Source organism: Kineococcus rubinsiae (genome assembly GCF_011839805.1).
Lineage (GTDB): Bacteria > Actinomycetota > Actinomycetes > Actinomycetales > Kineococcaceae > Kineococcus > Kineococcus rubinsiae.
This window is the reverse complement of the sequence record NZ_VWPY01000001.1, coordinates 113,762-171,050: the sequence shown is the minus strand read 5'-3', so window position 1 is coordinate 171,050 and position 57,289 is coordinate 113,762. Positions and strand designations below refer to the sequence as shown.

General features: G+C 75.3%; 55 protein-coding genes and 1 tRNA gene (2 of these 56 cut by a window edge). 29 read left to right on the top strand and 27 right to left on the bottom strand.

From position 1 onward, the window contains the following. Nucleotides 1–192, bottom strand: partial view of a GNAT family N-acetyltransferase gene (locus tag F1544_RS00795; protein ID WP_208971034.1) — the 5' portion only. It extends 96 nt beyond the left edge of the window; the window shows 192 of its 288 coding nt (coding positions 1–192); the start codon lies at nt 190–192; its stop codon lies beyond the left edge, outside the window. 138 nt (nt 193–330) lie between these two features. On the opposite strand from F1544_RS00795, the gene F1544_RS00790 reads away from it, so the two are divergent. Further along, a tRNA-Thr gene (locus F1544_RS00790) sits at nt 331–403 on the top strand. 152 nt (nt 404–555) lie between these two features. On the opposite strand, the gene F1544_RS00785 is transcribed toward F1544_RS00790, so the two are convergent. From F1544_RS00785 to F1544_RS00775, 3 genes are all read right to left on the bottom strand, one after another. Next, complete coding sequence (locus tag F1544_RS00785) at nt 556–2,418, bottom strand: S9 family peptidase (RefSeq protein ID WP_167580952.1); 1,863 nt, start codon at nt 2,416–2,418, stop codon at nt 556–558. 64 nt (nt 2,419–2,482) lie between these two features. After that, nucleotides 2,483–4,267, bottom strand: coding sequence for an N-acetylglutaminylglutamine amidotransferase (locus tag F1544_RS00780; protein ID WP_167580951.1), 1,785 nt, complete (start codon nt 4,265–4,267; stop codon nt 2,483–2,485). Further along, nucleotides 4,248–6,803, bottom strand: coding sequence for a glutamate--cysteine ligase (locus F1544_RS00775; protein ID WP_167580949.1), 2,556 nt, complete (start codon nt 6,801–6,803; stop codon nt 4,248–4,250). Before F1544_RS00775 ends, F1544_RS00780 begins: the two co-directional genes overlap by 20 nt. A gap of 320 nt (nt 6,804–7,123) precedes the next feature. Between F1544_RS00775 and F1544_RS00770 the strand changes: the two genes are divergently transcribed. After that, nucleotides 7,124–8,617, top strand: coding sequence for an amino acid permease (locus tag F1544_RS00770; protein WP_167580947.1), 1,494 nt, complete (start codon nt 7,124–7,126; stop codon nt 8,615–8,617). Between the two features lie 7 nt (nt 8,618–8,624). On the opposite strand, the gene F1544_RS00765 is transcribed toward F1544_RS00770, so the two are convergent. Further along, the gene (locus F1544_RS00765; protein ID WP_167580945.1) at nt 8,625–9,827 is read right to left on the bottom strand and encodes an MFS transporter; all 1,203 of its coding nucleotides are present in this window, start codon (nt 9,825–9,827) and stop codon (nt 8,625–8,627) included. A gap of 236 nt (nt 9,828–10,063) precedes the next feature. Between F1544_RS00765 and F1544_RS00760 the strand changes: the two genes are divergently transcribed. The 6 genes from F1544_RS00760 to F1544_RS00735 all read left to right on the top strand — a co-directional run bounded on the left by F1544_RS00760 (nt 10,064) and on the right by F1544_RS00735 (nt 13,592). Next, nucleotides 10,064–10,267 carry a cold-shock protein gene (locus F1544_RS00760; protein ID WP_166605857.1) on the top strand — a complete coding sequence of 68 codons (204 nt, stop codon included), beginning with the start codon at nt 10,064–10,066 and terminating at the stop codon, nt 10,265–10,267. 127 nt (nt 10,268–10,394) lie between these two features. Beyond that, a complete protein-coding gene (locus tag F1544_RS00755) occupies nt 10,395–11,129 on the top strand; it encodes an ANTAR domain-containing protein (protein ID WP_167580943.1) in 735 nt (244 codons plus the stop codon). 261 nt (nt 11,130–11,390) lie between these two features. After that, the gene (locus F1544_RS25085) at nt 11,391–12,146 is read left to right on the top strand and encodes an ANTAR domain-containing protein (protein ID WP_167580941.1); all 756 of its coding nucleotides are present in this window, start codon (nt 11,391–11,393) and stop codon (nt 12,144–12,146) included. 110 nt (nt 12,147–12,256) lie between these two features. Then, nucleotides 12,257–12,790, top strand: coding sequence for a hypothetical protein (locus F1544_RS00745; RefSeq protein ID WP_308469804.1), 534 nt, complete (start codon nt 12,257–12,259; stop codon nt 12,788–12,790). A 20-nt stretch (nt 12,791–12,810) separates the two neighbouring features. Continuing rightward, nucleotides 12,811–12,957, top strand: a complete 147-nt coding sequence (locus F1544_RS00740; RefSeq protein ID WP_167580937.1) for a hypothetical protein — start codon at nt 12,811–12,813, stop codon at nt 12,955–12,957. A gap of 179 nt (nt 12,958–13,136) precedes the next feature. After that, entirely contained in the window at nt 13,137–13,592 is a 456-nt protein-coding gene (locus tag F1544_RS00735) for an SRPBCC family protein (protein WP_167580935.1), read from the top strand. A gap of 113 nt (nt 13,593–13,705) precedes the next feature. Here F1544_RS00735 and F1544_RS00730 read toward each other — a convergent pair whose 3' ends face one another. Beyond that, a complete protein-coding gene (locus F1544_RS00730; protein ID WP_167580933.1) occupies nt 13,706–14,239 on the bottom strand; it encodes a hypothetical protein in 534 nt (177 codons plus the stop codon). 129 nt (nt 14,240–14,368) lie between these two features. Between F1544_RS00730 and F1544_RS00725 the strand changes: the two genes are divergently transcribed. The 6 genes from F1544_RS00725 to F1544_RS00700 all read left to right on the top strand — a co-directional run bounded on the left by F1544_RS00725 (nt 14,369) and on the right by F1544_RS00700 (nt 19,378). After that, nucleotides 14,369–15,742, top strand: coding sequence for an APC family permease (locus tag F1544_RS00725; RefSeq protein WP_167580931.1), 1,374 nt, complete (start codon nt 14,369–14,371; stop codon nt 15,740–15,742). Nucleotides 15,743–15,871: 129 nt separating this feature from the next. Further along, a complete protein-coding gene (locus F1544_RS00720; protein ID WP_167580929.1) occupies nt 15,872–16,753 on the top strand; it encodes a manganese catalase in 882 nt (293 codons plus the stop codon). Nucleotides 16,754–16,992: 239 nt separating this feature from the next. Beyond that, nucleotides 16,993–17,457, top strand: coding sequence for a DUF4383 domain-containing protein (locus F1544_RS00715; RefSeq protein ID WP_308469803.1), 465 nt, complete (start codon nt 16,993–16,995; stop codon nt 17,455–17,457). Between the two features lie 80 nt (nt 17,458–17,537). Next, nucleotides 17,538–18,011 (top strand): DUF732 domain-containing protein, encoded by a 474-nt coding sequence (locus F1544_RS00710; protein ID WP_167580927.1) that lies wholly within the window; start codon nt 17,538–17,540, stop codon nt 18,009–18,011. 52 nt (nt 18,012–18,063) lie between these two features. Continuing rightward, nucleotides 18,064–18,474 (top strand): DUF2243 domain-containing protein, encoded by a 411-nt coding sequence (locus F1544_RS00705; RefSeq protein WP_167581334.1) that lies wholly within the window; start codon nt 18,064–18,066, stop codon nt 18,472–18,474. Between the two features lie 13 nt (nt 18,475–18,487). Then, complete coding sequence (locus tag F1544_RS00700) at nt 18,488–19,378, top strand: cytochrome c oxidase assembly protein (RefSeq protein ID WP_167580925.1); 891 nt, start codon at nt 18,488–18,490, stop codon at nt 19,376–19,378. Here the strand turns inward: F1544_RS00700 and F1544_RS00695 are convergent. Genes F1544_RS00695 through F1544_RS00685 form a run of 3 tightly spaced genes read right to left on the bottom strand, consistent with a single transcriptional unit; the run spans nt 19,266 to nt 21,860 of the window. Continuing rightward, entirely contained in the window at nt 19,266–20,093 is an 828-nt protein-coding gene (locus tag F1544_RS00695) for an MBL fold metallo-hydrolase (RefSeq protein ID WP_167580923.1), read from the bottom strand. The two genes, F1544_RS00700 and F1544_RS00695, sit on opposite strands and share 113 nt — an antisense overlap. A gap of 48 nt (nt 20,094–20,141) precedes the next feature. Further along, the gene (locus F1544_RS25995; protein WP_167580921.1) at nt 20,142–21,311 is read right to left on the bottom strand and encodes a zinc-dependent alcohol dehydrogenase; all 1,170 of its coding nucleotides are present in this window, start codon (nt 21,309–21,311) and stop codon (nt 20,142–20,144) included. 36 nt (nt 21,312–21,347) lie between these two features. After that, nucleotides 21,348–21,860: a hypothetical protein gene (locus tag F1544_RS00685; RefSeq protein WP_167580919.1), complete on the bottom strand. Its 513-nt coding sequence runs from the start codon at nt 21,858–21,860 to the stop codon at nt 21,348–21,350. 256 nt (nt 21,861–22,116) lie between these two features. On the opposite strand from F1544_RS00685, the gene F1544_RS00680 reads away from it, so the two are divergent. Further along, nucleotides 22,117–22,749: a GDSL-type esterase/lipase family protein gene (locus F1544_RS00680; RefSeq protein ID WP_167580917.1), complete on the top strand. Its 633-nt coding sequence runs from the start codon at nt 22,117–22,119 to the stop codon at nt 22,747–22,749. 64 nt (nt 22,750–22,813) lie between these two features. Here the strand turns inward: F1544_RS00680 and F1544_RS23725 are convergent, their stop codons facing one another. The 5 genes from F1544_RS23725 to F1544_RS00655 all read right to left on the bottom strand — a co-directional run bounded on the left by F1544_RS23725 (nt 22,814) and on the right by F1544_RS00655 (nt 27,575). Further along, nucleotides 22,814–23,716, bottom strand: a complete 903-nt coding sequence (locus F1544_RS23725; protein ID WP_244307585.1) for a hypothetical protein — start codon at nt 23,714–23,716, stop codon at nt 22,814–22,816. A 105-nt stretch (nt 23,717–23,821) separates the two neighbouring features. Continuing rightward, nucleotides 23,822–24,226 (bottom strand): YsnF/AvaK domain-containing protein, encoded by a 405-nt coding sequence (locus F1544_RS00670; protein WP_167580915.1) that lies wholly within the window; start codon nt 24,224–24,226, stop codon nt 23,822–23,824. A 13-nt stretch (nt 24,227–24,239) separates the two neighbouring features. Beyond that, nucleotides 24,240–25,145, bottom strand: a complete 906-nt coding sequence (locus F1544_RS00665) for a DUF2382 domain-containing protein (protein ID WP_167580913.1) — start codon at nt 25,143–25,145, stop codon at nt 24,240–24,242. Nucleotides 25,146–25,539: 394 nt separating this feature from the next. Then, nucleotides 25,540–26,562, bottom strand: coding sequence for a potassium channel family protein (locus tag F1544_RS00660; RefSeq protein ID WP_167580911.1), 1,023 nt, complete (start codon nt 26,560–26,562; stop codon nt 25,540–25,542). Nucleotides 26,563–26,606: 44 nt separating this feature from the next. Then, entirely contained in the window at nt 26,607–27,575 is a 969-nt protein-coding gene (locus F1544_RS00655; RefSeq protein ID WP_167580909.1) for a TIGR03557 family F420-dependent LLM class oxidoreductase, read from the bottom strand. Between the two features lie 150 nt (nt 27,576–27,725). On the opposite strand from F1544_RS00655, the gene F1544_RS00650 reads away from it, so the two are divergent. Then, on the top strand, nt 27,726–28,130 hold the full coding sequence (locus F1544_RS00650) for a hypothetical protein (RefSeq protein WP_167580907.1): 405 nt from the start codon (nt 27,726–27,728) through the stop codon (nt 28,128–28,130). Between the two features lie 82 nt (nt 28,131–28,212). Here F1544_RS00650 and F1544_RS25990 read toward each other — a convergent pair whose 3' ends face one another. Both F1544_RS25990 and F1544_RS00640 read right to left on the bottom strand, forming a co-directional pair. Further along, on the bottom strand, nt 28,213–29,397 hold the full coding sequence (locus F1544_RS25990; protein ID WP_167580905.1) for a zinc-dependent alcohol dehydrogenase: 1,185 nt from the start codon (nt 29,395–29,397) through the stop codon (nt 28,213–28,215). Next, complete coding sequence (locus F1544_RS00640; RefSeq protein WP_167580903.1) at nt 29,394–30,689, bottom strand: AI-2E family transporter; 1,296 nt, start codon at nt 30,687–30,689, stop codon at nt 29,394–29,396. Before F1544_RS00640 ends, F1544_RS25990 begins: the two co-directional genes overlap by 4 nt. Nucleotides 30,690–30,908: 219 nt before the next feature. On the opposite strand from F1544_RS00640, the gene F1544_RS00635 reads away from it, so the two are divergent. The 5 genes from F1544_RS00635 (at nt 30,909) to F1544_RS00615 (ending at nt 34,055) form a co-directional block, all read left to right on the top strand. Beyond that, complete coding sequence (locus F1544_RS00635; protein WP_167580901.1) at nt 30,909–31,709, top strand: ATP synthase subunit B family protein; 801 nt, start codon at nt 30,909–30,911, stop codon at nt 31,707–31,709. Then, nucleotides 31,706–32,170, top strand: a complete 465-nt coding sequence (locus tag F1544_RS00630) for a phage holin family protein (protein WP_308469801.1) — start codon at nt 31,706–31,708, stop codon at nt 32,168–32,170. Before F1544_RS00635 ends, F1544_RS00630 begins: the two co-directional genes overlap by 4 nt. Then, nucleotides 32,146–32,850, top strand: a complete 705-nt coding sequence (locus tag F1544_RS00625) for a DUF3618 domain-containing protein (protein ID WP_167580899.1) — start codon at nt 32,146–32,148, stop codon at nt 32,848–32,850. The genes F1544_RS00630 and F1544_RS00625 overlap by 25 nt, the downstream gene beginning before the upstream one ends. Next, complete coding sequence (locus F1544_RS00620; RefSeq protein WP_167580897.1) at nt 32,850–32,999, top strand: hypothetical protein; 150 nt, start codon at nt 32,850–32,852, stop codon at nt 32,997–32,999. Before F1544_RS00625 ends, F1544_RS00620 begins: the two co-directional genes overlap by 1 nt. Before the next feature lie 78 nt (nt 33,000–33,077). Next, nucleotides 33,078–34,055: a YihY/virulence factor BrkB family protein gene (locus F1544_RS00615; RefSeq protein WP_167580895.1), complete on the top strand. Its 978-nt coding sequence runs from the start codon at nt 33,078–33,080 to the stop codon at nt 34,053–34,055. Between the two features lie 63 nt (nt 34,056–34,118). On the opposite strand, the gene F1544_RS00610 is transcribed toward F1544_RS00615, so the two are convergent. Both F1544_RS00610 and F1544_RS00605 read right to left on the bottom strand, forming a co-directional pair. Next, complete coding sequence (locus F1544_RS00610; RefSeq protein WP_167580893.1) at nt 34,119–35,093, bottom strand: glycosyltransferase family 2 protein; 975 nt, start codon at nt 35,091–35,093, stop codon at nt 34,119–34,121. Beyond that, a complete protein-coding gene (locus tag F1544_RS00605) occupies nt 35,086–35,991 on the bottom strand; it encodes a glycosyltransferase family 2 protein (RefSeq protein WP_308469800.1) in 906 nt (301 codons plus the stop codon). Before F1544_RS00605 ends, F1544_RS00610 begins: the two co-directional genes overlap by 8 nt. Before the next feature lie 131 nt (nt 35,992–36,122). Here F1544_RS00605 and F1544_RS00600 point away from each other — a divergent pair, with 131 nt between their 5' ends. Together F1544_RS00600 and F1544_RS00595 are read left to right on the top strand one after the other, a co-directional pair. Further along, a complete protein-coding gene (locus F1544_RS00600) occupies nt 36,123–37,073 on the top strand; it encodes a UDP-glucuronic acid decarboxylase family protein (RefSeq protein WP_167581328.1) in 951 nt (316 codons plus the stop codon). A gap of 91 nt (nt 37,074–37,164) precedes the next feature. Next, the gene (locus F1544_RS00595) at nt 37,165–38,523 is read left to right on the top strand and encodes an aromatic acid exporter family protein (protein ID WP_167580891.1); all 1,359 of its coding nucleotides are present in this window, start codon (nt 37,165–37,167) and stop codon (nt 38,521–38,523) included. 30 nt (nt 38,524–38,553) lie between these two features. On the opposite strand, the gene F1544_RS00590 is transcribed toward F1544_RS00595, so the two are convergent. Next, nucleotides 38,554–39,468 (bottom strand): dihydrodipicolinate synthase family protein, encoded by a 915-nt coding sequence (locus F1544_RS00590; protein ID WP_308469798.1) that lies wholly within the window; start codon nt 39,466–39,468, stop codon nt 38,554–38,556. A gap of 2 nt (nt 39,469–39,470) precedes the next feature. Further along, complete coding sequence (locus tag F1544_RS00585) at nt 39,471–40,103, bottom strand: LysE/ArgO family amino acid transporter (protein WP_167580889.1); 633 nt, start codon at nt 40,101–40,103, stop codon at nt 39,471–39,473. A gap of 73 nt (nt 40,104–40,176) precedes the next feature. Between F1544_RS00585 and F1544_RS00580 the strand changes: the two genes are divergently transcribed. Beyond that, a complete protein-coding gene (locus F1544_RS00580) occupies nt 40,177–41,085 on the top strand; it encodes a LysR family transcriptional regulator ArgP (protein WP_308469797.1) in 909 nt (302 codons plus the stop codon). Between the two features lie 98 nt (nt 41,086–41,183). After that, nucleotides 41,184–41,645 carry a VOC family protein gene (locus tag F1544_RS00575; protein ID WP_167580885.1) on the top strand — a complete coding sequence of 154 codons (462 nt, stop codon included), beginning with the start codon at nt 41,184–41,186 and terminating at the stop codon, nt 41,643–41,645. Nucleotides 41,646–41,683: 38 nt separating this feature from the next. Here F1544_RS00575 and F1544_RS00570 read toward each other — a convergent pair whose 3' ends face one another. Then, nucleotides 41,684–42,334 (bottom strand): TetR/AcrR family transcriptional regulator, encoded by a 651-nt coding sequence (locus F1544_RS00570; RefSeq protein WP_167580883.1) that lies wholly within the window; start codon nt 42,332–42,334, stop codon nt 41,684–41,686. Nucleotides 42,335–42,465: 131 nt separating this feature from the next. Between F1544_RS00570 and F1544_RS00565 the strand changes: the two genes are divergently transcribed. The 4 genes from F1544_RS00565 to F1544_RS00550 all read left to right on the top strand — a co-directional run bounded on the left by F1544_RS00565 (nt 42,466) and on the right by F1544_RS00550 (nt 49,376). Then, nucleotides 42,466–43,992, top strand: a complete 1,527-nt coding sequence (locus tag F1544_RS00565) for an MFS transporter (RefSeq protein ID WP_167580881.1) — start codon at nt 42,466–42,468, stop codon at nt 43,990–43,992. Between the two features lie 245 nt (nt 43,993–44,237). Next, on the top strand, nt 44,238–45,218 hold the full coding sequence (locus F1544_RS00560) for an ABC transporter ATP-binding protein (RefSeq protein ID WP_167580879.1): 981 nt from the start codon (nt 44,238–44,240) through the stop codon (nt 45,216–45,218). Further along, entirely contained in the window at nt 45,215–46,561 is a 1,347-nt protein-coding gene (locus F1544_RS00555; RefSeq protein WP_167580877.1) for an ABC transporter permease, read from the top strand. The genes F1544_RS00560 and F1544_RS00555 overlap by 4 nt, the downstream gene beginning before the upstream one ends. Before the next feature lies 1 nt (nt 46,562). Next, nucleotides 46,563–49,376, top strand: coding sequence for a bifunctional YncE/alkaline phosphatase family protein (locus tag F1544_RS00550; RefSeq protein WP_167580875.1), 2,814 nt, complete (start codon nt 46,563–46,565; stop codon nt 49,374–49,376). Between the two features lie 96 nt (nt 49,377–49,472). Here the strand turns inward: F1544_RS00550 and F1544_RS00545 are convergent, their stop codons facing one another. The 6 genes from F1544_RS00545 to F1544_RS00520 all read right to left on the bottom strand — a co-directional run. Then, nucleotides 49,473–50,081, bottom strand: coding sequence for a class I SAM-dependent methyltransferase (locus F1544_RS00545; RefSeq protein ID WP_208971032.1), 609 nt, complete (start codon nt 50,079–50,081; stop codon nt 49,473–49,475). Nucleotides 50,082–50,246: 165 nt separating this feature from the next. Further along, nucleotides 50,247–51,200, bottom strand: a complete 954-nt coding sequence (locus F1544_RS25985; protein WP_167580873.1) for a glycosyltransferase family 9 protein — start codon at nt 51,198–51,200, stop codon at nt 50,247–50,249. Nucleotides 51,201–51,252: 52 nt separating this feature from the next. Continuing rightward, nucleotides 51,253–53,223 carry a glycosyltransferase gene (locus F1544_RS23295; RefSeq protein ID WP_208971031.1) on the bottom strand — a complete coding sequence of 657 codons (1,971 nt, stop codon included), beginning with the start codon at nt 53,221–53,223 and terminating at the stop codon, nt 51,253–51,255. Beyond that, entirely contained in the window at nt 53,220–54,191 is a 972-nt protein-coding gene (locus F1544_RS25695; protein WP_167580871.1) for a glycosyltransferase, read from the bottom strand. The genes F1544_RS23295 and F1544_RS25695 overlap by 4 nt, the downstream gene beginning before the upstream one ends. Beyond that, nucleotides 54,188–55,801 carry an HAD-IIIA family hydrolase gene (locus tag F1544_RS25980; RefSeq protein WP_167580869.1) on the bottom strand — a complete coding sequence of 538 codons (1,614 nt, stop codon included), beginning with the start codon at nt 55,799–55,801 and terminating at the stop codon, nt 54,188–54,190. The genes F1544_RS25695 and F1544_RS25980 overlap by 4 nt, the downstream gene beginning before the upstream one ends. Further along, nucleotides 55,798–57,289, bottom strand: partial view of a carbamoyltransferase family protein gene (locus tag F1544_RS00520; protein WP_167580867.1) — the 3' portion only. Its footprint extends 182 nt past the window's final position; 1,492 of the gene's 1,674 nt are visible here — the last part of the coding sequence; its start codon lies beyond the right edge, outside the window — the gene reads right to left on this strand; the stop codon is at nt 55,798–55,800. Before F1544_RS00520 ends, F1544_RS25980 begins: the two co-directional genes overlap by 4 nt.

Below are 57,289 nucleotides of genomic sequence, written 5' to 3'. Positions count from 1 at the left end.
GGCCAGCGCCTCGTCGACCAGCTGCGTGGCGAGGCCCTCGTGCTCGTGCTCGGGGTCCACCTCGGTGTGGGTCATGGCGATCGCCCCGTCCTGGGGCACGTAGTCGGCCAGCGCCACGACGCGGCCGTCCAGGCGCCCCTCGTAGCGGTGCGCCACCTCGTCGTGCGTGACGACGAGCTGCTGGGTGCTCACGGTTGCCTCCCGGGATCGACTGACCGCGCCAACGCCCCCCGGCGCCCGCTGCTTCCCGCCTCGCTCCCCGGTGCGCGGACTCGGGCCCGGAGGCGGCGCGCGGCTACGATGCGGAGGTGCCGGGGCGCGCCCCGGCAGGCCAGCATGGCGCAACTGGTAGCGCACCGAACTTGTAATTCGGGGGTTGGGGGTTCAAGTCCCCCTGCTGGCTCCGGCACCGCACTCGTCATCCACGGGTTGGGGGTTCAAGTCCCCCTGCTGGCTCCGGCACCGCACTCGTCATCCACGGGTCGGGGGTCCACGTCCCCCTGCCGGCTCAGGAGTTCGACAGCGCAGTGGTCCGGCGCTCGGTGGCTCGGCGCCTCAGCGGGCCGGCGCCAGGTGCTCCGCGAGGAAGCGGACCATCGCGGCGGCCAGCGTCTTGCGCGACGACGCGCGCCGGTAGTCGTGGCCCTCGCCGGGCAGTTCCAGGTAGTCCACGGGGCGGTCCAGGGCCCGCAGCGCGGCGACCACCTGGTGCGCCTCGCCGATGGGCACGTTGGTGTCGAGCTCGCCGTGGACCACGAGGAGCGGCACGTCGATCGCGTCGACCTGCGCGAGCGGGGAGACGTCCTCGATGAGCTTGCGGTCGCGCTCGGGGTGGCCGTACTTCGACACCGCCGCCGCGGCGATCCAGGGCTCCGTGTCGCGGTAGAAGGTCGTGAGGTCGGACATCCCGCAGATGTCGATGCCCGCGGCGAAGACGCCGGGGGAGAAGGCGAGGGAGGCGAGCGTGAGGTACCCGCCGTAGGAGCGGCCGGTGACGGCGATCCGGTCCGGGTCGGCCAGCCCGCGCTGCACGAGGTGGTCGGCGCACGCCAGGACGTCGGCGAAGGCGCCGTAGCGGCCCTCGACGTCGTCGGCGTGGACGAACTCCCGGCCGAACCCCGACGAGCCCCGGACGTTGGGGGCGAACACCGTCAGCCCCGCGGCCACCATGGCCTGCGCCTGCGGCGAGAACGTGGGCCGCTCCTGCGCCTCCGGCCCGCCGTGCAGGCTGAGCACCGCCGGCCCGGGGCCCTCCTGGCCCGGCGGCCGGTACAGCCACCCCGTCAGGGGCAGGCCGTCCTCCGCCGCGAACGTCTCCAGGACGGGCACGACGCACTCGCGGTCGGGCAGCGGGGGCCCCTCGGTGACGCGGGTCCAGACCTGCGTGACCGTGTCGACGTGCCACAGCTCGCGCGGGCGCTGCGGCCCCTCGACGCCGAGGATGACGCTGCCCCCGTCGCGGGACAGGACGGGGTTCGCCGCGACCAGCCCGGGCAGGCCGTGGACCGCCGTGCGCTCGTGGGTGGTGGTGTCGAACAGCTCCAGCTCGCTGGAACCCGCGACGTTCCACACGAGCAGCAGCAGCCGGCCCGCGTCGTCGGCGTCCAGGCCCTCCAGCTCGGCGTCGTCGCGGAACCCCAGGGTGCGCGGTTCGCCCTTGAACCCGTTGGGGCCGAACGGCATCCCGATGAGCTGCCGGCGCGGGAGCCCGACGTCGGAGGCCAGGTAGACGTACACCGGGCCCGTCTGGCCCTCGGGCGCCGGGCGCAGCAGCGCGACGTCGGTGGACCCCGTGGCGCCGTGCGGCAGCAGCGTGGAGTGCTCGTCGATCAGCCGGTCGACGACGGTGCAGAACTGCTGCCCACGCTCGCCGTCGATGAGGACGAGGAACCGCTCCTCGAGCGAGACGTCGAGCACGTGGAACAGGTCGCCCTCGGCCAGCGGGTCGAGGCGGCCCGTGGCGGGGTCGCCCAGGAACGAGCGGGTGGGCCGCCCGGCGTCCGGTGGGAACGTCACGACGACCCGGTGGCCGCTGCGGGTCCACGGGCCGAGCTCGGCGTGCTCGCTCGCGTCGCCCGCGATGCGCCGCGCGTCGCTGCCGTCGGGGCGCACGACCCACACCTGGGTGCGGACACCGCCGTCGGTGGCGACCGCGCACGCCAGCCACCGGCTGTCCGCGGCCCACGTCACCGACACGACGGGGTCGTCGGAGAGGGGGAGGTGGCGCGCGGCGGGGGGCGGCCCGTCGAGCACGACGTCCTGGATCCACAGCTGGGGCACGCCCGAGCGGTCGGAGATGAACGCGACGCGGCGGGCGTCCGGCGTCATGGTGGGGCTCCAGCTGCCCCAGGCGTCGACGAGGCCGTCGGCGAAGCCGATCGCCTGCTCCAGAACGGGCACCGCCGTCGTCGTCTCCATGCCCCCATCGTGGTCCACCGCGGGCCCCGGCGTCTCCTCCGGGGAGCCCGCCCGCCCCCGCGGCTCAGCCGACGTCGTGCTCCTGCAGCCACATCTCGAGCAGCGCCAGCTGCCACAGCGCGTTCGAGCCCAGCGTCGTGCGCTCGGCGTTGGGGTCGGCCAGCAGCCGGTCCAGGGTGGCCTGCGGGAACAGGCCGCGGCGCCGGGCCGCGGGGTCGGTCAGGGCGTCGCGGACGCGGGCCAGGTAGGGGCCCTCGAGCTGCCGGATCGCGGGCACCGGGAAGTAGCCCTTCGTCCGGTCGATCACCTCGTCGGGGACCACGCCGCGGGCCGCGCGCTTCAGCACGCCCTTGCCGCCGTCGGCCAGCTTGAGCTCCGGCGGGATGCGCCCCGCGAGCTCCACGAACTCGTGGTCGAGGAACGGGACCCGGGCCTCCAGGCCCCACGCCATCGTCATGTTGTCGACGCGCTTGACCGGGTCGTCGACGAGCATCACCGTCGTGTCGTTGCGCAGGGCCGCGTCCACCGACGTCTCGGCGTCGGCGCGGGCGAACTGGGCGGCGATGAACTCGCTCGCGACGTCGCGCTCGGGCAGCCACTGCGGCGCCAGCACGTCGCCGAGCGCGGCGAAGCGCCGGTCGAAGAACACCTGCGCGTAGGCCTCGGCGGCCTCGCCGCGCGGAACCCCGGCCAGGGGCGGGTACCAGTCGTAGCCGCCCAGCACCTCGTCGGCGCCCTGGCCCGACTGCACGACCTTCACCGACGCCGAGACGTCCTGCGAGAGCAGGTAGAACGCGACGCAGTCGTGGCTCACCATGGGTTCGCTCATGGCCCGCACCGTGCCGTCGATGCCCGGCAGCAGGCGCGCGGAGTCGATGGCGATGCGGTGGTGGTCGGTGCCGAACCGGCCGGCGACCAGGCTCGAGTACTCGAACTCGTCGCCGGACTCCCCGCCCGCGGCGTCGAAGCCGATGCTGAACGTGGCGAGGTCCTTCTGCCCGGCCTCGGCGAGCAGGGCCACGACGAGGCTCGAGTCGATGCCGCCGGAGAGCAGGACGCCCACGGGGACGTCGGCCACCATGCGCCGCTCGACCGCGACCCGCAGGGACTCCAGCAGCGCCTCCTCCCAGTCGCGCGAGGTCCAGTCCGCGCGGTCGGGGTCGCGGGAGAAGTCGGGTTCCCAGTAGACGTGCTCGCTGCTCGTGCCGTCGCGCTCGACGACGCGCACGGTGGCCGGCGGGAGCTTGCGGATCCCCGCGAGGATCGTGCGCGGCGCCGGCACCACGGAGTGGAACGTCATGTACTGCGCGAGCGCCGTGCGGTCGATCGAGGTGTCCACGCCGCCGCCGGCCAGCAGGGCCTGCACCGTGGAGGCGAAGCGCAGCAGCCCGGGCCGCTCGTCGAGGTAGAGGGGCTTGATGCCGAGGCGGTCGCGGCCCAGGACGAGGCGGCCGCTGGCGTGCTCGTGGATCGCGAACGCGAACATGCCCAGGAAGCGCTGGACGCAGTCCGTGCCCCACTGCGCGTAGGCCTTCTCGACGACCTCGGTGTCCGACGTCGAGGTGAACCGGTGGCCCAGGTCCTGCAGCTCGCGGCGCAGCGCCTCGTAGTTGTAGATGCAGCCGTTGAACACGACCGTGAGCCCGTTGACGTCGTCGACCATGGGCTGGGCCCCGGCCTCGGACAGGTCGATGATCGAGAGCCGCCGGTGGCCCAGGGCCACGGGCCCGCGCGTGGACACGCCCTCGCCGTCGGGGCCGCGGTGCACCATGCAGCCCGTCATCCGGGTGACGGCGCCGACGTCGGCGCCCCCACCGTCCAGCCTCAGCTCACCCGCGAGCCCGCACACGGGCACCTCCTGCGTCGTCGTCCGTCACGATCCACGTGTCCTTCGCCCCGCCGCCGCGCGAGGAGTTCACGACCAGGCTGCCCTCGGGGGCGACCCGGGTCAGCGCCACGTCCGCCAGCCGGCAGTCCTCGCGCTCCGTCCCCGTGACGAGGACGAACGCGCGCAGGTCCACGTGGCGGGGGTGCAGGAGGCCGTCGGCCAGCGACGGCACCGACGACAGCTGCACCACCTCCTGCGCCACCCAGTCCCCGGGGCGGGCCGCGATCTCCGCGCGGCGCGCGGAGACCTGCGCCGCGGAGGCCGCGGGGCCGATGAGGACCCCGGCGCCGCCGTAGCCGTCGACGGGCTTCGTCACGAGCTCCCCGACGCGCTCCAGCACCGCGCGGCGCTCGCCGTCGTCGCTGGTGCGGTAGGTCGGCACCGACTCCAGCAGCGGGCGCTCGTCGAGGTAGTAGCCGATGAGCTCGGGCACCGAGCGGTACATGGCCTTGTCGTCCGCGACGCCGTTGCCGGGGGCGTTGGCGAGCACGACCGCACCCGCGGCCGCCGCGTCGAAGAGCTCGCGCCCGATCGCGCGCCCGCGGGAGTCGCACAGGTCGAGGAGCTCGACGTCCAGGCGCAGGTAGAGCGAGCCCACCGGGTCGGACGTGCCGCGGTGCAGGACGCGGCCGCGCACGACCTCGAGGTCGTCGGCGCCCACGAGCAGCAGCCCGGCCCCGTCCGCCAGGCGCCGGTGCTCGAACCACGCCCCCGAACCCGCGCCGCTGGACAGCAGCGCGGCCCGCGTGCCGGGCTTGGAGCCCGCGAGCAGGGTGGAGCGCAGCAGCTCGAAGGCCGTGGCCGGGTCCGCCAGGCCCGCCGGGCGCGGCAGGTCGGGCATCACGGCGTCCAGCAGGGAGCGCGTGGCGATGGCGTAGGCGGCGCCGCTCGGGTTGCGCAGGTTGTCCTCCAGCACGCGCCAGCCGCCGTACTCGTTGCGGACCAGGTCGAAGCCCTGCACCGCGGCCCGCACGACCCCCGCCGGCAGCCGGGTGGCCTCGTCGCGCCAGCCGGGAGCGCCGCGCACGCTGTCCGGGGGCAGCACCCCGTCGGCGACGATGCGCTGCTCGCCGTAGACGTCGCGCAGGAAGTGCTCCAGGGCGCGGGCGCGCTGGACGAGACCGGCCCGCAGCTCCGCCCACTCGTGGCGGCTGATGATGCGGGGCACGAGGTCGACCTCGAACGGCTTCTCGGCCCCGTCGACGACGAAGGCCAGGTGGTGCTCGGCCGTCCACACCGCCTTCTCGGCCTCGCGCCGCGCCAGCTCCTCGCGGCCGAGCCCGCGCACGTGCTCGACGACGTCGCGGTAGGCGGCCCGGGGCAGCGAGGAGGTGCCGATGGCCTCGTCCCCCGCGCGGGCGCGGTAGCGGCGCAGCGCGGCGGGCGCCGGGGCCGCGGCCCCCTCGTCGCCGTGCGTCTCGGCCACCACGAGCCGCATGACGTCGTCGAGGTCGCCGCGCTCCACGAAGGCCGCGCGCTGGCGGTCGGCGGAGTTGCCGCGCGCGAGCGCGGTCTCGGCGAGCTCGGTGACGTCGTCGAGGTCACCGAGCTCCTCCAGCTGCGGGCGCAGCCGCGCCACCAGCGCCCGGACGACCTCCGCCGCGGGCCGCGGGCGCGGGTGGTCGGTGCCGTCGAGCAGGTGGCCGGACAGCCCGCCGCGGGCGGCCTGCCAGACCCCGGCCCGGTACAGCGGGGCGGGGACCACGGGGAGCGGGAGGCCGGCGTCGGCGTCCTGCTCGGCGGCGCGCACGAGGGCGCGGAACAGGCCCGCGACGAGCACCGCGTCGTCGACGATCGGGCAGGCGTCGGACAGCCGCAGCTCCAGCGTCGGGGCGTGCGCGGAGGGCCGGACGTCGAAGTAGGCCATCTTCGCGTCGGCGATGACGCCGGAGGTGATGAGGTCGCCGAGCAGCTCGTCGTAGTCCTTCGCGCACGACAGGGCGCCCGTCGGCCCGGCGCTCGGCCAGCGCTGCCAGATGGTGGTGCGGATGCTGGCGTAGCCGGTGTCGTGGCCGTTCCAGAAGGGGGAGCTCGCCGACAGGGCCAGCAAGGTCGGCAGGTCGAGCGCGAGGCGCTGCATGACGTCGACGGCCAGGTCGCGGTCGGAGACGCCCACGTGCACCTGCAGGCCGCAGATGAGCTGCTCGTCGACGAGCAGGCGGTACTGCTCCTGCATGCGCCCGTAGCGGCCGGTCGCGGTGAGCTCGAAGTCGGTGAACGTCGAGCGCGGTGCCGTGCCCACGGCGGCCACCCCGAGCCCCTCCCGGTCGGCGACCTCGACCAGCCCGCGGCGCAGGCGCACGAGTTCCGCCCGCAGGGCCGACAGCGACGTCACGACGTCGGTGTTCGTCTCGACCGTCGTGCGCTGCAGCTCCGCCGAGTAGGACTGCGAGGGCAGCCGGGACAGCACCTGGGGCGCCCGGGCGGACAGCTGCCACCGTTCGAGGTCGATGAGGTGGAGTTCTTCTTCCGCACCGAGTGTCAGTTCCGCACCCATCGGGTCAACGTAGACCGGAATCCCGGGGGAGCGGTCGCCGCGCCCGACATCACCTGCACTTATCACTCACCGTGAACCTTCGTGACGCTCGTAGACCCTGTTTTCGGCCCGTTGTTGCGGGGGTGTTTCCCGCGTGTTGCGGCCCGCTGCACGGTCGGGACCGTCGTCCGCCGGCGGCCCCGTGCCCGCTCCCGCGCGCTCCGACCGCGGGCGGAGCGGCCCCCGCCCGGGCCGCCTCCTCCGGTCCCCGCGGATCCTGGCCGCGCGGCGCTCCGGGGCCCTAGGTTGCGAGATCACAGCCCCCTGCGCGAGGAGCACCCGTGGAGAACCCGCCGTCCCGGTCGTCCGTCACCTACTCCTCGGCCGAGGAGGGCTACTTCGACAAGCGCGGCCTCGTGCGCTCGGCCGGTTTCTGGGGCTTGTGGGGCATCGGCATCGCCGCCGTCATCTCCGGCGACTTCTCGGGCTGGAACTACGGCATCAGCTCCGCGGGCTGGGGCGGGTTCGTCATCGCCGTCGTCCTCGTCGCGGTCATGTACGTCGCGATGCTCTGCAGCATCGGCGAGATGTCCGCCGCGATGCCGCACACCGGGGGCGCCTACTCCTTCGCCCGGGCGGCCATGGGGCCGTGGGGCGGTTTCGTCACCGGCCTCGCCGAGTCCATCGAGTACGTCGCGACCACCGCCGTCGTCGTCTACTTCTCCGCCTCCTACGCCGACGGCATCACCTCCGAGCTGCTCGGCGTCTCGCTGCCGGCGTGGGTGTGGTGGGTCGTCCTGTACGGCGTCTTCCTGGCCCTGAACGTCGTCGGCGCCGAGGTGTCCTTCCGCTTCGCCCTCGTCGTCTCGGTGCTGTCGCTGCTCGTGCTGGCCGTGTTCGCCGTCCTGGCGCTGACCTCGGACGCGCTGGACACCTCGAAGCTGTTCGACGTCGTGCCCGACGCGGGCGCGAGCACCTTCCTGCCGCACGGCCTGGGGCCGGTCATCCTCGCGATGCCCTTCGCCATGTGGCTGTTCCTCGGCATCGAGGAGCTCCCGCTGGCCGCCGAGGAGGCCCGGACCCCGAGCCGGGACATCCCCCGCGCCGGGCTCTGGGGCCTCGCGACCCTCGTCGTCACGGGCGCCGTCGTCGTCGTGCTGAACCCGGCCGTCACCGGCGCCGCGGCGCTGGGGGAGTCCGACGAACCCCTCCTCGACGGCTTCCGCGCCGTCCTGCCCGGCGGGGACGTGGCCGCGGTGCTGTCCGCGTTCGCCCTCATCGGCCTGCTCGCGTCGCTGCAGGGGATCATGTACGCCTACGGCCGCAACGTGTACTCGCTCTCGCGGGCCGGCTACTACCCCAAGGCGCTGTCGCTCACCGGCTCGCGCAAGACGCCCTGGGCGGCGCTGCTGGCGGGCGCCGTCATCGGCTTCGCGGCCCTGCTCGTCGTGCAGTTCAGCGGCAGCGAGGCGGCCGGGTCGATCGTCCTGAACATCGCCGTCTGGGGCGCCGTCATCGCCTACGTCCTGCAGATGGTGTCGTTCGTCCTGCTGCGGCGCCGGTTCCCGGACGCCGAGCGGCCCTACCGCAGCCCCGTCGGGGTCCCCGGGGCCGTCCTGGCCGGGGTGCTGGCCCTGCTGGTCTTCTTCGGGTTCCTCTTCAACGCCACCTACCGGCCGGCGATCGTGGCGATCGCCGTCGTCTTCGCCCTCGGCCTGCTCGCCTTCGCCGTGCACGGCCGGCACCGCCTCGTCCTCTCCCCCGAGGAGGAGTACGCGATGACGGGCGGGCTGGCCGGTACCTCGGCGGCCGAACCGGAGGACGCGCCCCGCTGAGGCGGGCTCAGGAGGGGGCGGGGGCGCGGTGCCGCACGGCCGCCGCGCCCGTCCCCGCCATGACGAGCAGCGCGACCGCGACGACGAGCAGCGGCGCGGTCCACCCGCCCGTGGCCTCGTGCACCGCGCCCACGACGTAGGGCCCGACGGCCGCCACGGCGTACCCGCCGCCCTGGACCATCGCCGACAGCCGCCGGGCGTCGGCCTCCTCGCGGCTCTGCTGCACGACCGCGATGAACACGACGACGAGGCCGCCGCCCTGGGCCACGCCGCCGACGGCCGACCACGCGGGCCACCACTGCGGGGCCAGGAGCAGCCCCACCGGCAGCACGAGCCACGCCCCGCACACCAGCAGCAGGACGGGCGCCAGGCGGCCCCACCACGCCGCGAGCGCCGGGACCCCGAAGGCGCCGCCGATGGCGAAGACCTGGAAGACGGAGGCGGCGGTGCCGGCGGTCGCGGCCGAGACGCCGAGCTCGTCCGCGAGCAGGGTGGGCAGCCACGCGGTGACGGCGTAGTACGAGAAGCCCTGGCCCGCGAAGGCGAGCAGCAGCAGCCACGCCTCGGGGCGCTTCCAGACGCTGCTCGCCCCGGACCGCGCGGCCGCGTGCCGGGTGGCGGTGGGCACGCGGTGCAGGCGACCGCGCGAGGCGACGACCCACACGGGCACGGTGAGCACGACCCAGACGGCCGGCAGGAGCAGGGCGCCCCGCCAGCCCGCCGCGAGGGCCAGCGGTGCCGTGACGGCCGTCGCGGTCATGGACCCGAAGTTCAACGAGGCCGTGTAGGCGCCGGTCACGAGGCCCACCCGCCCGGCGCAGTCGCGCGAGATCACGACGGGCACGACGACGTTGCCGACCGTGATGGCCAGGCCCAGCAGGACGGTGCCGGCGAAGGCCGGGAAGAGCCCGCCGCTGGAGCGCACGAGGGAGCCCGCGAGCACGCCCACGGCCGCGACCAGCAGGGAGAGGTCGGGGCCGAGGCGCGCGATGAGCGCCGAAGCGGGCGGCGCGGCCAGGGCGAAGCACAGCACCGGCACGCTGGTGAGCAGGGCGGTGGTGCGCAGCCCGATGCCGAGGTCCTGCGAGAGCTGGCCCACGACCGGGGCCACGGCGACCACCGGGCCGCGCAGGGCCAGGGCCACCAGCAGGACGCCGAGGACGACGAGGGGGAGCGAGGTGCGCTGCGCGGGCGGGGCCGGGGTGTCCATCGCCCGCGACGCTAGTCCTGGTGGCGTCCGGTCCCCGCCGGGTGGGCCGTCCGCGGCGCTGCCGGCCGAGGGCGGGTGGTCCACCGCCCGAGATCGGTGGTAGCGTTCCTCTCAGTCGCAGTTCTCGATGTGCTTCAAACGCCCCCGGGGATCTACACGAGGGCTTCTTTGCTTCCCAACCGGGTCAGCCCCTCGGCGGCTAGCTCCTCACGGAGCGTTTCACCCCAGGAGGCCTCATGGCTCAGGGCACCGTCAAGTGGTTCAACGGCGAGAAGGGCTTCGGCTTCATCGCCCCTTCTGACGGCACGGCGGACGTGTTCGTCCACTTCAGCGAGATCGTCGGCGACGGCTACCGCAGCCTCGACGAGAACGACCGCGTCGAGTACACCGTCACGCAGGGCCAGAAGGGCCCGCAGGCGAGCCAGGTTTCGCGCGTCTGACGCACGGTTCCTCGCACTGCCCGTCACCGCTCCGGCGGTGGCGGGCAGTTCTGCGTTCCGGGGTCCCTCCCCGGGGTCGGCACCCCTCGTGCTGCGCTCCCGCCCGCTCCTCCGTAGGGTCACCTGCGTGCTGGAGGACTTCGCCGAGGCCTGGATCCGCGACGCGGGCACCCGGGCCCCCGAGCTCCTCCCCGACTCCCTCGCCCGGGCCTGCGCCTCCGTCCTCGACGTCGACGGCGCCGGGCTCAGCATCATCAGCCGTCCCTCGCTGCGCCTGCCCATCGGCGCCAGCAGCCCCGCGGCCGCGGCGGCCGAGCGCTGCCAGTTCGCCCTCGGCGACGGTCCCTGCTTCCGGGCGCACGACACCCAGTCCGTCGTCGTCGCCTCCGCGGACGTCCTCGCCCGCGAGTGGTCCGTGCTGCAGCAGGACATCCTGAGCCGCGCGGGCTACCGGTCGCAGGTGTGCCTCCCACTCGGGCACAGCTTCGCGGGCTTCGGCGTCCTCGACCTGTACTTCCTGTCCCCGGTGGCCGCGTCGGCGTTCGACCCGGCCGGCGCCCTGCGCCTGGCCGACGAGATGTCCGACGTGCTCCTGGCCGCGTCCCCGGTGCCCGAGGGGCCCGACGAGGACGAGGACCTCGGCGCCGTGTCCTGGCTCGACGCCCCCGGGGCGCAGCGGCGGCGCCGGGTCTGGGTGGCGCTCGGCATGCTCAACTTCGAGCTCCGGATGAGCTCGGCCGACGCGCTCGCGGTGCTGCGGGCCCGGGCCTTCGCCCAGGGCCGCACGCTCGAGGACCTGGCCGACGACATGATCGAGGGCCGGCTGGTCTCGGAGCAGTTCCTGCCCGACCCCGGGCGCTGACCGCGCCGCGTCCGTGGTGAGGACGGACCCCGGCGTCATCTAGGATTTCCCGCAGCGTGGAGCAACCGGCGCGGAGCAGTGAGTGCCAGGACCCGATCGAGGTGTCCTGTGCCGCCCATGGAGGTGTTCCGTGAACGGGTCCCCGTTCCCTGCCTCCGGTCGCACGACGTGGACGACCGGACCAGGCACGACGAGCCGGGTGACGTCCCCAGCCCCGCGCGAGCGGTCCGCGGGAGGGACGCCGTCCCCGGTGGGTGCGCGGTGAGCGGCGAGCAGCCGCCCGCCGGCGCGGGTCTGGACGACGCGGCCCTCGCCCGCCTCGTGGCGGGCCTCTCCACCGTCTCGATCGCCACCCGCCCCACGGGTGAGGTGCTGCGGCACGTGGCCGGCCTCGTGGTCGCGGCCCTGCCCGCGGCGGCCGACGCCTCCCTGAGCGTCGCGCACCGCGGCACGGTCCGCTTCGTCGAGTTCGCGGGGCGCCTGGCGAGCGTGCTCGACGAGCGCCAGCACCCCCGCGGGTTCCTCCCGTCCGCGCCGCCCCCACCGCGGGTGCTGTCCGTGGACACCGCTCCTGGCGACACCGCTCCCGAGGGCGGGGGCGCCGAGTTCCGCTCCGTCGCCCGCCGCCACGGCGTGCGCCGGGCCCTGATCGCGGCGCTGCCGCCGGCGGGGGACTTCACGGGCACGCTGGTCCTCTACCTCACGGGTGCGGACGCCGCAGGCGACCCGGGCGAGGCCGCGGTGGCCGAGGTCGTGCGCCACGTGGCCGTGCCGGTGCTGGACGCCGCCGCGTACGAGGAGGCGGTCCGGCGCGCCGAGCAGCTCACCGAGGCCATGCGCTCGCGCGCGGGCATCGAGCAGGCGAAGGGAATCCTCGTCGCGGTGCACGGCTGCTCGCCCGACGAGGCGTTCGTGCGCCTCAGCCGCATGTCGCAGCAGAGCAACCGCAAGCTGCGGGAGGTGGCCGAGGACGTCGTCGCCGGCTACGTCCGGGGCGCCATGACCGACGCCGGCTGATCTCCCGGCCTCCGCGGCGCATGACCCGGGCGTCGCGGGGTAGTCCGGTCCCGAAGGGCCTGCGGGCCACCGCTGGACTGGAAGGGACGACTGTGTCCGATCGTCAGACCGTGATTCGATCCATGCACGACCTCGGGCTCGCCGCCTGGTTCGGGGGGTCGCTGTTCGGCGCCGTCGGCCTGAACGGCGCCTCCGCGGCCGTCAGCAACCCGGTCGACCGCGTGACCGTCGCGAACGCCGGCTGGGCCCGCTGGGCTCCGGTCAACGCCGCCGCCATCGGCGTCCACGCCATCGGGGGCATCGCGCTGATCGCCGCCAACAAGGGCCGCGTCGCCGCGCAGAAGGGCACCCGCGGCAACACCATCGTCAAGGGCGCCCTGACGCTCGTCGCCATGGGCGTCACCGCCTACTCGGGCACCCAGGGGGCGCGACTGGGCAAGGAGTCGCCCACGCCGGCCGCCAGCGGCGTCGACCCCAACTCGGCCACCTCGCCCGAGGCGGCGTCGGCCCAGAAGCAGCTGAAGCTGCTGCAGTGGTCGATCCCGGCTCTGACGGGCATCCTGCTGGTGCTGGGTGCCCAGCAGGGTGAGCAGCAGAAGCCGACGGAGATGAAGAAGGGTCTGCTCTCGCCCCTGGGTCTGTGACGAGCGACGAGGAGCGTCCTGTGAGTTCTCAACCTGAGGAGAAGGCCGGTTCGGCGGCAGCAGCCGAGGAGCCGGAGCTTCCGGGGTACGGCAACGACACCGGCTTCGCCGTCGAGGCGGAGCAGGCCGACGAGGACGGGAAGGACGCCGCGGCGCCGAACGACTGACGACGCGCCGCCGCGTCAGGGCCCCACCGCCACGCGCGGTGGGGCCCTGACGCGCGTGGGCGCCCGGCGCGGGTGATCGCCGTCACGTGATCTCCGGATGCCGCAGCGGCGTCGTGCCCGCACGATGGGGGAGGGCCGAGAGGGCCTGCACCACCCGAGCACGACGAAGGGAGTCACCTGTGAGCCAAGTGATCGAGACGATCGACGTGTCCGTTCCCGTGCGCACCGCGTACGACCAGTGGACCCAGTTCGAGTCCTTCCCCGAGTTCATGAACGGGGTCGAGTCAGTCACGCAGACCAACCCCACCCTCACGCACTGGAAGACCAAGGTGGCGGGGGTCGAGCGCGAGTTCGACGCCGAGATCACCGAGCAGCACCCGGACGAGCGGGTCGCCTGGAAGAGCGTCGACGGCAAGGACCACGCGGGTGTCGTGACCTTCCACCGCCTCGGCGACAGCGAGACCCGGGTCACCGTCCAGCTGGACTGGGAGGCCGAGAACATCGTCGAGAAGATCGGTAGCGCCATCGGCGCCGACGACCGCCAGATCAAGGCGGACCTCAAGCGCTTCAAGACGTTCATCGAGTCGCGCGGCACCGAGACCGGTGCCTGGCGCGGGGACGTCGCGGCCGGCTGACCGGATCCGCTGGACCACCGCAGCCCCTGTCGCACTCCGCGGCGGGGGCCGCGGTCGTCCCGGGCCTGCTCGTCTCGGGCCCCCGCCGCCGGCTCCTCAGTCCGCCGGGAGCCTCACGCGGCCGCGGGACCCAGCGCCTCCACGACGGCGCTGCGGCGCAGGACCTCCAGCTCCGCCGCCTGCCGCTCCGCCCGCTCGGCGAGCGCGTCGAGGCGGGTCGCGTCGAGCCGGGGTTCGGTGTCCGCGAGGACCCGCAGAGATCGCCACAGCGCACCCTTGCCCTCGACCCCCAGCAGCAGGCCCTCCAGGTCGACGACGCTCGCGAGCGGTGAGCGCCGCACGAGCCGGCCGTTCGGCTTGAGCCGGCCCACGCGCTCGGTCACGGCGGCCAGCACCCGGAACCCGCTGCGGCGCGGCAGGTCCAGGGCGGCGATGACGGACTCCAGGGTGCGCAGGTCCTCGGCGACCTCGCCCTGCAGCCGTTCCAGCGCGGCGCCCGCCGGGCTCCCGCGCTCCGCCCGGGCCGCGGCGCGGAACCTCGACAACCCGGCCTGGGCTCCCGCCAGGTGGTCGTCGAGGTAGATCCCCAGCAGGTGGCGGGGCGTCGGCGCACCCCGCGCGGAGGTGCGGGCCGTGGTGCCGTCCATGTCCGTCTCCCTGTCGTCGCCGGCGATCGCGCGCGCCCCACCCTGGTGCTCCGGGGGCGTCCGCGCACGTCGCCGCGGGGCGTGGTGCACGGAGCGTGTGCGGTCGCGGCCGCGGGGTAGGGACCAGGCATGACCCCTGATCACCACCCCCCGGCGGGCGGGACCAACGCGCCGCCCCGACCGTCCTCCGGCGCGGCGGACACCCCGCTCAAGCGGGCCATCACCGGCAAGCTGCTGTACCTGTTCATCCTCGGGGACGTGCTGGGGGCCGGGATCTACGCCCTCGTCGGGGTCCTCGCCGGTGAGGTCGGGGGAGCGGTGTGGCTGCCCCTGCTGCTGGCCCTGCTGCTGGCGCTGCTGACGGCCGCCTCCTACGCGGAGCTCGTCACCAAGTACCCGCGGGCGGGCGGCGCGGCCGTCTTCGCCCAGCGCGCGTTCAAGGTGCCGGTGGTGTCCTTCCTCGTCGGGTTCAGCATGCTCGCGGCCGGGGTGACCAGCGTCGCCGGGCTGGCGCTGGCGTTCTCGGGCAGCTACCTGTCCGAGCTCGTCGACGTCCCGCCCGTCCCGACGGCCCTGGTGTTCCTCGTCCTCGTCGCCGCGCTGAACGCCCGCGGCATCAAGGACTCGCTGCGCGCCAACGTGGTCATGACGGTCGTCGAGCTCAGCGGGCTCGTGCTGGTCGTCGTCCTCGCCGCCGTCGTGCTGGGCCGCGGGGACGGTGCGCCGGGCCGCGTCCTGGAGATCGACGGCAGCGGCTCCTCGGCCGCGGCCGTCCTCGGCGCGGCGGTCATCGCGTTCTACTCCTTCGTCGGGTTCGAGACCTCCGCCAACGTCGCGGAGGAGGCGATCGACCCGAGCCGGAACTACCCGCGCGCCCTGTTCGGCGGCCTGCTGACGGCCGGGGTCGTCTACGTCGCCGTGGGGCTGGCCGTGTCCGTCGCGGTGCCCACCGACGTCCTCGTGAACTCCTCCGGCCCGCTGCTGGAGGTCGTGAACGTCGCCGACGTGGGTCTGCCGGGGTGGCTGTTCGCACTCATCGCGCTCATCGCCGTCGCCAACGGGGCGCTGCTCACGGCCATCATGTGCAGCCGGCTCACCTACGGCATGGCCGCGGAGCGCCTCCTGCCCGCCGTGCTGGCGCGCGTCCTGCCCGGCCGGCAGACGCCCTGGGTCGCGATCGTCGTGACCACGCTCATCGCCATGGTGCTCGTGCTCAGCGGGGACCTCGAGACCCTGGCCGCCACCGTCGTCCTGCTGCTGCTGTTCGTGTTCATCGCCGTCAACGTCGCCGTCCTGAAGCTGCGCCGCGACCGCGTCGAGCACGCCCACTTCCGCGCCCCGGCGGTCGTGCCCGTCCTCGGGGTGCTCTCGTGCCTGGCCCTGCTGACGCAGCAGGAGGCGGGCGTGTGGCTGCGCGGTGCGGCCATGCTCGCGCTCGGCGCCGTCCTGTACGCCCTGTCGCGCTGGTCGGTGCGCCGGCAGCCGGCCCCGGCGCAGCGGTGACCGCAGCCGCCCGGTGGTTCGACGTTCACCGTTTCACCGCGGGGCGGCGGGGTACGGGACCGGGCACGGACAGCTGAGCCCATCCGACCGACGACACGTGACCCGTGACGGGTCGCGGAAGGAGCACCCGTGTTCTTCCACAAGCAGGAACTCCAGCACCAGGCCAAGCCCGACGCCCCCGACGCGGTCTACGCGCGCAAGCTGCAGGAGGTCCTCGGCGGGCAGTACGGCGAGATCACGGTCGCCATGCAGTACGGCTTCCAAGCCTGGAACACCCACATCCCCGGCAAGTACCGCGACCTCCTGTACGGCATCGCCGCCGAGGAGTTCGGCCACGTCGAGATGCTGGCCATCATGATCGCCCAGCTTCTCGAGAAGGCCCCCATCGGGGCGACCGACGACGCGGTGCAGTCCGACCCGACGATCGCCGCGGTCATCGGCGGCATGGACGTCCAGCACGCCATCGTCGCCGGCGCGGGGGCGCGGCCCGTCGACTCCAACGGCAACCCCTGGCAGGGCAGCTACGTGACCGCCAGCGGGAACCTGCTGGCCGACTTCACCGCGAACGCGAACGCCGAGCTCCAGGGGCGCCTGCAGGTCGCGCGGCTGTGGCACATGACGAGCGACAAGGGCGTGCGGGACATGCTGTCGTTCCTCATCGAGCGCGACACGATGCACCAGCGCCAGTGGACGGCGGCGGCCGCGGAGCTGCAGGCCGAGGGCCTGGAGCTCATGCCGGTGCCCCACAAGTTCCCGCGCGACAAGCGCTACGCCGACGCCGGCGTGCAGTACATCAACTTCTCCGACGGCGCCCACGCGGCCGAGGGTTCCTGGGCCAAGGGCCCGACGCCCGACGGTGAGAGCGAGTTCACCTACCTCGCCCAGCCGAACCCGGGCGTGCCGATGCCGGCGCCGACCACGCCGGACCCGCGCCTGTACGGCACGGACGCCAAGTCGAACACGGTCGAGAAGATCAGCGCCACCGTCAAGGACGCGCTGCACAAGGGCTGACCGGCCCTCCCGCCGACGGCGGCACCCGGGACGTCCGGGTGCCGCCGTCGTCGTGCGTCCGGGACGGTGGAGCGGGTTCCCCGGCCGGTGCCCGGGTCGGGGGTTCCCGGTCGGGTCTCCGCCGCGGCCGGCTCCGCGCGGTTGCCGAGTCCCGCGGCGTGCCTAGGCTGGGAGTCGAGGTCCAGCAGTCGAGCCTCCGACCGCCGGCCAGTCCGGCACGCCACCTCCCGGAGAACCCCGTGTCCACCTCCACCCGCTCTCCCTCGACGGTCCGCCGGTCGCCCGTCCAGCTCACGTCCCTCGTCGTCGGCCTGATGTTCGTCGTCGTCGGCATCGCCGGGTTCGTCCCCGGCATCACGACCGACATGGGCGACATGGCCGGTGCCGGCCACACGTCGGGTTCCCACCTGCTCGGCGTGTTCCAGGTCTCCGTGCTGCACAACGTCCTGCACCTGCTGCTGGGCGTCCTCGGGATCCTCGCGGGCCGTGCCTCCGGCGCGGCCCGCGCGTTCCTCCTCGTCGGCGGCATCGCCTACGCGGGCCTCTGGATCTACGGCCTCCTGGTGGACCAGACCTCCAGCGCGAACTTCGTCCCGCTGAACACGGCCGACAACTGGCTGCACCTCGTGCTCGCCGCCGGGATGATCCTGCTCGCGCTGATCATGCCGCGGCGCACCACGGTCGCGACCGCCGAGCACGCCTGACCGCCCGCACCACTCCCGTCGCCGCACCCGGCGGCGGACCGCCCCGGCGCCCGCGCCGGCGAAACCCCTGGAGCCCCTCCATGCCCGCCCTGACCAGGACCCTCGTCCGCGCCGCGGCCGGACTGCTGGCGCTCAGCGCGCTGACCGCTTGCACGACCTCCCAGGAGGACCAGCAGGGCCCGGAGGAGCGCAGCACCCCGCTGGGTTCCTCGCCGACTCCCGTGGGCACGGGGCAGACCAACACCCCGTCCGCGCCGGACGAGTACCCGGACGAGTCGGGCTACCCCTCCGCACCGGCCGTGGCCACGCCCGGTGCGGCGCAGCTCGCGACCCTGGTGACGGCCCTGACGAGCATCGACCCCGCGCTCGCCGCGGACCCGGCGCGCGTCGCGCAGCAGGCGCAGGAGACCTGCCAGGACATCGCCGACGGCAAGAGCGACACCCAGCTCGTGGGCAACGTGACGTCGCGCTTCACGGTGCCCGGCGGGCCGGAGGTCACGACGGAGCAGGGGCAGCGCATCCTCGACGCCGCCCGCTCCGCCTGCGGCGGCTGAGCGGACGCCCGTGTCCGGCGGTGCGCGGCGCTCCGCGCTGGCCGGCGTCCTGATGGGCGTCGGCCTCGCGGCGTTCCTGGACGAGGTCGTCTTCCACCAGCTGCTGCACTGGCACCACTTCTACGACGGGGCGGGCCCCGACGCGGGCCTCGTCTCGGACGGGTTCTTCCACGCCGCGGGCTGGATCGCCGTCGTCGCGGGTCTGTTCACCTACGCCGACCTGCAGCGCCGCGGGGAGACCGTCCGCCGCCCCCTCGTGGGCGGCGTCCTGGCGGGCTGGGGCGGGTTCCAGGTCTACGACGGCCTGGTGCAGCACAAGCTCCTCGGCCTGCACCAGATCCGCTACGGCGTCGACCTCGCCGCCTACGACGTGGCCTGGAACACCGCGGGCGGGATCGGGCTCGTCGTCGGGCTCCTGCTGCTGACCCGTCCCGCGCGAGACCGCGTGACCGGGACGGCGTGAGCGAGCGCTCCGCGTGACCGACCACCACGGCTCCACCCCGGGCGCCCTCGCGGGGGCCGCCCCGCTGGGTGCGTCGTTCGGCATGGTGCTCCTCACCCTCCTGCTCGCGGCCGCCGCGACGGCCCCCTACCTCGCGGCCTCGGCGCGGCTGCGGGGCCGCGGGGACCGCTGGCCCGCCGGGAGGGCCCTCCTGTGGTCGGCGGCCGCCCTGTGCGTCCCGGCCGCGGTCGCCGCCGGTGACCTGCTGCGCGAGCGGGAGCTGGTGGCGCACGTCGCCCAGCACGTCCTCCTCGGCATGGTGCTGCCCGTCGCGGCCGCGCTGGCCGCGCCCCTCAGCCTGGCGCTGCGCGTCCTTCCGCCGCGGCCCCGCGGGACGCTGCTGGCCCTGCTGCGCAGCCGCTGGGCCCGCGTGGTCACGAGCGCGCCCGCGGTCGTGCTCCTCGAGGTCTCGGGGTTCGTGGCGTTCTTCCTCACGCCCCTGCACCACGCGGTCGCCGGCCGGCCCGTGCTCGCCGTGGCGGTGCACGCGCACGCCGTGCTGGCCGGGTACCTGTTCGCGAGCCTCCTGGTGGGCCGCGACCCCCTGCGCGGCCGTCCGGGCGTCCGCGGCCGCCTCCTGGTGCTGCTGCTCGTCGCGGGCGCCCACGACACCGTGGCGAGGCTCCTGGTGGCCTCCGCACCCGCCGACGCCGGGGTCCGCGCGGCGGGGGAGCTGCTCGCGGGCGCCGGCACGGTGGTCGACGTCGGCCTCGCGGCGCTGGTGATGGCGGGCTGGTACGCCGCCGGGCACCTCAGGCCGGCGGCGCGCCCGCCGGCCCGCCGAAGACGGCCGTCTCGCCCCGCGCGACGTAGCGGACGACGGAGCCCCCGCCCCGCCGCGCCACCTCGGCCCGGAAGTCGCTGAGCGGGCTCTTGAACACCCCGTAGTCGTCCACGTGGACGGGGACGGCGGCCGCGGGCCGCACCAGGTCGAGGAGGTCGGCGCCCTGCACGCCGTCCATGGTGACGAGCAGGCCGCCCGGCAGCGTCGTCCCGCCGAGGTGCACCACGGCGAGGTCGACGTGCGGGTAGCGGCGCGGGACCTCCGCGAGCGCCGGGACGTTGAGGGTGTCGCCCGTGACGTACACGGTCAGCTGCGGGTCGCCGTCGACCGGCCCGAACTCCAGGACGCTGCCCATCACCTCCGGCAGCAGCGCCTGCCAGCGCCCGGGGGCGTGACGGGCGGGGGCCGCGGTGATCCGGACCTGCGCGTCCCCGCGGCGCAGCGTCCGGTGCTCCCAGGTCGCGAGGCCCGTGACGTCGGTGAACGGCGAGCGGACGGCCAGGCGGCGGTGGGCGTGCCGCGTGGTGACGAGGGGGACGTCCTTCGCGAGCTCGCGGCGCGCCACGCGGTCGAAGTGGTCGCCGTGCAGGTGCGACAGGACGATGCCGTCCAGCGGGGGCAGCTGCGCAGGGGTGAGGGCCGGGTCGGTGAGCCGCTTCGACACCAGCCCCTTGCCCAGCCACGCGTACTGCCCGCGGTGCAGGAAGTTCGGGTCGGTCAGCAGGGTGAGGTCGCCGTAGCGCAGCAGGACCGTCGCGGTGCCGATGAACGTCAGGGACAGCCCGGGGTGGTCCACGACAGCCCCTTACCCGCGCCCCGCCCGCTCACGCGTCGGGTTCGGGGCTCAGGGGTGGAAGACCGCGCGCAGGCAGCCGTCCTCCTTCTGCTTGAAGATCTCGTAGCCGCGCACCGACTCCTCCAGCGGCATCTCGTGCGTCATGAGCGCCGCCGTGTCGAGCTCGCCCGCCGCGACGTGCTCCAGCAGGCGAGGGACGTAGCGCTGCCCGTGCTGCTGGGCGGAGCGCAGGGTGAGGCCCTTGTTGACGATGTCGCCCATGGGGAACGAGTCGGTGAGGCCGTACACGCCGAGCACCGAGACGACACCTCCCTTGCGGCAGGCGAGGATCGCCTCGCGCAGCGGGGTGGCGCGGTCGGTCTCGAGGCGCAGCGCCTGCTTCGCCCGGTCGAGCTTCTCCTGGACGCCGGTGCCGTGCCCCTCCATGCCGACGGCCTCGACCACCGCGTCGGGCCCGCGTCCACCGGTCGTCTCGCGCAGGACCTCCTGCACGCTGTCGACGGCGGTGTAGTCCAGCGTCTCGGCGCCGGCCACGGTGCGGGCCTTCTCCAGCCGCTCCGGCAGCCGGTCGATCACGATGACGCGCTCGGCGCCCATCAGCCGGGCGGAGGCCGCCGCCATCAGGCCGACCGCGCCCGCGCCGAACACCGCGACGGTGTCGCCGGGGGTGATCTCGCAGAAGTCCGCGCCCATGTACCCCGTGGGGGCCGCGTCGGAGACGAACAGGGCGGCGACGTCGTTGACGCCCTCCGGCACGCTGAAGCAGTTCACGTCCCCGAACGGGACGCGCACGAACTCCGCGTGGGAGCCGGCGTACCCGCCGAAGGGGTGCGTGTAGCCGTAGATGCCGCCGCTGGGGTAGCCTAGGAGGGGCTGCTGCGCCGCCGCGTTCGGGTTCGTGGTGTCGCAGAGGGAGAACTCGCCGCGCTCGCAGTGCCAGCAGGAACCGCAGGCGATGAAGGACGGGACGACCACACGGTCCCCGACCCGGACGCGGGTCACGCCGGGCCCGACGTCGACGACCTCGCCCATGAACTCGTGGCCGAACACGTCCCCGGGCAGCATCCCCGGCAGGTAGCCGTCGATGAAGTGCAGGTCGGACCCGCAGGTGGTGGTGGCGAGGACCCGCAGCACCACGTCGCGCGGGTTGACCACCCGGGCGTCGGGGACGGTCTCCACGGCCAGGTCGTTGACGCCGTTCCAGACGAGTGCGCGCACGGGGTTCTCCTGCGGGTCGGGGGTGGGGGGCCGCGCTCAGCGCGAGGCGGGCCGCGCGGAGGGCTGCGGGGTGATGGTCGGGACCTCGCCGGTCTGCAGCAGGGCCCGCAGGCGGTACAGGACGGTGAAGGTCGCGGCGCCGGTCGCGAGGTCGGGCAGCGGCAGGTCCAGTCGCAGCGCCACCTCGGTGCCGCGACCCGGCGGGGCCGTGGTGACGCGCAGCTCCACGAGCGGGCCGCCCCCGCCCTCGGTGCGGGTGAACTGCACGACCTCGCCGGTCTCCCGCAGCTCGGTGGGGGTTCCCGCCGCCGGGCCGTGCTCGGAGGTGAACCGGTAGCGGCCGGGCGCTTCGAGCTCGACGGCGCCGAACTCCCCGAGGACCTGTGACCAGACGCCCGCGTCGCGGACGGCGGTGAGGACGTCGGTGGGGGAGGAGGTGAACGTCAGCGTCTGCTGGGGCGACGTCGCCGTGCCCCCTCCCGGCAGGACGCGGCCGGCCGCGGAGGCGACCTGCCCGACGAGCGTGCGAGCCGTCCCGGTCACGTCCACGTGAACTCTCCTCCGTCAGGGGGTGCGCGCTCAGCGCGGCCCGGGCCGGCGGGCCCGGGTGCGGCCACGCTACGGCAGGGTCCTGCACCCGGCACGTCCACGCGGGAGCGTCGGCGGTAGTTCCGGGAGGAGGTCCGCGCAGCAGTTCCGCGGGGAGTTCCGCGCGCCGTTCTCCGGCGGCGTCCTGAGGCGTCGTCCCGGGGCGGTGCCCGGGCGCGGTCCGTGGCAGCGTGGGCCACGTGGAACGGGAACAGCGGTGACGGCGGAACTCCGCCTGGCGGTCCTCGGGGACTCCCTCGCGGCCGGGACGGGCGCGGCGCGCGCGGCCGACGGACTCGGCCCGCGGCTGGCGGCCGCCCTCACCGCCGGCGGGGTTCCGGTGGTGGCGCACGTCGTGGCGGTGCCCGGGGCCGTGAGCCCCGGCCTCGACCCGCAGGTCGTGCGGGCGCTGGCCGCCGGGCCCGACGTGGCGCTCGTCGTGGTGGGGGGCAACGACCTCATCCGCGGCGTCGCCGCCGCGGACTCGGTGGCCCACCTGCGGCGGGCCGTGGTGGACCTGCGGGGTGCGGGGGCCGACGTCGTCGTCGTCCCCGTGCCCGACCTCAGCGTCGTGGCGCACGTCCCCGCGGGGCTGCGCGACCTCGTCCGCACGGCGAGCTCCGCGCTGCGCGCCGCCCAGAGCAGCGCCGTGCTCGCCGCCGGTGGACGGGTGGTCGACCCCTCGCCCGCGACGACGGCGCGGTTCGGCGCCGACGCGGGGCTGTTCTCGGCGGACCGGTTCCACCCCTCCAGCGCGGGGTACGCCGTCCTCGCCGCGGACCTGCTGCCCGTCCTGCAGGAGCTGGTCACCGCGCGGCGGGACGCACGAGAGGCCGGTGGCGGGGACTGACCTCCCCACCACCGGCCCCGTGTCGTGAGCGGCGCGTCGTCGGCGCCGCCTCACCGGAGGGTCGTCAGCGACCCAGGCCGGCGCGGTCCACGCGGCGGTGGAACCGCATGCCGGCGAGGCCCCCGAGCACGGCCCCGAGGAGGGCGACGAGCAGCGCCGCGACCACCGTGATGATCGAGCCGGACGTCAGCGAACCCTCGTCGACCGGGATGCGCGGGAAGCTGTTCAGCTGGCTGAGGACGTTGTACTTCGAGCCGGCGACCGCGACGAGGATCGCGACGACGACGGCGATGACGATGGCCCACAACCACACGGCCACCCCCTGCTTGGCGCCGTTGAAGCGGGCCATCCGGCCCGCGACGTAGCCGCCGCAGAAGTAGGCGACGAGCAGGACGACGAGGAGGGCGATCGCCCCGGCGATGCCGATGGTGCCGGCGTTGCCGCTCGCCTGGTTCTGGGCGCCGGACAGCGCCGCGTCGAGGCTGCCGCTGTTGGCGAGGCCCACGGCCGTCCCCGTGGCCGCGAGCAGCGCGGTCAGCAGGACGGCGGTGCCGGTGGCGGTGAGCCAGCCGAAGAACGCCGAACCCACCTTGACGCCGCCGTGGGCGTCCTTCTCGCGCTCGACGACGGCCTTGCGGTCCATGTTCTGGCCGGCCACGCCCTGACCCGCGTGCGGCGCCGCCGGGGTGCCCTGCGCCGCAGGCCGGTCGTCGTGGCGGTTGACGGTCGGCGTGTCGTGCCGCGGCGCGGACGGGGTGTCGTGGTGCACCAGCGAGGGGCCAGGGTCGTCCGCGGTGGTCTGCGGCGCGGGGCGGTCGGTGCTTCGTGCCTCGTCGCGCCGGACATCTTCGCGCCGGACCTCGTCGCGGCTGACCTCGAAGTCGGGGCGGCCACCGCGGCCGGAACCGCCGTCGCGGCCGGAACCGCTCGCGGCGTGGGCGCCGTCTGAACCCGTGGGTGTGCTCATCGGAACTCCTGGAGTCTGGGGGGGGAAACGGCCGAGCACCCCGGACGGGTGCGTCCGGGGTGCTCGGGAACCGCTGGGGTGGTGCGTCGTGCCAGGTGCGGGGGATCAGCTGCGGTGCAGTGCGCCCGGCTCCTCCGAGACGGTCACGCTGGCGTGCTCCGTCCGGAGCTTGGTGCGCAGGACCTCCTCGCCGTGGACCGTCTCGACCGAGACGGTCACGCGCTCGTAGGCCTGCGTGGTCACCGACACCACGGGAACCTCCTCGTGCAGGACCAGCACCAGCTCCTCCGCCGGCGCGGTCCTGGACAGGGGCCCCGAGGAGGAGAGCGGCTCGCGGGTGATGACGAGCTCCTCCCGGCGCAGGGGGACCTGCACGGTGCGGAGCTCCTCCACGATGCGCTTGGAGATCCGCACCCGCTCGGCCGGGACCCGCTCCACCTCCACCGACAGCTGCTCGGCGGAGAGGACGACCTCGACGGCGCCCGGCGTGCTGTCTGCTCGCGGGCTCACGGCGACGGCCTGGTCAGTCGCGGTTGCGCGAGGAGTTCTTGACGGTCTCGTCGGCGTCGAGGTCGATGTGCTCCTCGCGGACCTCGGCGGAGACGGTCTCGGTGCCCTGCACGCGCTCGGTGTCCAGCTGGACGCGCTCGACGGGGACGGTCTCCTTGGCGGCCACGGCGCGCTCCTCGGTGAGGACCACCTCGTGCTCCTCCTCGGTCAGGTCGCCACCGCTGAGGGCGTCGCCGCGGTTGGCGTCGGTGATCGGCTCGCGGCGGACCACGACCTCCTCGTGCGACACCGGGACCTGGCGCTCGACGGTCTCGCTGGTGATGTACTTGCGCAGCCGCGCACGGCCGGCCTCGCGGCGCTCGGTGCCGACGCGCAGCTCCTCCTTGGAGCGCGTCATCGCGTCGTCGGTGTTCGGGCCCGAGGTGTCGTGGCCACGGCCGCTGGTGGCGCGGTCGTCGAGGTCGGCGGTCGTGCGGTCGCCCGTGGCGGTGTGCTGCCCGGTCGTGGTGCCGCTCGTGGTGAGGTCGCCGCCCGTGCGGTCACCGGTGGTCATGCCACCCGTGGTGCCGCTCGTGGTGGTCGTGTTCGTGGTGCTGCTGGTGCCCGTGCCCACGCCGTAGTAGCGGTACAGGTCGTCCTCGTCGGACTCGCTGAGCTCCGCGGCCGGGTCGTGGTGGGGGGCGTCCTTGACCTTCGCCTTGTCGAACGGGACGGTCATGGTGTCGCCCGAGAACGAGGCCTGAGCGAGCGGGATGAGGGAGACGTTGGAACCGAACAGGCCGGTCTTGACCGAGACCCACTCCGGCTGACCCGAGGCGTTGTCCAGGTAGACCTCTTCGACCTTGCCGATCTTGCTGCCGTCGTTGTCCACGACGGTCGCGCCGAAGAGCTGGTCGGTGCCGGGGAGATTGCTGGCCATGGTGGGGAAACCTTTCGTCGGTGGGTGCCACGGGGGTACCCGCGTCGTTTCGGACGCCACCGTGCGGGGGCACGGTGGGAAGGCGGTGCGAGCGAGGTGCGGGCGGGAGGGCACGAGTTCTCGTGGGCTCCCGGCACCGGTGCTCGGCGATACAGGCGACGAGGTCCGCGCCAGCCGTGGCGGGCGGTGCCCTGGTGTCGTCCGTGCCCGCCCGGGAGTGCTCCGGGCGACCGGCCCTGCGACCCGCCACTTCTCGACGGTGTCCGCTCAGTGCGACGCCGCGAACGGCGCCGTCGGGGACGAGACTCCCGCGTCTGCGCCCGGCCCGCCACTCGAGATCCCCGACCCCGTGACCCGGCCGGGTGGCGAGTCGGCGGCGGCGTCCCCGCGAGGCTCAGGACGCGCCGTCGGCGGGCGCCACGACCTCCAGCAGCCGGTCGCCGGCCCGCAGCGGACCCAGGGCGGGGTCGTTGAAGCGCAGGGTGCGCCCGCCGCGGTGCACCGCGAGGACCGGTACCGGCAGGTCCGCCGGGGCGCGGCCGACCTCGGCGGCGACCACCTCGCGGTCGTGCAGGTCGAGGCCCTCGCCGAAGGAGACGAGGTCCTCGACCACGTCGACCGCGGCGGGGCTGTCGGCGGCCAGCCCCAGCAGCCGCCCCGTGGTCTCGGAGGACACGACGACCGAGCTGGCTCCGCTCTGCCGCAGCAGGTCCGCGTGCTCCGCCTCGCGCGCCGCGGCGACGATCGTGAGGTGGGGGGCGAGCCGCTTGAGCGCCAGCGTGGCGAGGATGGCGGTGTCGTCGCGGTCCAGCGCCACGACCACCGAGGCCGCCCGCTCGGCGAGGGCGGCGCGGTAGGTCTCGGCGCGGGTCGCGCTGCCGGTGACGGCGACGTAGCCGTCGGCCGTCGCGTCCGCCGTGGCGCGGGGGTCGGCGTCCACGACGAGGATCCGGTCGGCGCGGTGGCCCTGCAGGCGCAGGGCCCGCACGGCGTTGCGGCCCTTGGTGCCGTAGCCGACGACGAGCACGTGCTCGCGCATGCGGGACCTCCACCGCGCGAGGCGGATCTCGGTGCGGGAGCGCTCGGTGAGCGCCTGGATGGTCGTGCCGACGAGCACGATGACGAACAGGATCCGCATGGGGGTGACGACGAGGGCGTTGACCAGCCGGGCGCTGGTCGTCACCGGGGTGATGTCCCCGTAGCCGGTCGTGGAGAGGGTGACCGTCGTGTAGTAGAGCGCGTCGACCACCGAGACCGAGCCGTCGGCGCTGTCCCGGTAGCCGTCGCGCTCCACCAGCACGAGCGCCCACGCGACGACCACGAGGGCCAGGGCCACGCCGAGGCGCAGGGCGATGGCGCGCATCGGGCCGACGGGCCTGCTGCGGGGCAGCTTCAGCCGGGCGGTGGGGGCGGGCACGGGACCTGACTACCACGTCCCGGGGTGCCGTGGCCGCCCCGTGCTCACGCCGCGGGGGTGAGGGCCCGCAGGGGTTCCTGCAGCGTCGTCGCGAAGAACTCGAGGAAGCCGTCCGGGTCGGGCCCCGCGTTCTGCGTGACGAGGTGGTCGAACCCGGCGTCGACGAACTGCTGGGCGACGTCGAGGTAGCCCTGCACGTGCGGGCCGACGGCGAACTGCGCCGTGATGTCCTCGGCCTTCACGGTCGTGGTCGCGGCCGCGAAGTTCACCGGGTTCGGCAGCTCCGCCATGACCTTCCAGCCGGTGACCGCCCAGCGGCTCTTCTCCAGGACGGCCTGCACGGCCGTCTCCTCGTCCGGGGCCCAGGCCATCGGCACCTCCGCGTACGCGGGGCCGCTGCCCCCGAGGCGCTTCCACGTCGCGACCATGTCGCCCTTGGGCTCGGTGGCGAACAGGCCGCTGCCGAGCTCCGCGGCGATGCGGGCCGACGCGGGCCCGCTGGCGGCCACGGCGATGACGGGCAGCTCCTCCGGGAGGTCGAACAGGCGCGCGTCCTCCAGCCGCAGGTGCTTGCCCTCGTAGCTGCGGTAGCCCCCCTGCCAGAGCAGGTGGATGATCTCCAGCGCCTCGCGGAACCGCTCGTGCCGCTCGGCGACGGCCGGGAACCCGCGGCCGACGACGTGCTCGTTGAGCCGCTCGCCGGCGCCGACCCCGAGGGTGAACCGGCCGTCGGAGATGATCGCGAGCGTCGCGGCCGCCTGGGCGATGATCGCCGGGTGGTAGCGCACCGTCGGGCACGTGACCCCGGTGACGAGGCGGATCCGCTCGGTCTTCGCGGCGATGGCCGACAGCAGGTTCCACGTGAACGCCGAGTGCCCCTGGACGTCCAGCCAGGGGTGGAAGTGGTCGCTCATCTCCACGAAGTCGTAGCCGGCCTCCTCGGCGGCGAGCGCCTGCCGGATGATCTCCTTCGGCCCGAAGGCCTCCGTCGCGAGCTTGTAGCCGATCTGCACGTCGTGCTCCAGGGGTTCGTCTGCTCCGCGGGCGCCTGCTCGACCCGCTGCGACCGTAGGAACCCGGCGGTCTCCGCGCACCCCGGGGCGCGAGCCGCACGGCCCGGGTCCCGACGTGCGGCGCCGGCGCGGTCGGCGAAGATGGACGGCGTGGACGACGAGCGCACGACCCTGAGCCAGGACGAGGACGAGCTGGCCGCCATCGACGAGATCGACGCGGCCATCGAGGCCGGCGTCGCCGACCTGGACCACGAGTACGCCGTCTACCTGCGCGTGCACACGTCCGCGGGCTTCGACGGGGACCTGCTCGCCGGCCTGGTCGCCGACCTGGGTGCCGCGCACCCCCGCCTGGAGGACGTGGACCTGCCCGAGCACGACCTCGTGGTGAGCGTCGACGCGGACGGGCTGGACGCCGAGGGCGCGGCGCAGGAGGCCCACCGCCGCGTGCTGGGCGCGCTCGCCGGCCGCGGCCTGCAGGCCACCGCCGTGGAGGCCACCGTGCTGAGCGACGCCGCCGCCTGGACCTTCGACGCGGAGACCACCGCCGGCTGGTGAACGACGACGCAGGAGGGCCCGCACCGGATCCGGTGCGGGCCCTCCTGCCGTCAGGGTGTGGTGCGGTCGGGGTGCGGGGCCGTCAGGGCTGGATGACGACCTTGATGCAGCCGTCGCTCTTCTCCTGGAACATCCGGTAGGCCTCGGGCGCGTCCGCGAGCGCCACCCGGTGCGTCGTGAGGTCCTCCACGCCCAGCGGGTCGGCGGGGTCCTCGACGAGCGGCAGCAGGTCGTCGATCCAGCGCTTGACGTTGCACTGGCCCATCCGGAACTGCAGCTGCTTGTCGAACATCGTCATCATCGGCAGCGGGTCGGCCTCGCCGCCGTAGACGCCCGACAGGGACACGGTGCCGCCGCGGCGCACGGCGTCGACGGCGATCCGCACCGCGCCGAGGCGGTCGACGCCGGCGTTCTCGGTGGCCTTGCGCGCCAGCGGTCCGGGGAGCAGGCCGACGGCCGTCTGCGCGGCCTTGGCCAGGGGGCCCTCGGCGCTGCCGTGAGCCTCCATGCCGACGGCGTCGACGACGGCGTCGGGCCCGCGGCCGTCGGTGCGCTCCCGCAGCTGCTCGGCGACGTCGTCGGTGAGGTCGAGGACCTCGATGCCGTGGCGCTCGGCCATGGCGCGGCGCTCGGGCACCGGGTCGACGGCGACGACGCGGTGGCCCAGGTGCCGGCCGATGCGGGCGGCGAACTGCCCGACGGGGCCGAGGCCCAGGACGGCCAGCGTCCCGCCCTCGCCCACGTCGGCGTACTGGACGCCCTGCCAGGCCGTCGGGAGGATGTCGGAGAGGAACAGGTAGCGGTCGTCGGGGAGCGTCGTGCCGACCTTCACGGGGCCGTAGTCGGCGTGCGGCACGCGCAGGCGCTCCGCCTGCCCGCCGGGCACCGAGCCGTACAGGGAGCTGAACCCGAACAGCGCGGCGCCGGAGCCCTTCTCGCGCACCTGCGTCGTCTCGCACTGGCTCTGCAGCCCGCGCAGGCACATGAAGCAGTGGCCGCAGGAGATGTTGAACGGGATGACGACCCGGTCGCCGACGGCGAGGTTCGCGACCGCCGACCCGACCTCCTCCACGACGCCCATGGGCTCGTGCCCGAGGACGTCGCCCCGGCTCATGAACGGCCCCAGCACCTCGTACAGGTGCAGGTCGGAACCGCACACGGCGGTGGACGTGATGCGCACGACCGCGTCGGTCGGCTCCTCGATCCGCGGGTCGGGGACCTCGCGGACCTCCAGCGACCGCTTGCCCTGCCAGGTGAGTGCCTTCACGTCGTCCTCCGGTTGTTCGAAGTGGTGTCGCCGTCGTCGTCGACGGCGGTGGTGGTGGGGGTGGTGCCCGGCTCGGGGTGGCCGGGCGCGGGGTCCCCGCCCGCCGACTGCGAGGCCGGAACCGCGGTGCCTGCGGCCGTCGCGCCCGCGGCGGGGGAGGAGCGGCGGGGCTTCTTCGCCGGGGGGTCGACCCGGGGGTTCTCCGGCTCGTCGGGCAGCTGCACGTGGTGCACGTAGCGCAGCACGGCCGTGAGGATCGCGACGACGGGGACGGCCAGGAACGCGCCGATGATGCCGAAGGCCGTGCCGCCCACCGTGACCGAGCCGATGACGACCACGGGGTGCAGCGCGAGCGTGCGCCCGACGAGCAGCGGCTGCAGGACGTTGCCCTCCAGCTGCTGCACCAGCAGCACGATGCCGAGGGCGATGAGCGCCTGCACCCAGCCGACGGTCACCAGGGCGACGAGGACGGCGAGGATCCCGCTGACGACCGCGCCGACGATCGGGATGAAGGAGGAGAAGAAGATGATGACGGCCAGGGGCAGCGCGAACGGCACCCCGAGGATGCGCAGGCCGATGCCGATGAACACCGCGTCGCAGAGGGCGACCGCGGCCTGGGACACGATGTAGCCCTGCAGCACCTTCCAGATCCGGCTGCCGAGCTCGGTGGCGTGGTGGTGCGTGCGGGCGTCGAGCCAGCGGCGCGACCAGGGCAGCAGGCGGTCGCCGTCGCTGAGGCAGAAGAACGACAGCACCAGGACGAGGACGAAGGTGACGACGCCGGAGCCGATGCTGGCCCCGACGGTGCCGAGGCCGCCCGCGACGCCGAGCGCGATCGCCTGGGCGTTCGTCTTCAGCTCGCTGACGCCGCGGTCGATCAGCGAGCCGATCTGGTCGTCGCCCAGGTTCAGCGGTGCCCCGGTGACGTAGCCCTGCAGCGTCGTCAGGCCCTCGCCGGCGCTGTCCACGAGCTGCGGGCCCTGGTCGGCGATGTTCGGCACGAGCACGGCGAACACGCCGACGATGACGCCGATGAGCAGCAGCAGCGACACCACGGCCGCGAGCGCGTGGGGCAGGAAGCGCCGCAGCAGCCGGGCCAGGGGCCAGAGGACGGCGGTCAGCAGGACCGCCAGGATGAGGGGCAGGACGAGGGACCAGCCCTGGCCGAGGAGCCAGAGGACGGCCCAGGCGGCGACGCCGAGCACGAGCAGGCGGACGGCCCAGCGGGCGGCCACGTCGAGCCCGTGGGCGACGGCGGGGCGGGCGGAGGGTTCTCCGGAGGTCGTGGTCACGGTCCGCAGCGTGTCAGTGCCCGGTGCGTCCAGCACGCCCACGACCGTCCGCAGAAGAAGTTGACGGTGCCAGGTTTGCCCCGTGGATCTCCGGGTACCGAGGTGCTGGACAGGCTCGACGACATGTGAGCACCGCTTCGGAGCATCCGACACCGGCCCGTCGACGAGGACCGACGACGGGCCCGGGCGGCGGGGCCGACGAGCACGGAGGAGACGAGCATGAGCACAGCGACCGGAACGGGCGACACCACGCCGACCGGAACGGGCGACGCCAAGCAGCGCGCCCAGGAGACCGCGGGGACCGCCAAGCAGCAGGCGAGCGAGGTGGCCGGCACCGCCAAGGAGCAGGCCGGGGCCGTCGCGCACTCCGCCCAGGAGCAGGCCGGCGCCGTCCTCGGCGAGGCCAAGCACCAGGCGCTCGGCGTCCTGGACGAGCTGCGCCGCCAGGTGGACGAGCAGTCTTCCACCCAGCGCGACCGCCTCTCGGCGTTCCTGCGCCAGGCCGGCCAGGAGCTCAGCGAGATGGCCGGGGGCAGCCAGGGCTCCGGCATGGCCACGAGCCTGGTCCGCCAGGCCGGTGACCGCGCCAGCACGTGGGGCGACACCCTCGACCGCCACCAGCCCGCCGAGCTGCTGGACCAGGTGCGCGCCTACGCGCGCCGCAAGCCCGGCACGTTCCTCCTCGGGGCGCTCGCCGCCGGCCTCCTGGCCGGTCGCGTGACGCGCGGCGCGACCGCCGCGTCGAGCCGCACGAGCGACACCCCGCTGGGTGGCGGGCAGGAGCTGGAGCCGCTGACCACCGCGCCGACGCCCGTCACCTACCCGGGCCGCCTCTCGACCACGACGACGGCACCCGTGACCACGGCCGCCACCACGGCGACGCCGCCCGCGGTGCCGGGCTCCGTCGACGTGACGGGCGAGAACCTCGACGAGGACCTCGTCCCGCACCACATCCGCAGCGACGTCCCGTCCGTGTCGCCGACGCCGTCGACGACGCCCTTCCCGGGCGACCGGCTGTGAGCGGGGCGCACGCGAGCGGCGGGGGCACCGCGCCCGGTGCCGCGACGACGGGCACGACCGCGGGCCTGGGCGCCGAGGCGCCCCGCGAGCGCTCGCTCGGCGAGATCGTCGGCAGCATCACCACCGAGCTGTCCACGCTCGTGCGGCAGGAGATCACGCTCGCCAAGACCGAGCTCCGCCAGGACGCCAAGACCGCGGGCAAGGGGGCGGGCCTCCTGGCCGGCGCCGGCGTCGCGGGGCACCTGTTCCTCATCGCGCTGACGGGTCTCATCGTCATCGCGCTCGGCGGTCTCATCGGCTACGGCTGGGCCGCCCTCATCGTGACCGTGGTCTGGGGCATCGTCGCCGCCGTGCTGGCCAAGTCGGGCCAGAAGGCGCTGAAGCAGATCCCGCCGCCGCTGGAGAAGACCACCGAGACCCTCAAGGAGGACGCGCAATGGGCCAAGCACCCGACGAGCTGAGCACGACGCAGATCCAGGGCGACATCGAGGAGACCCGGTCCTCGCTGACCGCCGACCTCGACGAGCTGACCGACCGGCTCAGCCCCTCCAACGTCGCGCACCGCCAGGTCGACAAGGCCAAGGCGGGCGTGGTCGGCGTCAAGGACAAGATCATGGGCACCGCCCACGAGGCCACCGCGAGCGCGAAGGACAAGGTCATGGGCACCGCGCACGACGTCAGCGACAGCGCGCACCACACCACCGGTGCGGCCGGTGACCGGCTCGCCTCCGCCAAGCACAGCGCCGCGGGCACCACCAGCGACGCCACCTCGGCCGTGAAGTCGAAGACGCAGGGCAACCCCCTCGCCGCCGGCCTCGTGGCCTTCGGGCTCGGCCTGCTCGTCTCGTCGCTGATCCCGGCGACGCAGAAGGAGGCCGACGCCACCGGCGCCCTGGTCGACGCGGCCAAGGACAAGGGCCAGCCGCTCATCGAGGGCGCCAAGGACACGCTGCTCGACGTGCGCGAGTCCGTCCAGGGCTCCGTCACGGAGACGGCGAAGGACGCGGCTCAGGCCGTCGGTGAGACGGCGCGCGACGCCGCCCAGACCGTGAAGTCCGACGCCCAGGGCGCCACCGAGGAGGTCCGCGGCCACGGCCAGCAGGCCGCGGGCGAGGTCCGCGACACGGCCCGCAACAGCTGATGTCGGAGAACTCGTCTGGCGCCGACCCGTTCCCCACGACGGAGCTCGACGCGACCGAGGACAACGGCAGCGACACGCTGGACCAGGCGACCGACCCGGACGACGCGGCGGCTCCCGAGGAGCCCCGCCCGGCCGGCGACGTCGGCTGACGAACCACCACGACCACGACCGCGCGCGCCGGGACCACCCGGCGCGCGCGGTCGTGGTTCCACCGGGAGAGTGAGCAGATGAGCGAGTCGACGACCCACCGAGACGACGTCTCCGTCAACCACGGCAAGGACGCCGACAGCCCGCAGGACATCCCCGCGAAGGGCTGGTTCCAGGTCACCAAGCGCGCCTGGCGCGAGGCCAAGGACGACCTCGTCCCCCTGCTCGCCGCCGGGGTGGCGTTCAAGGCCTTCCTGGCGATCTTCCCGGCGCTGACCGCGGCCTTCCTGGTCTGGGGGCTCGTCAGCACCCCGGAGAAGATCACGCAGCAGATCAACGGGATCGGCGCGATCCCCCAGGAGGCCCGCGACCTCGTCCTGAAGCAGGTGGAGACGGTGTCCTCCAACCAGCAGGCGGCGGGCATCAGCCTGGTGGTCGCCATCGTCCTGGCCCTGTGGAGCGCGTCCAGCGGGGTGCAGAACCTCATGGCCGCCACCAACAGCGCCTACGACGAGAAGGAGACCCGCGGCTTCGTCAAGCTCAAGGGCACGGCCCTGCTGCTCACCGTGGGCGCCATCCTCTTCATGCTGCTGGCCATCGCGCTGATCGCCGTCGCGCCGGTGCTCGTCAAGGCGCTCGGGGCCAGCGGCCTGGTCAACGTGGTCGTCACCGTCCTGCGGTACGTCCTCCTCCTCGTCCTCGTCGTCGTCGCGCTGACCGCGGTTTACCGCCTCGCGCCCGACCGCGACGCCCCGAAGGTGCGCTGGGTCTCCGTCGGCGCGGCCGTCGCGACCGTGATCTGGCTGATCGTGTCGGCCGGGTTCTCTCTGTACGTCACGCTGGCGGGAAACTCCTCCTACACGAAGAACTACGGGGCCCTCGCCGGCGTCGTGATCCTGCTGATGTGGCTGTGGCTCACCAGCTACGCCATCCTGCTCGGCGCCGAGATCAACTCGGAGTCGGAGAAGCAGACCGCGAAGGACACCACCAAGGGCCCGGAGAAGCCGATGGGCGACCGCGACGCCGTCGCGGCCGACGAGGTCGTCGACGGGCGCTGATCCACCTCCGTCCCGGTGGCCGTGCAGGAGTCCTGCACGGCCACCGCTGCGTCCGGGTCCGGTTCAGCGGTCGTCGTAGACGCGGCTGCTCGAGGCCTCCTGCGAGGCCTCCAGGGCGAGGAACCGCGCCTCGGCGTGCGGCGGCAGCACCTTCCGCTCGCGCACGAGCCACGGCAGGCCGCGCAGCGCGTCGGTGACGCCGAGCGCCGAGGTGCGGTCCCGGGGCACGGTGCGCAGCAGGAAACGGGTGCGGCGCAGGGCGGCCGGCACCGGGCGCCGCAACCACGTGAACCACAGGGTGTTGCGGATGCCGTGGCGGCGCCGCAGGTCCGACTCGCGCAGCACGGACGCCTGGTGGTGGATCGTCAGGTCCTCCAGGTAGCAGAGCTCCCAGCCCGCCGCGGCGAGGTCGGCCGCCATGAGCTCCTCCTCCCCGCCGAGCCACAGCCGCCGGGAGAAACCCCCCACCTGCAGGAACGCGTCGCGGCGCACGACGGAGGCGCCCGCGAGGAAGCTGCCGAGCGCCGGGCCGGGCAGGCCGGGGGCGCCCTGCACGGGGGACTCGCGCAGCTCGGTCACGATCCCGTCCTCCACCGCGCCGGGTTCCACGAGGATCCGCGCCGTCAGCACCGCGACGCGCGGGTCGGCGTCCAGGACGTCCGCGGCCCGCTCGAGACTGCCCGGGTCCCACCAGGTGTCGTCGTCGCAGAACGCCACGTACGGCGTCGCGGCCGTCGCGACCCCGGTGTTGCGGGCGACGGCGCCCTGGTTCTCCGGCAGCACGATCAGGTCGAGCCGGTCGGCCCCGGGGGAACCCTCCGGGTGCCGGGCGCGCAGGGCCTCTGCGGTGCCGTCGGTCGAGCCGTTGTCCAGCACGACCACCCGCGGCCGCTCGGGCAGCGACAGCAGCCGCCGCACGGCCAGCAGCGCCTCCTCGCGGCGCTGCCAGGTGATGAGGACGACGGTGACCCGCTCGTGCGCGGGACCGGCGAGGGGGACGTCCGCGACCCCGGTCCCGCCCGGCGACGGCTCAGCCACGGGCGGACTCCAGGACGCGCAGGCGCCGCTCCACGGCCGGCGACGGGGCGTGCCGCTGCCGCAGGGCGCGGCCGATCGCGGGGGCGGCGCTCGCGAGACCGCGCCGCTGCTCCGTCCCGCCGAGCGCCGCGCGGGCCGTCTGGGCGAGGGCGACGCGCAGCGGGCGCCGCATCCAGCTCGTCAGCAACCGGTTGCGCGCCAGCAGTTCCCGGCGCCGGGAGTCGGTGCCGCGGCGCGGGGACGGGTGGTGGTGGGCGACGACCGCGTCGACGTAGGCGAGGCCCCAGCCCGCGGCCACGAGGTCGTACGTCACGCGCTCCTCCTCCCCGCCGAAGTGCACGACGTCGTCGAAGCCCCCGACGGCCAGGAACGGCTCGCGGCGCACCACGGTGCCGCACGCGACGAAACCCAGGACGTCGGGTCCCGGCAGGTCGCGCGAGGTCCCCCAGGGGGCCGAGGCCATGTCGGTGCAGACCGGGTCGAGCTCCTCGGCGTCGCCGACGAGGATCCGCGCGGCGAGCAGCGCGAGGCGGGGCGCGGCGGCGAACTCCCGGCCGGCGAGCGCCAGCGCGCCCGGCGCCCACCACGAGTCGTCGTCGGCGAAAGCGACCAGCGGGGTCGTCGCGGCCTGCGCCCCGACGTTGCGCGCGGGGGCGCCGAGGTTCTCCCCGGGCTGCACCAGCCGCAGCGGGGGCAGGCCGGCGCGGCGTCGGCGCTCGGCCTCGGCGTGCACCACGGCGACCGTGTCGTCGCGGGAGCCGTTGTCCACCACCACGACCGCGCTCTCGTGGCGGGGGAGGCTGACGCGGAGGTCCTGCGCCCGGTCGCGCGTGGCGACCACGACGGTGGACTCCAGCGCCGCGTCCGGGCGGGCGGGCGGTTCGCCGGGCGGGGTCACGACGCGGACGCTACCGACGCGCGCGCCGGCGAGCGCGCCGACGAGCGTGGTGGGGGCGCGGGTGGTTGCATGCTGGCGTGCCGACGCCGAGCTCCCCGCCGCCCGCCTCGTCCTCCACCGCGACCCCGACCGTGCCCCGGACCGTGCGCCGCGCGGTCGTCACGGGCGGCGCGGGGTTCCTGGGCAGCCACCTCTGCGAGGCGCTGCTCGACGCGGGCGTCGAGGTCGTCTGCCTCGACAACTTCGTCACGGGCGGCCCCGGCAACGTCGAGCACCTCACGGGCCGCGACGGGTTCCGGAGCCTGCGCTGCGACATCACCGACTTCGTGCACGTCCCGGGCGACGTCGACCTCGTCCTGCACTTCGCGTCCCCGGCCTCGCCCGTGGACTACCTCAAGCTGCCGCTGGAGACGCTCAAGGTCGGCTCGACCGGCACGTGGCACGCGCTGGGCCTGGCCAAGGACAAGGGGGCGCGGTTCCTCATCGCCTCCACCTCCGAGGTCTACGGCGACCCGCAGGTCCACCCGCAGCCCGAGGACTACTGGGGCCACGTGAACCCCGTCGGCCCGCGCGGGGTCTACGACGAGGCGAAGCGCTACGCGGAGGCGCTCACCACCGCCTACCGCACGACCCACGGCGTCGACACGGCCATCGTGCGGATCTTCAACACCTACGGCCCCCGCATGCGCGCGGCCGACGGCCGGGCCATCCCCACGTTCATCCGGCAGGCGCTGGCGGGGGAGCCCGTCACGGTGGCCGGCGACGGCACCCAGACGCGCTCCATCTGCTACGTCGACGACCTGGTCCGCGGGATCCTCGCGCTGGCCGCGAGCGGTCACCCGGGGCCCATGAACATCGGCAACCCCGAGGAGCTGAGCGTCCGGCGCATCGCCGAGGACGTCATCGCCGCGACCGGGTCGAGCTCGGCGCTGGAGTTCGTCGGCCGCCCCGTCGACGACCCGCAGGTCCGCCGCCCCGACACGACGCTCGCGAGCACCGTCCTGGGCTGGAAGCCCGAGGTCGACTGGGCCGAGGGCCTGGCCCGCACCGTGGCCTGGTTCCGCAGCCAGGGCCTCGGCTGACCTCCTCCCCGGCAGGGGGTTCCGGCTACTGTCGGCGCGCGGGTCCGCCGGGGGGCCCGCCGGGGGCCAGGACACCGGGGAGGCGACGCGGATGTCCCGACGAGTCGCCGCGTCCCCCGACGGCGCGGAGCCCCGCGGAACCGCGTTCGACGGTGTCGGCGACACCGCGGCCCCCGAGGTCGACGACGGCGCCACGCCGGCCCCGTGGTCGGCGCGCCTGCGGCGCCGGTTCGGCGACGCCTCCGCGAGCGCTGGGGCCACGCTGCTGTCGACGTTCCGGCTCGCCCTCGGCGGGGTCCTGGCCTACCTCCTCACGGTCGAGTTCGTCCCCGGCCCGATCGACCTCACCGGGGCCCTGACGGCCCTGCTCGTGCTGCAGGCCTCGGCCGTCTCGAGCGTCCGGATGGGGATCGTCCGCGTCGGCGCCGTCCTCACCGGGGTCCTCGTGGCGGTCGTGCTCACGTCCTGGGTGGGGCTGACCTGGTGGAGCCTCGGCACGGCCATCGCGGCCTCGCTGCTGCTCGCGGCGGTCCTGCACCTGCGCGAGCAGGCGCTGGAGACCCCCATCAGCGCGATGCTCGTCCTCGCCGTGGGCGGTCAGGAGATCGCCGCGGAGACGCGGATCGTCACCACGTTCATCGGGGCCGGCGTCGGCGTCGGGCTGAGCCTGCTGCTGCCGCCGCGCGTGCCCACCCGGGCGGCCGTCGCGGCCGTGCACCGGGTCGCGCGCGAGGCGGCCGACAGCCTGCGCCTGGCCGGGGCGTCCGTGGCGGAGCGGCCCATCGTCCGCGCCGACGTGGCGCGGTGGGCGGAGCAGGCCCGCGCGGTCGACGAGGCCGCCGGGCGCGCGGCGGAGCTCGTGCGGGCGGTCGGCGACGTGCGCCGCCTCAACGCCCGCGCCATCGTCACGGCCGACGCCCAGCCGGTCCTGGAGTGGGGCCTGGACGCCCTGGGGGCCTCGCTGCTCGCGGTGCGCTCGCTGTTCCGCGTCGTCCAGACCGAGGCGCCCGCGGTGTCCACGCCCGACGACGGCTACGGCGAGGAGGTGCGGGCCGCCTTCGCCGTCGTCCTGGAGGACCTCGCCGACTCCGTGGGCGCCTTCGGAGCCCTCGTGGAGGCGGAGGCGTCGGGCAGCCCGGAGACCGTCGAGCAGCGGCTGGCGGAGAGCCTCGAGGCCGCGCGGGAGGCCCGGGCGATCCTCACCGAGCTGCTGCTCGTCGACGCCCGGACCGAGACGTCGCTGTGGCTGCTGCGCGGGTCCATCCTCGTCGCCGTCGAGCACGTGCTGGCCCCGCTGGACGTCGAGCGGCGGGCCCGGCTGCGCCACGGCCGGTTGTCCGGGGCCGCCCCGGCCCAGTCGCTGGTGCGGGCGATGATCCCGCGCTCGCGGGCGCGGCGGGTGCGGGCGCTGGCCCGCCGCGGCGTCCGGGTGCTGCGCTCGCGCGGCTGAGCGCGGGCCTGAGCTCGGGCGGCTGTGGCGTCAGGCGCGCAGGTCGAGCCGGTCGAGGACCGCGGCGACCTCGGCGCGGGCGGCGTCGTCGAGCCCGCGCAGGGGCAGCGGCAGGCACGACCGCTGGGCGAGGCCGAGCTCCTCGGCCACGACCGCCGTGGTCCGCAGGCTGCCGAAGCGGGCGAAGAGCTCCCACAGCGGTGCGAGCCGGACCTGCTCGGCGAGCGCCTCGGCGCCGTCACCGGTGACCGCCGCGCGGGTCAGGGCCAGCGCCAGCCCGGGGAGCGTCCCGCCGACGACGGAGTACCAGAGGTCGCAGCCGGCGAGCAGGCCCGCGGCGGCCCCGGCGTCGCCGGAGATGCCCAGGCTGACGTGGGCGGGGAGGTGGCGGCGGATCGCGGCGACGCGCTCGCGCGCCTGCTCCGCCTGCGCCGGCAGGGCCGGGATCTTGACGGAGGCGACGTGGGGGAGGGCGGCGACCGCCCCGTACAGCTCGTCGGTGAAGGCGAAGCGCGTGGTGCCGGGGTTGTCGTAGACGACCAGCGGCACCGACAGGTGCGCGGTGACGTCCTCGTAGAGGCCGACGACGTCGTCGGGCGTGAGCGGCTGGTAGGTCATCGGGGCGAGCAGGACGCCCGCGGCGCCCGCCTCCTGCGCGTCCTCGACGAGCTCCAGGACGTGGCGGGTGCGCAGGGCGCCCACGCCCACCAGCACGGGCACGTCCCCGGCGTGCTCGACGGCGACGCGGGTGGCCAGGGCGCGCTCCGGCCGCGACAGGTAGGCGTAGGAGCCCGTGGACCCGAGCGCGGTGATCGAGTCGACGCCGGCGGCGGCGAGCCGGGCGACCAGGCCCGCGTAGGCGCCGGTGTCCAGCGCGTCGTCGTGCAGCGGGGTGAGCGGGAAGGCGCTGAGCCCGCGGGGCAGCGGCGAGCCGGGGGAGGTCACGGTCACAGCGTGCCCTCCAGGGACGCGGCCACGAGGGAGGCGGCGAGGGCGAACATCACCACGGCGATGAGCGCGTCCAGCACGCGCCAGGCGCCCGGCCGGGCGAAGAGCGGGCGCAGCAGCGCCGCCCCGTAGCCCAGGGCGGTGAACCAGACCACGCTGCCCAGCGCCGCGCCCGCGGCGAACCACCACTGCCGCCCCGGGTGGCTCTGGGCGATCGAGCCGAGCAGGACGACGGTGTCGAGGTAGACGTGCGGGTTCAGCCAGGTCAGGGCCAGCGCCGTGGCCACGGTCGCCGCCAGCGAGGCCGGCGCCGCGTCGTCGCGGGGCGTCAGCACCTGGGGCCGCAGCGCCCGCCGGGCGGCCAGCGCGCCGTAGGCGGCCAGGAAGGCGGCCCCGGCCAGGCGCACGACGTCGAGCACGCCCGGCAGCCGCTGCACCACGGCCCCGGCGCCGGCCACCCCGGCCGCGATGAGCACGACGTCGGAGACCACGCACACCAGCACGACCGCGCCCACCCGCTGCGCGCGCAGGCCCTGGCGCAGCACGAAGGCGTTCTGCGAGCCGATCGCCACGATGAGGGAGAGGCCCAGCCCGAGGCCGGAGAGGGCGGCGAGGACCGCGGGGAGGAGCACGGGGACGACCGTAGGTTCGCCGGACGTCCTGAGGGAAGCTCACGTTCCTGCGGCATCGTTAGCATCGCTGTTCGTGGACCCCGACCTGCAGCTGGACCTGGCGCAGCTGCGCGCCCTGAGCGCCGCCGTCACCGAGGGCACCTTCGAGGCCGCCGCGCGCGCCCTGCACGTGACGCCCTCGGCCGTCAGCCAGCGCCTGCGCGCGCTCGAGGTGGCCACCGGCCGGGTGCTGCTGGTGCGCAGCAAGCCGGTGCGGGCGACGGAGTCCGGGCAGGTGCTCCTGCGCCTGGCGCGGCAGGTCGAGCTCCTCGCGGGCGACGCCGTCGCCGAGCTCGGCGCGGGGAGCGCCCCGGCCCTCCGGCCGAACCTGCCGATCGCCGTGAACGCCGACTCCCTCGGCACCTGGGTGCTGCCCGCGCTGGCCCCGCTGGCCGGCGCGGCGACCTTCGACCTGCACCGCGACGACGAGGAGCACACCGCGGACCTGCTGCGCGCCGGCACGGTGGTGGCCGCGATCACCACCGACCCCGACCCCGTCGCGGGCTGCTCGGTGACCCGGCTGGGCGCGATGCGCTACCGGCCGGTGGCGTCCCCCGACTTCGTCCGGGCCCACTTCCCGGACGGGCCCACGCCCGAGGCGCTGGCCGCCGCCCCGGTGGTCCTCTTCGACCGCAAGGACACGCTCCAGCACCGCTACCTGCGCGGTCGGCTGCCCGCCGCGCCGCACCCGGTGCAGCCCCCCGCGCACCACGTGCCGTCCACGGCCGACTTCCGCACCGCCGTCCGGCTCGGCCTCGGCTGGGGCATGCTGCCCGAGCTGCAGGCGCCGCCCGCGCAGGACGGCCACCACGTGGTCGCGATCGACCCCGGCGTCGTCGTCGACGTCGCGCTGCACTGGCAGCAGTGGAAGCTACGCTCACCCGTCCTGGACCGCGTCGCGGACGCGGTCACCGCGGCGGCGCGGCGCTGCCTGGTGGCGTGAGCCCGCCGGACGTCGAGGACGGGGCGGACCGATGACTTCCGGCCCTCCGCGCGGTCCGAGCCGACGCACGCCCGACCCACCGACCCGGAGGCCCCGCCGTGACCACCCCCGCCCGCCCCGCCCGCTCGCTGTTCGTGACGCTCCCCGTCGCCGACCCCGTGCGCAGCCGGGCGTTCTTCGCCGAGCTCGGGTTCGGCGTCCACCCCGGCTTCACCGACGACGACGCCGCTTGCCTCCTCGTCAGCGAGCAGACCTCGGTGATGCTCGTGCGCCACGAGCGGTTCGCGGAGCTCTCGCCGCGGCCGGCGGCCGATCCCGCCGCGCACGTGAGCGCCCTGCTCTGCTTCGGCGTGGGCTCGCGCGAGGAGGTGGACGCGGTGTCCGCGGCGGCGCTCGCCGCGGGTGCCGTGGAGGCCGACGGCCTGGAGGACCACGGCTTCATGTGCTCGCGCAGCTTCTTCGACCTCGACGGCCACGGCTGGCAGGTCATGTGGATGGACCCGGTGGCGGCGGTGGAGGGACCGGCCGCCGCGGCGCAGCCGGCCGACGCGCCGGCCTGAGCCCGGCCCGGTCGAGCGGCGAAGCTCAGGGAACAGGCTCAGGAGGAGGAGGGGGCCTCGCACCCGGGGTTGGGGATCTCCAGGGGCTCACCCGTCATGGGGGCCAGGCCGTCCACCAGCGGGCACACCGAGTCGGCGAGCAGCACGCCGTAGCGGCGCCACGCGCCGGGCGCCTGGTTCCGGGTGCGGTCGGCGATCGAGCCGACCATCGACGTCACGGCCGGCACGTCCTCGGGGGCGAAGCCCTCGCGCAGGGCGCCCTCGGCGTGGGCGCGCTCGACGAGGGCGGTGATGAGGCCCGTGAGGTCGGCCCGCCGCCGGACGGCGGTCTGCGTGTAGGGCGCCGCGCGCAGCACGTCGGTGGACAGCGCCTTGTCGCCCGCGCGCAGCTCCATCGCGCCGAGCAGGTACCCGCGCAGGGCCTCGCGGCCGGTGGGCAGCGCGGCGCAGCTCTCGGCGAGCTCGACGAGGGAGTCGAACTTCGCCTCCACGAGGGCCCCGAGGAGCGCCTCCTTGTCCTCGAAGCGCCGGTAGACCGTCCCGACGCCCACGCCTGCCGCCTCGGCGACGTCGTGCAGCGTCACCTCGAGGCCCCGCTCGGCGAAGAGGCGACGGGCGGCCTCGACGACGAGGGCGAGGTTGCGGGCCGCGTCGGCGCGCAGCGGGCGGGCGGTGGCGGTGGTGCTCACCCGACGAGAGTACCGACTGCGGGAACAAATGGACGCATCGCGTCCGTTTCGGTGTACTGTCGATCAAGTGGACGCGCGACGTCCGCATCGCGCCGGCCACCGCCCGCCTTTCGAAACAACGGGAGAACTCCGTGAGCTCCGACACCGGGACGGGCACCACCCGCACCCAGCCCGCCCACCGCGTCGAGAAGGACCGCCGCTGGTGGGTCCTCGCCGTCATCGGCATCGCCCAGCTCGCCGTCGTCCTCGACGCGACGATCGTGAACATCGCGCTGCCCTCCGCCCAGCAGGACCTCGGCTTCGCCGACGACCAGCGCCAGTGGATCGTCACCGCCTACTCCCTGGCCTTCGGGTCCCTGCTGCTGCTCGGCGGCCGCCTGGGCGACCTGTTCGGCCGCAAGAACACCTTCATGGTCGGACTCGTCGGCTTCGCCGGCGCCTCCGTCATGGGCGGGCTCGCCGAGACCTTCGGGCAGCTCGTCGCCGCCCGCACCCTGCAGGGCGTGTTCGGCGCGCTGCTCGCGCCGTCGGCCCTGGCCCTGCTCACCACGACGTTCCGCGACCCGGCCGACCGGGCCCGCGCGTTCGGCGTCTTCGGCGCCATCGCCGGGTCGGGGGCGGCCATCGGCGTCCTGCTCGGCGGCGTCCTCACCGAGTACACGTCGTGGCGCTGGTGCCTCTACGTCAACGTGGTCTTCGCCGTGGTCGGCGTGATCGGTGCGCTGCTCGTCGTGCCCTCCGCGGCCCGCGGCAAGCGGCCCAAGCTCGACCTGCTGGGCACCGTGACCATCACGACCGGCCTGGTCGGCATCGTCTACGGGTTCTCCTCCGCCGAGCGCAACGGCTGGGCGAACGCCACGACGATCGTGTGCCTCGCCGCCGGCGTCGCCCTCGTCGCCCTCTTCGTGTTCGTGGAGTCCCGGGTCGCCCACCCGCTGCTGCCGCTGCGCATCGTCCGCGACCGCGACCGGGGCGGGGCCCTCGTCGCGATCGGCCTGGTCGGGGTCGCGATGTTCGGGATCTTCCTGTTCCTGACCTACTACCTGAGCCAGACCCTCGGGTTCACGTCGCTGCAGACCGGCCTGTCGTTCCTGCCGATGCCGCTGTCGATCATGACGGCCGCCACGCAGATCACCCCGCGCCTGCTCCCGCGCGTCGGGCCGAAGGTGCTCATCCGCACCGGTGGCCTCCTCGCCGCCGCGGGTGTCGCGCTGTTCCTGCGCACCGAGGTGGACAGCACCTGGGCCGGGACGGTCCTGCCCGCCCTGGTCGTCACCGGCCTCGGCATGGGCCTGATCATCTCCTCGTCCATGAACACCGCCACCAGCGGCGTGGCCCGCGAGGACGCCGGCGCCGCCGGTGCCAGCGTCAACACCTTCCAGCAGATCGGCGGCTCCATCGGCACCGCGCTGCTGTCCACCGTCTACGCCAGCGCGGTCACCGACCGCCTCGGCAGCAACGGCGGGGACCGCGTCGACGCCGTCCTGCACGGTTACCACGTGGCCTTCGCCTGCGGCTCGGCCGCCCTCGTCCTCGTCGCCCTCGTGGCCGGCGGGATGGTCAACCGCCACGGCGTGCGCCAGGCGCGGCTGGCGGCGGCCACCGTCCCCTCGCCGTCCCCGGCTCCCGACGACGCCCCGGTCGCCGTCGCCCACTGACGCGACCCCCGCACCGCGCGACGGCGCCGCCCCCCGGTCGGGGGCGGCGCCGTCTGCGTGTGCGCGGCGTTCCACGGGTCCGGCCGAGAGGTGCAGCGGCAGTTCACCCGTGCGCGCGCCGGGCCGCTCCGGGTGATCGTGCGATTGCCCACGGCAACGTTCACCTCGGGTTCTCCGGGCGTCCCCCCGGTGCGGGGTGCACCCGCCCTACCGTCGCCCCGGGCAACGAAGGGGTGGAGGTTCCGGTGACGGGCACGGCAGCGGTGCGGGCGCGGGGCGTCCGCAAGCACTTCGGGGACGTCGTCGCCCTGGACGGGGTCGACCTGGACGTCGCCGCCGGCCAGGTGCACGGTCTCCTCGGTCCCAACGGCGCCGGCAAGACGACTCTGCTGGGGCTGCTGCTCGGGCTGACCGCCGCCGACGCCGGCACCCTGGAGCTCCTGGGCCGCCCCGTGCGCCGGGGCAGCGCCGTGCCCGACGAGGTCGCCGGGTTCGTCGACGGTCCGGGGCTCTACCCCCAGCTCACGGCGCGGCAGAACCTCGCCGCCGTCGCGGACCTGCGCGGGCACAGCCGTGCCGGCGTCGTCGCGGCACTGGAGGAGGTCGGCCTCGCCGACGTGGCCGACGACCGGGTGCGCGGCTTCTCCCTCGGGATGCGCCAGCGCCTCGGCCTCGCCTCCGCGCTGCTGCTGCGCCCCCAGGTCCTCGTCCTGGACGAGCCCGCCAACGGGCTGGACCCGGCCGGCGCGCGCCAGGTGCAGTCCGTGCTCGCCGCCCTCGCCGCCGGCGGGGCTGCCGTGGTCGTCTCCAGCCACCGCATGGACGACGTCACCGCCCTCTGCGAGGAGGTGACGGTCCTGGCGGCCGGCCGGCCGGTGTTCTCCGGGCCCATCGAGAAGCTCGCGGCCGAGTCGGGGGAGCTGGAGCACCGGCTGCGGACGTCCGACACCGACGCGGCCCGACGGGTCGCCGTGGCCGCGCCGGGCGTGCGGGTGCTGCGGGGCGACCCCGCGCGGCGCCCGGACGCGGGGGCGCTGGTCGTCCGCGCCTCGACGGCGGCGCTGGAGGGGCTCGTCGCCCGCCTGGTGCAGGCGGGCGTGGCCGTGCGCGAGGTCGCCCCCGTCGTGGCGCCGCTCGAGGCCGCGTTCCTCGCCCTCACCGAGGGCCAGCACGACGGCCCGCTCGTGGGCGCGGCCGGTGGCCGCGGGACGGGGGAGTCCCGGTGAGCGCGGTCGTCGCCGTGCCCACGCGCCCGGCGTCCGCGCTGCGCGGCTACCGCTTCGAGCTGCTCAAGCTGACCGCCCAGTGGCGCACGCGCGTGCTGCTGCTGGTCTGCGCCGTGGGCCCGGCGGTGTTCGTGGCCGCGGTCAGCCGGCAGAGCACGCTGCCGACCGACACCGTCTTCGGGCGCTGGATGGGCCAGACCGGCTGGGCCGGCTCGCTGGTCGTGCTGTCCTTCTGCTGCAGCTGGATCCTGCCCCTGCTGACGTCGCTGGTCGCCGGGGACGCGTTCGCCGTGGAGGACCGGCTGGGCACCTGGCGCCACCTCGTGACCGTCGTGCGCTCGCCGGGACGCCTGTTCGCGACGAAGGCGCTCGCGGCCGCCACCGTCCTCGCGGTCCTGGCCGTGGCCCTGGCGGCCTCGAGCCTGGTCGGGGGCCTCCTCGCCGTCGGCTCGCACGAGCTCGTCGGCCTGGACGGGCACCTGCTCACCCCGGGGCAGGCTGCGGGGACGGTGCTGCTGGCCTGGGCCGTGGTCCTCGCTCCCACCTGCGCGTTCGCGGCCGTCGGGCTGCTCGGGTCGGTGGCGCTGGGCCGGTCGCCGACGGGGCTCCTGCTGCCCGCCCTGCTGGCACTGCTGCTGCAGCTCGTGCAGCTGCTGCCGCTGCCCGTCGCCGTGCGCGTCGCCCTGCCCGGCTCCGCCTTCCTCGCCTGGCGCGGGCTGTTCACGACGCCCGCGCAGACGACACCGCTGCTCCTCGGCGTGGGCGTGGGCCTGGTGTGGGCCGTCGCGGCGACGGCGCTGGCGCGTCACCTGTTCGTGCGCCGCGACTTCACCGACGTGGCCTCCGACGGCCTCGGCGGGCGGGTCCTGCTCCGGGTGGTGCTGCCGCTCGCGGCCCTGTTCGCGGTGACCGTCGCCGGGGTCGCGGTCGCGGCCCCGGCGAGCGGAGCCGGCATCGGGCGCGAGCAGCTGCAGACCTCGCTGGCCACCTCCTACGCCCACCTGTACCGCCTGCAGACGCGCGAGCTGGCACGCCCGGACGTGACCGAGGCGCAGCTGCGCACGAGCGCCACCTGCGACAAGGGCGGCGGACTGGTCGCGGACACCGGGCCCGGCAACGACTGGCGGTGCGTCGTGTCCTGGCACATCCCCGGCGCCACGGCCGTCGGCTCGGCCGTCTACCAGCTCGACGTCACCGCCGACGGGCGCTACGTCGCCGACGGCGACGGCCCGCAGGCGGTCAACGGCTTCTTCCAGGTCCGCACCCCCACGGGCGACGCGCCCAACCCGATCTGGCAGTTCGACGGCCTCGTCGACCTGCTCGCACCCACCACGAAGGGCTGACATGCACCAGGTCACACGACGCCGGCAGCGACCGGCCGCCTCCACGGGTCTCCCGGGCCGCCTCGGCCGCCGCCCCCTGCAGGTGCTCGCCGCCGGCACCGCCGTCCTCGCCGTCACCGGCGGGGGGGTCGCCTACGCCACCACCTCCGCCTTCGGGCACCGCCAGGTCGGCACGACCTACCCCGACGGCCTCCAGATCTCCTCCGACCAGGTGCTCAAGCCGATCGGCGACCGGCTCGTCACCGACAACGGCAAGATCATGGGCTCCTCGGTCAGTCCGGACGGGCGGCTCCTCGCCGCCGCCAGCACCGACAAGTCGGTCGTCCTGCAGGTGTTCGACCTGAAGAGCTACAAGCTGCTCTGGACCGTCGGGACGAAGACCACGGCGAACGAGGTCGTGAAGGACGGCAGCGTCGGGCAGGAGGCGCCGACGTTCTCCCCGGACGGCAGGTTCCTCTGGCTCTCGCAGACCGACGGCCTGACCCGGTTCCCGGTCAACGCCGACGGCACGCTCGGCACCGGCACCGTGGTCGCGCTGCTGCAGCTGAACGGCCTGTCCGCGCTGCCCGGCAAGCCCGTGTACTCCGCCGACGCGAAGACCGTCTACGTCCCCGTCAACGGCCAGAACACCGTCGTGGCGCTGGACCCGGCCACGGGATCCGTCAAGCAGACCTGGAACGTGGGCACGGCCCCCCGCGAGATCGCCGTGGTCGGCAGCACGCTGTACGTGTCCAACGAGGGCGGCCGCCCCGCCCGGCCCGGTGAGGCGGCGATCAACTCCTACGGCACCGCCGTGCCCGCCGACCCGTACCTCGGCACGTCCACCACAGGGACCGTCAGCGTCATCGACACGGCCCGCACCTCGACCCCGGTCCGCTCCATCCCGGTCGGCCTGCACCCGACGGCGCTGCACCTCGCGGGCAGCGCGCTGTACGTCGCCGACACCGGCAGCGACACCGTGTCGGTCATCGACACGCGGGGCGAGAAGGTCGTGCAGACGATCTCCACGAAGCCCTGGGCGTCGTCCGCGGTCGGCTACGAGCCCACCGCCGTCGCCACCACCGCCGACGGGCACCTCCTGGTCACCCTCGGCCGCGCCAACGCCGTGGCCGTGTACCGCTACACGACCCGCCCCCAGGAGCCGGTGAGCTCCCTCGGCCTGCTGCCGACGGACTACTACCCGGCCGACATCGCGACCGTCGGGAACCAGGTCGTCGTCACCAACACCCGCGGCATCGACGCGCGCGGCCCGGCCCTCACCTTCAAGCAGGGCGCGGGCACGACGCCCGCGACGGGGCACGGGACGCACAGCACCACGGCGTCCCTCACCCGGTTCACCCTCCCGAGCGACGCCGAGCTCGCGGGGTACACCAAGACCGTGTTCGCCCAGAACGGCTGGGGCAGCAAGGACGTCGTCCAGGCCGGCAAGAAGAAGGCGGCACCCGTGGCCGTGCCGGCGCGGGTCGGCGACCCCTCCACCATCAAGCACGTCTTCCTGCTGGTGAAGGAGAACCGCACCTACGACCAGGTGTACGGCGACGACGCCCGCGGCAACGGCGACGCCACGCTGGCCCAGTTCGGCCAGACGGTCACGCCCAACCAGCACGCGCTGGCGAAGCAGTTCGGCCTGTACGACAACACCTACGACATCGGCACGAACTCCGCCGAGGGCCACAACTGGCTCATGCAGGGCGACAACCCGGAGTACACCGAGTCCTCGGCGGGCGAGTACGTGCGCAGCTACGACACCGAGGACGACGTCCTCGGCCACCAGCGCTCGGGCTTCCTGTGGACCGCGGCCGAGACCGCGGGCAGGAGCGTGCGGAACTTCGGGGAGTTCACGCAGTTCGAGACCAAGCCTGCGACCGCCACGTGGCAGTCGTACTACTGCGCCACCAAGGCCGTGGACGCGGGCGGTGACCCGAGCGCGCTGTTCGACCCGGCGATCAAGCAGGACACCGAGTCGCCGATCCCGTCGCTGAACGCCATCACCGACCACGCCTACCCGAAGTTCGACACCGACATCCCGGACCAGTACCGGTACCAGGTGTGGAAGCAGGACTTCGAGAAGAACGGCCCGGCCGCGCTGAACATGTTCTGGCTCTCCAGCGACCACACGGGCGGCACGCCCGACCCGCGCGCCCAGGTCGCCGACAACGACCTCGCCGTCGGGAAGATGGTCGACGAGATCTCGCACAGCCCGTACTGGAAGGACTCCGCGATCTTCGTGGTCGAGGACGACAGCCAGGCCGGCGCCGACCACGTCGACGGGCACCGGGCCCCCGTGCAGGTCATCAGCCCCTACGCCCAGCACGGGGTGGTGGACAGCACCTACTACACCCAGCTCAACATGGTGCGGACCATCGAGCAGATCCTCGGCGCCCAGCCGCTGAACCAGAAGCTCGCCGCGGCGACGCCGATGGCGGCGGCGTTCACGGACGAGCCCGACTTCACACCCTTCACGGCGGTCCCGAACCAGGTCCCGCTCACCGAGGGCGTCGCGACCGCGCCGGCCTGCGGCCCGGACACCCTCGGCCTCGCCGGTGCGCCTGCGGCGCAGCTGAAGAGCGCGCAGGCGCAGGCGCTCACCGTCCCGGCCGCGCAGCAGTCCGTCGCGACGCAGTGGGCGGCCTGGGCCGCGAAGCAGAAGTTCTCGGGGCCGAACGCCGTCGCGGACTCCGCGAACCCCGAGCAGATGAACCGCTGGACCTGGTACCGCGCGCACGAGTGGACGACGCCCTACCCGGGTGACACCACGATCTACGCGCCGGCGGCGGTCCCGGGGGCGAACATCCCCAGCGGCGACACGGAGTGAGGTCGCCGGAGCACCCGGCAGCAGCGTGACCCGACGGCCCACCGGTCTCCCCGGTGGGCCGTCGGCGTTGCGCCCACCCGGTTCCGGCAGGGCCGGTCAGCGGCGCCGCAGGCGGTACCACTGCGGGCCGGTGTCGCGCAGCGGCGCCGGGAACCCCCTGCTGTCCGCGACGTCCTGGGCCACGACGTCCCACCCGGGGAAGGCCCAGGTCACGTCGGAGCGGCTGGCCCCACGGGGCAGCGGCCCCCGGTGTCCCGGCTCGAAGGCGAGCACCAGGAGGGTGGCGCGGGGCGCGGCGCACGCGGTGACCCCGCGGCCCAGGGCCGCGCGCTGCGTGCGCCGGAGCCCGTTGAAGCAGCCCGCGTCGAGGAAGAAGTCGACCGGGCGGGCGACGCGGGCCGGGTCGAGCGCCGTCACGTCGTCCTCGAGCGCGTCGACGTCCACGCCGTGCCCCACGGCCCGCTCGCGAGTGCGGCGCACGGCGGACGGCACCGCGTCGACCGCGCTGACCTCCCAGCCGCGACCGGCCAGCTGCACGGCGTGCGTGCCGGTGCCGCACCCGAGGTCGAGGGCGTGGCCGAACGGGGGAACGCGCTCGGCCTCCTCCCGGTCGAGCAGCGCGGCGAACTGGCCGGCACCGGCCGCCATGGCGTGTTCCCACGGCGTGATGCCGAAGCGGTAGGCGAGGGCGTAGCTGACGTTCACGGGGACCTTCCCGACCGGCCGGAGGACGTCCAGGCCGAGCAGCGTGCCACGTGCGGCGCCGGGGTGGGACGCCGCGGGTCCGCACGGGGGCGCGCGAGGTCGGTGCCGTACCCCGACGGCCACCACGTGAGCCTGCACGACCGCGCCTGACCGGGGCGGCTGGTCCTACCGCGGGAGGTGCCGCGCGGCGGCCGCGAGGACCTCGTCGACCCCGGTGCGCCCGAGCGTCGGGTCCAGTGCGGCGCCGTGCGGGTCGCCCACGTAGTCGGTCGCGGCCGGGTCGCCGTGCCACAGGACGGTGTGCAGGTCGGCGTCGATCGCCGGTCCCCACCAGTGCGGCGGCGTCGGCCCGAACAGCAGGACCGAGGGGACGGCGTACGCCGTCGCGAGGTGCGCGGTGCCCGTGTCGCCCGACAGCACGAGGCGGCTGGCGGCCACCGCGTCGGCGAGGCCGTCGAGGTCCAGGGCCCCCGTGAGGTCCCGCGCGCCGTGCTCCGCGAGCGCGGCCCCGAGCCCGGCCTCGTCGGCGGTGCCCGTGACGACGACGGGGTGCCCGCCCGCCGTCAGCGCCCGCACGACGGCGGCCCAGCGCTCCACGGGCCAGCGGCGGGCGGCGAACGCGGCGCCGGGGTGCACGACGACCGGGCCGGCGGGAGGCGCCGCGGGCCGCTCCCGCAGCCGCAGGTCCTCGGACCCGCACGCGCCGCCGGCCGCGGCCAGCAGCCGGCACCAGCGCGTCACCTCGTGCTCGTCGAGGAACCACGGCGGCCCGTCGGGGAACGCGGGGCCGCCGGTCGCGGTGCTGCGGAAGCCCAGGAGGGACTCCGGCCCCGTGGCGAGCAGCAGCTCCTGGCTCGCGGGGCCGCGCCCGTGCAGGTCGACCGCGACGTGCCCGGACCCCTTCGCCGGCAGCGGGTCCAGCCCGGAGGTGACCAGCACCTCGTCGACCACGCCGCACGCCCGCAGGAACTCCCCGATGGCCCGCGGGGCGGCGAGGACCAGCCGCCGGCCGGGCCAGCGGCGCCGCACCCCGCGGAGGGCGGGGATCCCGGCCAGCAGGTCGCCGAGGCCGAGCGCGCGCAGGACGAGGACGTCGCCGTCGGTGAGCTCCCGCGTCACGCCCGGTCCGCCGGGGGAGCGGGAACCGGGGCGGCGGGGCGGGGCACCGGGCTCACGCGGGGACGCCGGCGCGGCGCGGCAGGGCCGTCAGGTCGAGGGTGGTCTGCCCGTCGCGGGCCGCCGGGAGGTGGACCTCGACGGCGACGCACAGCGTGTGCACGGCCATGAGGTGCCCCTCCTGCACCGCCGACGTCGACGGCCCGGGGAACGCGATGACCTCGTCGGCCAGCTCCCGCAGCGGGTTCGGCGCGTCGACGGTCATCGCCCAGACCTGCAGGCCCAGCGAGCGGGCCCGCTCGGCCGCCCGCAGGAGGTTCGGGCTGCGGCCGCTCGTGGACAGCAGCAGGAGCAGGTCGCCCTCGCGCCCGTGCGCCTCGACCTGGCGCGCGTAGACCTCCTCCGCGCCGTAGTCGTTCAGGACGGCCGTGAGGGTGGAGGTCTCGGCGTGCAGGGCGATGGCCGACAGCGGCCGCCGTTCGCCCGTGAACCGGCCCACGAGCTCGGCCGTCAGGTGCTGGGCCTCCGCGGCGCTGCCGCCGTTGCCCGCCACCAGCAGCCGCCCGCCGCCGTCGACGACGTCGACGAGCCGGCGGCCCCAGCGGTCGATCGCCTCGCCCTGCGCCTCGAGCGCGGCCAGGACGCCCTCGAGCTCCCCCACGTGCTCGCGCAGCCAGGAGCGGGTCGTGGCGCGCGGGCGCCGGTTGCGCGCGGGGCGCCGGGCGGGGGTGTCGTCGGTGCCCGCGTCGCGGGTCCGCACGTCGCGCAGCCCCCCGAGGACCAGGTCGTAGGCGGCCTCCGTGGCCGCGGCCACGCGCGCCCAGTCGTAGCGCTGGCGGGCCAGCTCGCGGCCGGCGGCGCCCATGCGGGCGGCCGTGGCCGGGTCGTCCACCACGCCGCGCACGGCGTCGGCGAGCTCCGCCGGGTCGAGGTGCCCGGTCGCGTCGACCGGGACCAGCCGACCCGTGACGCCGTCGCGGACCGTGTCGAGCATCCCGCCGACGGCCGAGGCGACGACGGGCAGACCCGCGGCCATGGCCTCCAGGACGGCGATGCCGAACGGCTCGTACCAGGGCGTGGCCAGCAGCGCGTCGGCCGCGTGCAGGACGCCGGGCAGGCCGTCGGGAGCGACCCGGCCGACCATCCGCAGCCGGTCCGCGACGCCCAGCTCGTGCGCGAGGCGCTGCAGCCGGACGGCCTCCGCGTCGTCGGCGAGGCCGGCCGCGTCGGGGCCGCCGGCCACGACCAGCTCGGCCTCCGGCAGGAACCGCAGCGCGCGGACGGCCTGCTCGACGCCCTTGCGCTCCACCAGGCGCCCCACGGTGACCAGGCGGGTGCGGCAGCCCGGCAGGCGGGGGCCCACGACGTCGGCGACCGCGGGGGCGTCGGGGGAGAAGCGCGCCGCGTCGACGCCGCAGGGCACGACCTGGACGCGGCGCGGGGGGACGCCCGCGGCGTGCAGCTCGGCGACCTCGTCGCTGCAGGTGGCGATGACGAGGTCGGCCTCGCGGGCCAGGGAGCGCTCGGCGGGGATGCGCGCCGCTGGGCTCGTGTCGGCGGCGCCCTGGTAGCGGCGCTTGACGCTGCCCAGCGCGTGGAAGGTCTGCACCACGGGCAGGCCCAGGGCGCGCGCCGCGGGCACGGCCGCCGTGCCCGACATCCAGAAGTGGGCGTGCACGACGTCCGGGCGGCCCTCGCCGGCCCACGCCTCCCGCAGCACCTCGCCGAAGGCCGGCATGTGCGGCGGCAGCTCGTCCTTGCCGAGCACCTCGGGCGGGCCCGCGTCGACGTGCACGACGTCGACGCCGGGGCGCAGCGCCGTGCGGCGCAGCAGGTCCGGGTCGTCGCGGCGCGTGTAGACGACGACCTCGTGGCCGCGGTCGGCCAGCGCCCCGGCGAGCGCGGCGACGTGGACGTTCTGACCGCCGGCGTCGACGCCGCCCAGCACCGCCAGCGGGCTGGCGTGCTCCGAGACCATGGCGATCCGCCGCGGCGGGACCCCCTGTCGCGCAGTCGGGTTCGTCACGACGTCACCTCCGTCAGCAGTCGGTCCCAGTCCGCCTGGAAGCGGTGCACGCCGAAGGCCGCGACGGCGGCCTCGCGCGCCGCGAGCCCCGCGGCCCGGGCCTCCTCCGGCTCCGCGATCCACCGCCGCGCGGTCGCCAGCAGCACGTCGGGGTCGCTCGAGAGCACCCCCGCCTCGCGCGGCACGTTCTCGGGCGCCGCGGTGGCGGGCAGGGCGAGGACGGGCAGGCCGAGCATCATGGCCTCGATGAGCGAGAGCCCCAGGCTCGTCCAGCGGTAGGGGTGCAGGTAGGCGCGGTGCGTGCCCAGCACCTCGTGCAGGCGCGCCTGCGGCAGGTCCTCGTGCACCGTGAGGTTCGCCCCCGCCGGCGTGCCGTGCGTGCGCTCGGCGAGGTCCAGGACGCCCATGCCGTGCACGGCCACGGGGACGCCCGCGGCGAGGTGCAGCACGACGTCGGTCCCGGCCGTGCGCCAGCGGCGCACGGGCTCGTTGACCGAGACGGCCAGCGACGGCGAGGCCCCCGTGTACCGGTAGCCGGGGTCGACGACGCCGTGCTCGACCACGGCCGTCGGCGCGTCCCCGCAGTCCCAGTAGAGGCGGTTGAAGGCCGTGACGTGCACGACCTTGAGGTCCTTGCGGTCCGCCAGGGGGTGGCGGCTGTCCGCGGCGCCCGCCCGGGGCGCGTCGTGCTCGACGTACAGAGCGGGCACGTCGCGGCCGGGGCGCCGGCCGGTCCAGCGCTCGACGAGCTCGACCTCCTCGGGCCGCTGCAGCACGACGACGTCGAAGTCGGTGTGTCGCAGGTCCTCCGCGGGGACCTCGACGGCGCTCGCGGGCCAGTCCCAGGTGCGGGCCCGGCCGCGGCCGTCGGGCCCGCGGTCGGGGACCAGAGGCAGCAGGTAGTCGTGGCGGCCCTGCACGAACGCCGTCATCCAGGAGCCGTGGACGTGCCAGACGAGGATCCTCACGCCGCACCTCCCGCGGCGCGCAGGGCCAGCTCCACGGCCTCGGCCAGGGTCGCGGCCACCTGCACGCGGTCGGTGGTGCGGGCCGCCTCGACCTCCTCGGGCCGGGTGACGGGCATCGGCACGAGGACGGCGCGCGCGCCCGCGGACACCGCGGCGTCGACGTCGGCGCCGATGTCGCCCACGACGAGGCACTCGGCGGGGGAGACGCCCAGCGCGGCCGCGGCGGCCAGGACCATGCCCGGCTCCGGCTTGCGGCACGTGGAGGGGACGCCGGGCGCGTCCGGGCAGACCTGCACGGTCGCGAAGGGCCCGACCAGGTCGGCCAGGCGCGCGTTGACCGCGTCGACCTGGGCGAGGGTGATCATGCCGCGGCCGACGGCGGACTGGTTGCTGACGAGACCGACGGGCAGTCCGGCGTCGCGCACGCGGCGCAGGGCCGCGGCGGCGCCGTCGACCGGGCTGACCTTCGCCGGGTCGCCGTTGTAGGGCACGTCGTGGACCAGCGTGCCGTCGCGGTCGAAGAGCACGGCCCGCACGGGCGGCGGCCAGGCGTGCGGCGGGCGGCGGCGCCAGCGCAGCTCGCCCTTCGCGCGGTGGAAGACGGCGGCGGGCGGGATCGCGGCGCTCGTGACGAGCATGCGGGCGACCTCGTCGCGCGTGCGCGGGCCCGGGGCGATGCGGCGCCACGCGAAGTCGGCGGTCAGCCCGGCCCAGGAGGTCGCGGCCAGGGCGGCGCTGCGGCGGCGCCCGGCGGCGGTGGCCCCGACGGCGAGCAGGGCGGCGGCGGTGGTGACGAGGTGCCAGGGCAGCCGGCCCAGGGGGGCGTCGGCGCGGCGGCGCCAGTCCCGCCCGTGCAGGGCCGCGGTCAGGACGTCGTCGGCGTTGCCGGCCTGCTGGCGCAGGCTCGCGAGGTCGGCGGCGGGGCGCACGGGGTGCACGGCCCGGTGCCCGCCGCGCACCAGCTCCCACCCGGCCGCGACGACGCGCAGCGCCAGGTCGGCGTCCTCGCGGAACGCGCGCGGGAAGCGCTCGTCGAAGCCTGCGACGGCGACCAGCGCCTCGCGGCGGTAGGCCATGTCGGCGGTGATCCAGGCGGCCGTCTCCAGGCCCGCGGTGCCGCGCTCCCAGTCGGTGGGGCGCCGGTCGGGCGGAAGCGGCACGGTGATCGAGCCCTGGCAGCCGCCGACGTCGGGCAGGCACTGCGCGAGGTCGCGCACCAGCTCGCGCGACCACACCGCGGGCAGCTCGACGTCGTCGTCGACGAAGGCGACCCACTCCGAGGTCGTGCGCCGCCAGCCCGCGTTGCGCGCGGCGGCGGGCCCGCGGCCCCCCGAGCGCACGAGGCGGACGGTGAGCCCGGCGGTGCGGGCGCGCTCGACGGCGGCGACGCACGGGTCCTCGCCCGCGTCGCGCCCGCGGCGGTCGTCGACGACGACCACGAGGTCGGGCAGCGGGCCGGTCTGCGCGGCCAGCCCGTCCAGCAGCACGCCCAGGCTCGGGCGCCCCACCGTCGGGACGACGACGGAGAAGCTCGTGCCCGCGTCGGGGGCGCTGCTCTCCTCCGGCCGGCCCGGGGCGAGCCCGACGACGGCCCCGGTGGCCGTGCTCACGCTCCGCCCTGGAACAGACCGGCCCGTCGCACGAGGTGGGGACCGAGGACCAGGACGTCGACGGGCGCGGAGCCGAACAGCTCCAGCGCGTCGCGGGGGTCGTCGACCATGGGCCGCCCCGCGGTGTTCAGGCTGGTGTTCACGACGACCGGCAGCCCCGTGCGCGCCTCGAACGCGCGCAGCAGCGCGGCCACCTGCGGGGTGCGCTCGTCGTCGATGGTCTGGATGCGGGCCGTGCCGTCCACGTGGGTGACGGCGGGGATCCGCTGGCGCCACTCCGGGCGCACGTCGTGGACGAACAGCATGTACGGGCTCGGGAACGGGCCGTCGGAGAAGATCTCCGGCGCGCGCTCGGCCAGCACCATGGGCGCCACGGGCCGGAACTGCTCACGGCCCTTGACGTCGTTGAGGCGCTCGAGGTTCTCCGAGCGGCCGGGGTGGGCCATGAGCGAGCGGTGACCCAGGGCGCGGGGCCCGAACTCCGAGCGCCCCTGGAACCACGCCACGACGCCGTCGGCGGCGAGCACGTCGGCGACCTCACCGGCCAGGTCGTCGGGCGTCGTGTACGGGACGCGGGCGCGCTGCAGCCAGCCCGCGAGCTCGTCGTCGCTCCACCCGCGGCCCAGGGCGGCGGTCGTCATGGGCGCCACGAGCTCGCCCTCGTCGGCCGAGACCTGCAGCGCCGCACCGAGAGCCGTGCCCGAGTCGCCCGCGGCGGGCTGCACGAAGACCTCCTCGAAGGGGCTCTCGCGCCAGATGCGGGAGTTCGCGACGCAGTTCAGCGCGGTGCCGCCGGCCATGGTCAGGACGCGGTCGCCGGTCTGCGCGTGCAGCCACGTGGCGAGGTCGACGAGCGTGCGCTCGAGGGCCTCCTGCACCGACGCGGCCAGGTCGGCGTGGTCGGTGTCGCGGCGGGGGTCCCACTGCTCGCCGTCCAGCAGCCGCGGGGCCCACCGGCTCCACTCGGGGGAGCGGGCGACGAAACCCCCGTCGCCGGTGGCGTGGATGAACTCCGCGATCTCGTCGGCGAAGCGGGGCTTGCCGTAGGAGGCGAGCGCCATGACCTTGTACTCGTCGGAGGAGTGCAGGAAACCCAGGTGGCTCGTGAGGTTCTCGTAGACCAGGCCCAGGGAGTCGGGCAGGCGCTGGCTGGCCAGCACCTGCAGGGATCCGCCCGTGTAGCGGCCGAGGAGGGAGGAGATCTGCTCGCCGCGGCCGTCGACCGTGAGCACGCTGCTGCCGCCCGCGCGCGCGGCCTCGGGGGAGGCGAGCGCGGCCGAGGCGGCGTGGGCGACGTGGTGGGGGACGAAGCGGACCTTCTCGCGGTCCAGGCCGGGGAAGGCCGTGGCCAGGGCCTCGGGGGCGCGGCGCGCGTAGTCGGTGCGGATCGCGTCGTCCGGGTCGCCGAGGTCGAGCTCCGAGGACGGCAGGACCAGGCGCGGGTCGTAGGAGTACCCGACGAGGTCGACGTCGGTGATGCTCAGCCCC

Bases quoted from the DNA above. Each gene is read 5' to 3' on its own strand.
- F1544_RS00785 (WP_167580952.1), bottom strand. From the start codon at position 2,418: ATGGAGACGACGACGGCGGTGCCCGTTCTGGAGCAGGCGATCGGCTTC.
- F1544_RS00775 (WP_167580949.1), bottom strand. From the start codon at position 6,803: ATGGGTGCGGAACTGACACTCGGTGCGGAAGAAGAACTCCACCTCATC.
- F1544_RS00765 (WP_167580945.1), bottom strand. From the start codon at position 9,827: ATGGACACCCCGGCCCCGCCCGCGCAGCGCACCTCGCTCCCCCTCGTC.
- F1544_RS00760 (WP_166605857.1), top strand. From the start codon at position 10,064: ATGGCTCAGGGCACCGTCAAGTGGTTCAACGGCGAGAAGGGCTTCGGC.
- F1544_RS00730 (WP_167580933.1), bottom strand. From the start codon at position 14,239: ATGGACGGCACCACGGCCCGCACCTCCGCGCGGGGTGCGCCGACGCCC.
- F1544_RS00725 (WP_167580931.1), top strand. From the start codon at position 14,369: ATGACCCCTGATCACCACCCCCCGGCGGGCGGGACCAACGCGCCGCCC.
- F1544_RS00710 (WP_167580927.1), top strand. From the start codon at position 17,538: ATGCCCGCCCTGACCAGGACCCTCGTCCGCGCCGCGGCCGGACTGCTG.
- F1544_RS00705 (WP_167581334.1), top strand. From the start codon at position 18,064: ATGGGCGTCGGCCTCGCGGCGTTCCTGGACGAGGTCGTCTTCCACCAG.
- F1544_RS23725 (WP_244307585.1), bottom strand. From the start codon at position 23,716: ATGAGCACACCCACGGGTTCAGACGGCGCCCACGCCGCGAGCGGTTCC.
- F1544_RS00665 (WP_167580913.1), bottom strand. From the start codon at position 25,145: ATGGCCAGCAATCTCCCCGGCACCGACCAGCTCTTCGGCGCGACCGTC.
- F1544_RS00635 (WP_167580901.1), top strand. From the start codon at position 30,909: ATGAGCACAGCGACCGGAACGGGCGACACCACGCCGACCGGAACGGGC.
- F1544_RS00625 (WP_167580899.1), top strand. From the start codon at position 32,146: ATGGGCCAAGCACCCGACGAGCTGAGCACGACGCAGATCCAGGGCGAC.
- F1544_RS00620 (WP_167580897.1), top strand. From the start codon at position 32,850: ATGTCGGAGAACTCGTCTGGCGCCGACCCGTTCCCCACGACGGAGCTC.
- F1544_RS00615 (WP_167580895.1), top strand. From the start codon at position 33,078: ATGAGCGAGTCGACGACCCACCGAGACGACGTCTCCGTCAACCACGGC.
- F1544_RS00595 (WP_167580891.1), top strand. From the start codon at position 37,165: ATGTCCCGACGAGTCGCCGCGTCCCCCGACGGCGCGGAGCCCCGCGGA.
- F1544_RS00550 (WP_167580875.1), top strand. From the start codon at position 46,563: ATGCACCAGGTCACACGACGCCGGCAGCGACCGGCCGCCTCCACGGGT.